Here is a 56,065-nt window from a genome sequence, read left to right on the forward strand (position 1 = left end):
AGAAGGGAAAGAGGCATGACGATTAAGGTGATTGGTATCGGAGAAGACGGAAAAGAAGGCCTTCTGCCGCTTTATCATGAGTGGATCTATAACAGTGAGCGTTTAGCAGGAGGACATCGCCAGCTTTCTTTTTTTCCAGAATATAAAGGTGAAAAAGTCATTCTGGAGGGAGGTTTAAAACAGAAAATTGACAGCTGGAAGAGCAATCCAAAAGATACCGTTGTTCTCGCTTCTGGCGATCCGCTTTTTTACGGAATAGGTGCTTACCTTTCCAAAAAACTTCCTGACGTCACAACTTATCCTGCTTTAAGCTCGCTTCAACTTGCTTTTGCAAGAATAAAAGAAAGCTGGCAGGATGCAGAATTTCTTAGTGTTCATGGCAGATCATTAAAAGGTCTGGCCCAAAAAATTTCGGGACAGAAGAAAGTATGTTTGTTAACAGATAAAAAAAACACTCCAGCTGTGCTGGCCCGATACTTGCTGCATTACGGGATGAAAGAATATGAAATGTGTATTGCCGAACATCTTGGCGGCGAAAACGAAAAAGTACAATGGTTGTCACTTGAAGAAGCAGCGGGCTACGAGGCAGAACCGTTAAATGTTGTTATTTTAAAAGCAGAAAATCCTAAACCGAAGCCTTCTATTGGTATTGCCGATGATTTGTTCAAACAGCGTAAGCCAGATAAAGGATTGATTACAAAAAAAGAAGTACGGGTGTTAAGTCTTTCTGCTTTAAACTTAAAAAAAGACAGTACGGTCTGGGATATTGGGGCATGCACAGGTTCAGTTGCTATTGAAGCCGCTCATATATGTACAGAGGGCAGTGTTTACGCAATAGAAAAAAATGAAGCGGACATCGAGTATGCCAAAGAAAACGCTGCTGTCCTGCGTGCTGATATACACTTACATCACGGAAAAGCTCCTGAAAATATGGAAGAATGGCCTGCTCCTGATGCTGTGTTTTTAGGTGGTACGGGCGGAAACATCAATAAATTACTGACATTATGTGTGGAAAAAATGCACCCGCATGGAAGAATCGTTCTAAACGCAGCTACGATTGAGACACTCCATGAAGCCCAGGACATTCTTAAGCAACTTGGCTGTGAAGTGGATATAACAATGGCTCATCTTGCACGCAGTAAACCTATTTTACATATGACACGATTTGAAGGATTGAACCCAGTTTATATTATTACAGCCAAACAAAAGGAGATGACAGAATGAGCCGTTACGGAAAAATTATTGGCACAGGAGTTGGACCAGGGGATCCAGAACTTTTGACGATCAAAGCGTACCGTGCTTTAAAAGAAGCAGATGTCGTAGCGTACCCGCGTAAACGAAAAGGCGCAAAAAGTTATGCTTATCAAATTATAGAACCATATGAACACATTATTAAAGAAAAAATTGGTCTCGTCTTTCCGATGACAAAAGATAAAGAAATACTAGAAAGAGAGTGGAACCAAATTGCTGTAACTCTCTTTGAACAAGTGAAAATGGGTAAAGATGTGGCATTTGTTACAGAAGGAGACCCAATGCTTTACAGTACGTTTATTCATTTATGGAAAACCGTAAAAAAGCATTACCCTGAGGTTGAAATCACTTCCATACCCGGAATTTCTTCTATTACAGCCATATCTTCCAATATTATGGTGCCGCTTGCAGATGGTGATGAGTGGACTGCAGTTGTGCCCGCGACAGAAGACCGTGAAAAAATGAAGCAAGCACTTTTGCAGCATGACGGGATTGTATTTATAAAAGTGGCTAAAGTACTTCCGATGATGATCAGTTTACTTGAAGAATTAGGATTGGCGGATTCAGCAGCTGTAGCCACAAAAGTGACATCCAAAGAAGAATGGGTTTGGAAAAACGTGGCCGAACTGAAAACAGCAGAACTTGAATATTTAACGTTAATGATGGTGCGAAAAGAGAAGAAAGAGGTGCTGACATGACTGAGCCAATGGTTTATATTATCGGGGCAGGACCAGGGGATCCTGAGCTTGTCACCGTCAAAGGAAAGCGTCTCATTGAAGAAGCAGACCTTATTCTTTATACGGATTCTCTTGTTAATCCTGACCTTTTCAAAAACATCAAATCAGAAGCTGTGGTACAAAAAAGTGCAGGAATGGATTTAGAAGAAATCGTACAAGTGATGGTAGAAGCTGCAAAGAAAGGCAAAAAAACAGCTCGGGTTCACACTGGGGATCCAACTGTTTATGGCGCTATATTAGAACAAATGAAAAAGCTCGCTGAAGAAGGTATAGAAGCAGAAATCGTTCCCGGGGTAAGCTCTGCTTTTGCCGCTGCAGCAAGTGCCGGTCTGGAACTGACCGTACCTGAATTAACACAAACGGTCATTTTAACAAGAGCGGAAGGGCGCACTCCAATGCCGGATAAAGAGAAACTGGTTGATCTTGCTAGCCACCAGTGCAGTATTGCTCTATTTTTAAGTGCGACATTGATTAAAAAAGTAGTTCGTGAGTTTCTTGAAGCAGGCTGGACACAAGAAGATGCTGCCGTAGTCGTATACAAAGCAAGCTGGCCTGATGAAAAAGTAGTCCGTACAACGCTTGGAAATCTTCATGAAGACATGCGTGCAAACGGAATTACGAAACAAGCAATGGTGATCATCAGTAAAGCGGCAGATCAAGAACTCATTCAAAGCGGGACCTATGAATCCAAATTGTATGATAAAACATTCACACATGGCTACCGAAAGGGTGTAAGCGCCCATGAATAAAATAGCGGTTGCTGCTATCACTAAACATGGTACCGAATTAGCTCGTCGCATTCATAAAGGGTCCCCTCAAGTAGATGTGTTTTATATGAGTAAGTTTGAAAAAGGAGACGAAAAAGAAAAAGGTTTCACTCTTTTTGAAGGATCTGTCCGAAAACAGCTGCCGGCATGGTTTGAAGAATATGACGGTATTGTTATGATTATTTCTCTCGGTGCCGTTGTAAGAATGATCAGCCCTCTCTTAAAAGATAAAAAAATTGATCCGGCTGTTGTTGTTATTGATGATAAAGGTGAGTTTGTCATTAGTGTCCTTTCCGGGCATTTGGGAGGAGCTAATAGTTTAACAAGACAATTAGCTTCTCAACTTCATGCTGAGCCTGTCATTACAACGGCATCTGACGTACAGGGAACGATTCCAGTCGATATTTTCGGGCAAGCCTTTGGCTGGACCATTGAGGACTTTACCCATGTCACTCCCGCCAGCGCAGCCGTTGTAAATGAAGAACCGCTTCTAATTATTCAGCAGGCAGGCGAAAAAAATTGGCAGCCTTCCTCGAAACCACTTCCGACCCATATGAAAGTAGTATCTTCCATAAATGAATCGGAAAATGAAAAGGCTAATGCTGCCCTTGTGATCACGCACAGGGAGCTTTCTGAAGAAGAACAAGCTAAACTGCCAGATATCCATGTTATTTACCGTCCTAAAGTGATTCATGTAGGGATCGGCTGTAACCGAGGAACAGAATCAGCTGAAATTGAAGAAGTGATTACCAGCACATTTCAAAAGTTGCAGCTAAGTAAATCTTCTATAAAAAAAGTGGTTACCATTGATCTAAAAAAAGATGAAGAAGGGCTTTTGCATGTGTGCGAAAAGAACAATTGGCCTTTTGATTATTACTCACCCGAAAAATTAAACAGTGCCCCCATCCAAAATCCTTCAGAGGTAGTGTATAAGTATACGGGAGCTTATGGTGTGAGTGAACCGGCAGCTGTGCTTTCTTCCGGTAATGAAACATTGCTGCTAGAAAAAGAAAAGTCCGGAAATGTAACGATTTCTGTGGCTGTTCAAGAGGAATTTGAATAAAAAGGAGGTAAGTAAACATGAATCCAAGAATTGTGATTGCCGGCACGGGAAGCGGCGCGGGTAAAACGACGATTTCCATCGGTTTAATGGCAGCGTTAAAAAAACAAGGATTACGCGTCCAGGGATTTAAATGCGGTCCCGATTATATTGATCCAAGCTATCACACGGCTGTTACAAAAAGACCTTCTAGAAACCTGGACAGCTGGATGTTAGAAGAAGAATTGATGAAAAGTGTGTTCCAACAGGGCAGCCAAGAAGCGGATATTTCTATCATTGAAGGGGTTATGGGAATGTATGACGGCAAAAGTCCCGAATCCGATATTGGAAGCACGGCTGAAATCAGTAAAATGCTAAAAGCACCCATTATTCTCGTTATAAACATAGGAGCAATGGCGCGCAGTGCTGCTGCAATTGTGAAGGGATTCCAACTGTTATCTCCGGAAGTTAATATTGGCGGTGTCATTGTCAATCAAGCAGGAAGTGAAGGACATGCTAAGCTGTGTCAAAAAGCCATTGAAAAAGAATGCGGTATCCCGGTAGTGGGCTATTTAAAAAAAGGAGATGTGCCGGCGATTCCTGAGCGTCACCTAGGACTTATTCCAGCAATTGAACGCGGAGAATTGGATGATTTTTTTGAACAACTGGGAGAAACAATGAAAGCCCAGGTTGATCTTAAAATAATACAGGAAATAGCAGGACAAGCCCCTGAATGGACGGTAAAGCCTATAAAACAAGAGCAAGCAGACAAAAAGGTAAACATTGCGGTTGCTTATGATGAAGCGTTTAATTTTTATTATCCGGAAAACCTTGAGTTATTAGAAGAAAATGGGGCAGAATTATTGTATTTCAGCCCGCTGGCCGGTGAACTTGTACCTGAAAACAGTCATGCTCTGTATATTGGCGGCGGCTTTCCTGAAGAATTCGCAAAACAACTGGCAGAACAAGAAGACGTGAAACATTCCATCCGAAAAGCTATAAAAAGTGGACTGCCTGTATACGCTGAATGCGGCGGCTACATGTATTTAACAGAAGAACTCATTACAACAGATGGAACCAGCTACCAAATGCTCGGACTTATCCCAGCCGTAGTTACAATGAAAAATAAGTTGGCCGCTTTAGGATATCGTGAAATTACTGCATTAGAAAATACAACTATTTTAAAAGCTGGTGATACAGCAAAAGGCCATGAATTTCATTATTCCGTTTCTGAGGAGAAAGACGATTGGAATGATGCTTATCAAGTAAAAGCTCTTAGAAAATCCGGTCAAGAAGGTTTTGTGAAAAACAACATTACAGCAGGTTACACCCACATTCACTTTGGATCTAATACTTCTATTGCTAACCGTTTTGTTGAGCAAGCTGCAGAATGGAAAGGTGTCCGGGAGAAAGTTAAATGAGAAAAGGATGCGTTTTTTTAACAGGAGCTGGGCCAGGTGATCCTAAGCTGCTCACGTTAAGAGCCGTTGAAACTCTTCGTATCTCTGATGTTGTGGTATATGACAGGTTAGTAAACCAAGAAATATTACTAGAAGTAAAATATGGTGCAGAAAAGATATATTGCGGGAAACTGCCGAAAAACCACACGCTTCGCCAAGACCAGATCAATCACATTTTAAGTGAAAAAGCGTTAGAAGGAAAAGTGGTTACCCGGTTAAAAGGCGGAGATCCTTTTGTTTTTGGCCGCGGCGGGGAAGAAGCCGTTCATTTAGCGTCGTTAGATATTCCTTTTGAAGTTATTCCTGGTATCACCTCTGGTATTGCGGCACCTGCCTATGCTGGTATTCCAGTTACACATCGTGCTTTTGGCGGGACATTAGCTATTGTAACTGGACATTTGCCAAATGAACAAGACAAAGAGCAATGGAGAGCTTTAGCAAAGGGGATAGATACAGTTGTATTTTATATGGGTATGAATCAGCTTGAGTCAATCACTTCTAGATTAATAGACAGCGGGCAATCTCCTGATACTCCAGCAGCTGCTATTGAGTGGGGAACGACAAGCAGGCAGCGTACTGTAACGGCTGCACTTACGTCACTTCCCTCTGAAGCAAGGAAAGCCGAGATCAGCAATCCGGCTATTATTATTGTAGGCGAAGTAGTACAGCTTCGTGATAACATGCGCTGGTTTATTGGAGAAGCGGATATGGCTTCAGAATTATCTGCATTTACACACAATGAAACATAAATACCTAGCACCTATCCCTTTTTTATTTGCCGGATTATCTGCATTGTTGTTTTTATCTGTTCTTGCTTCTTTGATGCTTGGTTCGGCCTCTGTTCCGGCCAATGATGTGCTTGGTGTGTTATGGAAGGCAGCAGCAGGTTATAGCCCAGCTGATATGACTACTTATGATCATATTGTATGGAGCTTACGTATCCCAAGAACGATATTAGCCCTTACGGTTGGAGCAGGTCTTGCTATTGTGGGAGTCGCCATTCAAGCACTCGTTAAAAATCCGCTTGCCGACCCTTACATACTAGGTGTATCTTCTGGTGCTTCTGTTGGGGCAACGCTCGTCATATTAGCGGGGGCCTTTTCTTTTTTTGGAACGTATGCTGTTTCCGGAGCTGCCTTTTTAGGAGCTTTATTAACAGTGGTAGCGGTTTATATACTTGCTCAAAGCCGTTTTAGAATTTCTGTATCGAGGCTGCTTTTATCTGGAGTGGCTGTTTCGATGATGCTGAGCGCCTTAACGAGTTTTCTCGTTATGATGAATCCGCGGGAAGAAGGTATACAAACGGCACTTTACTGGATGCTTGGCAGCTTAGCCGGAGCAGCTTTTGATCAGTTATGGCTCCCTGTAGCAGTAGTGGCTTTAGGTTACTGCTTTTTTCATCAATCGTTTCGCTCCTTAAATGTACTTATCACAGATGATGCAACGGCGCAGTCTTTAGGATTAAACATAGAATCATTTAAAGCAGTAATTATTATCATTACTGCGTTAATTACAGGCGTACTGGTAGCGTTCAGCGGTGCGATTGGTTTTGTTGGCTTAATGATCCCTCATATGGCACGAATCATTGTTGGTGCAGATCATCGTGTACTGCTCCCAGCCAGTACTATGCTTGGTGCCGTATTTATGATATTAGCAGATATAGCTGCTAGAATGTTAGTGGCACCAGAAGAGCTTCCGATAGGTATTGTTACAGCTATTTGCGGAGGGCCGTTCTTTATATGGCTTTTGCGCAGAAGTAATTACATAGTCTAGGAGGAAAAAGACTTGAAGAAAATGATCGTTATACTCTCCTTATTGTTTCTGGCCGCGTGTCAAGTCGAGAGTAAAGAGACGACAGCAAGTAATAGTGAACAAATAAAAGTAGAAAACCAAGACGAGGAAATCATACTAGAAAACGCTCCCGAACGTGCTATTTCTCTCAATCAGCACGTTACAGAAATAATGCTTGCCCTTGGATTAGAAGATCGTATGGTTGGAACTGCTTATTTAGATGACGCTATTCACCCCGATTTAAAAGACGCGTATGAAAAAGTACCTGTTCTTGCGGAGCAATATCCATCTCAAGAAAATATACTTGCAGCGAAACCGGATTTTATTTATGGCGGCTGGGAAAGCGCTTTTCAAAATGAAGCAGCAGGCAGCAGAGAGGAACTCGAGAAATTTGGGATTGCATCTTATCTTCATGAGTCTTCCAATATAAAAAATCCGCAGCTCGAAGACGTTTTTCAGGATATTAAAAATATAGGTAAAATTTTTCGAGAAGAAGAAGCAGCCGAAACCTTAACCAGTGAAATTCAATCTAAAGTTCAAGAAATACAGCAAAATATCCCAAAACAGGAAGTAACAAAAAAAGTATTTGTATATGACAGTGGAGATTCTGCTCCATTGACAGCCGGGCAGAATTTTTTAAACACCCTCATTGAAATCGGAGGAGCCGAAAATATCTTTGGTAATTTAAATAAAGGGTGGGCAACGGTCAGCTGGGAAGAGGTAGCTGAAGCTGCTCCTGATGAAATAATTATTATAGATTACGGGGACACAAGTGTTGAGGACAAAAAAACGTTTCTTAAAAATCATTCCGTCATGAAAGAGCTGAAAGCAGTGAAAGAGGAACAATTTACCATTATTCCGTTGTCTGAAGCTTCCGAAGGCATTCGAGCACCTGAAGCATTGGAAAAAATAGTTGATGGCATATATTAACTTTAGCTGTCGTTACGTTCCATTCCATAATACTGAAAGAGCAGGATGTTCTTTATTAACTTATCTTGTGTAACGTAATTAAAATAATTTAACCCCTTTTATAATATATATAAGGAGAGACTATTGTTGGAGTTCATTTCATTTGCAATGTTAGCGGGTTTTATTGGAATGAAACACGGTATAGATGGCGACCATGTGGCCGCTATTGCAGATATGGTCGGGGCAGAGAAAAAACGACAAAAACAAGTATCATTAGGGCTTATGTATGCGATAGGCCACGGTTTTATTGTAGTTATTTATTGGTTTAGCCACTATCTTTTTTGGTGCAAATCTTCTCCATGAAGCACAAACGTTTATCGAAATGCTGGTTAGTTTTACGCTTGTCCTATTAGGAGGACTGATTTTATATTCTGTTTTCCAGCAGAAAAAGCATAACGTTATCTCCGATAAACGCGGGGATTGCAGGGGCCTATATTATATGTGTGATTCATGGAATTGGAGTGGAAAGTCCAACACAATTAGCTATTATCACGAACGCAGCAGGGGTTCATAATATGACGGCTGCTCTGCTTCAACTCACCTTATTTGTCATCGGTCTTCTCATTTCTACGATTCTAATTACGATTCTTCTCTCCTGGGGTTTTTTGAAAGCCTCCATTAAGAAAAAAGTATATATTATTTTCGGTTCTGTGACAGGAATATATAGCATTAGCCTGGGGGCTTGGATGGCCGTCGAATTGTTTTAAAAGTATTTGAGGAGTGAAACAATGAAATTTTTTTCAGAGGAAGAAAAACAAGCTGTTTATAAAGCTGTTTTTAATAGAAGAGATGTACGCAGTTTTCGTAATGATCCTGTCCCCTCAGAAATAATTGATCGATTATTAAACGCTGCCCATCACGCGCCATCGGTCGGGTTTATGCAGCCTTGGAATTTTATTGTCATAACAGCGGCTGAAAAAAAGGATCTATTAGCATGGGCTGCTGAGAAAGAAAGAAAAGCTCTGGCCATCCATTATGAAGGGGAAAAAGAGACGAAATTTCTTCGTTTAAAAGTAGAAGGGATAAAAGAAGCTCCTTTAACAATCTGTGTTACGTGTGATCCAACACAAGGGGGAGCACATGTGTTAGGAAGGAATTCCATACCGGAAACGGATATGCTATCGACAGCTTGTGCTATTCAAAATATGTGGTTAGCTTCGTATGCCGAAGGATTGGCTATGGGATGGGTCAGTTTTTATAAGAAAAATGATGTACGTAATATTTTGAAAATACCTCCGCACATTGACCCCATTGCCCTCCTATCTATAGGGTATACGGATCACTATCCAGAAAAGCCTATTTTGGAATCCGCAAATTGGGAGAAAAGACAGTCATTACAGGATCGGATATTTTATAATGAATGGAAAAATTAATTTAACAATAGGGAGAACCATGTGCTAGAAAAATTCGCACATGGTTCTCTTTGGATAGTTAAGAAGAAAAGCTCTTATTGGTAATTAAGTTTAATTTTATTAAAAGATTAAAGTATAAGCAAAACGGCTTTTGCTACAAGGACTCAGCGGTAAGCCGAGTTTTTTTAATATGGTGTCAAATCGAGTTTTTCTAAAAAGGAATTATTATGTTTTTGTTGAAATTAGATTAAGGGTGTGATCAAGAGGCTTGATTAGCTGCATGGCTGAATAAATTAACCATAAATAGGACGGCACCGACAACAATCATAATCGAGCCGATAAACGTAAAAAGAATAAGGGAGCGGTATTTGTAAGTATCATAACAAAAAGGGTTCCTTGCATAATAGGAAGCCTTAGATTATGCAGCCAAAAATGGATGTTTGCTAATTTAGTTTGACTTGCGTTTGGATATATAGTAAATGATTCCAAAAAGCGACATAGAAACCCATCCTAATAAATTGATATGGGCGTGAACTGAGGTGAACTGAAATTGTTGAACGATTCCCATATACAGGCCCATACAAATACCAATGACAAAGTACACAACCGCAATGTTTAAAAACCGTGAAGTCATTTGAATAATCAGCTGCCTTTCTTTATTAGTATTTAATCCTATATTTGTTTCTGGTAATGACTAAATAATGAAAAATGATGAAAAGTTTTTAAGGAGGTAAATGATGAAAGCAGTCGTACATGAACATCAAACTGGAATGGACGGTCTTCATTATCGAAGCATGGAACAAATGGAACCTAAAGAAGGGGAGGTAAAAGTAAAACTGAAAACTGCCGGCTTAAATCACCGGGATTTATTTCTGCTTGAGCGGCATAAACCAACCGATCCTCCTATTATTCTGGGTTCTGATGGAGCAGGAATTGTCGAAATAGCAGGTCAAGGAGTAGAGAATGTAAAAATTGGCGATGAAGTAATCATTAATCCATCTATTGGATGGCAATATAATAGTGAGGCGCCGCCTGAGGGGTTTAACGTTCTTGGGTATCCGGAACACGGTACTTTTGCGGAATTTATTATTATTTCTGCTGATAACGTAGAGTCAAAACCTGAGTATTTATCGTGGGAAGAGGCAGGGGTATTGTCATTGGCTGCATTAACTGCTTATCGGGCATTATTTACAAGAGGCCATTTGCGTGCTGGTACCACTGTTCTCATCCCAGGTATTGGAAGCGGAGTGGCAACTTTTTTATTACAATTTGCAAAGGCTGCTGGAGCAACAGTTTACGTGACTTCTCGTTCAAAAGATAAATGCGAAAATGCCCTTGAACTTGGTGCAGATAAAGCTATTGACAGCAATGAAGATTGGAATAAGCAATTAAATAATGAAAAAATGGATCTCGTCATTGAATGTGTAGGTGCAGCAACATTTAACAAATCTCTTGATCAAGTTCGACGTGGCGGTACCGTTGTCACGTTTGGAGCGTCTGCCGGTGATAGAGTAGAAATCGATATCCGGAAATTTTTTTATGGCCAGTACAATTTACTGGGAACTACAATGGGAAGCACTGAAGAATATAGAGAAATGCTGAAGTTTATACAAAAACACCACATAAAACCAGTGCTTGATCAAATATATCCCATTGAACAGTTTAAGGAAGGTTTTTATCGAATGGAAAAAGGGGCTCAGCTCGGAAAGATAGGTTTTCATATAAATACTTAGCTAGTTGCGTAAGTTGGGTGTTTGCATACAGTATCGTTGAAAGTATTTTACAGGAGATTAGAACGTGCATGATTATTTGAAAACCTTTTTATAAATGATTCCGGTGAAGAGGAGCAGCAGACACCCAGCAAATGTATGATACGTGTCAACAATACCTATTGTATATGGTTCAACTTCAAACTATGGAAAATCAGTTTTTTGGTCATCTGTAACAGCATGGATCTGGATTTGGTTCTTGTTATGTTTTCCCGCGCAGGTGTCGAAGATTCAGACGGTTCAGGTTCCCGTTTTTGACACTAAGATATATTGGTTCTCCCTTCTTCTATTGACATGTAATTGAGAAGGGAAAAAAGGCTGGCATAAGGGTTGGCAACCCTTCTACTTTTTAAAACTTCGTCGAAAAAAAATTTCTGCAGAAACAATTTTCTACAATATTTTAATTCATTTTCATGTATGATAGGCTATGTGAATTCATAACAGCTAAGAATCTTTTCCAATAAAAACATACGTATTAAAAAACATAGAGGAGATGGAAACAATTTTTAGGGAAATGGTCTTGCTGAGTCAAATAACGTTGAAAAAAAAGGAAATGCATAGGAAAGCGGATCTTTACGGACTTACTGATCCTAGAACAGTAGATTCGAGCCAGGAGTTAGATATTTTACTTAATGAATACCAAAGGATACAGACAAAATCAAAAAAAGTTTGTTCAATATTATTAAAGAATTTTAAGGGATTTGGAACACTCGGCTTGCGGCCATTTAAAGGAAACCGCCTGTAAACCCGTGTCCTGCGGCAACGGAGGGATTAGTCCATCCCTTGTACTGTTGAGCAACTTATTCTATAGCCTTAACAGTGTCAAAAAGAACACTGCTTTCCTTTTGGGGAAGGCAGTGTTTTCTCATGAAATGAAAAGAACAAATCACGCATATTAATGTATCCTTTTTCATGAAATTAAATAATAAATATTTTAAGGGGGAAGGGATATTGTACTTTGTCCCAACTTATAATGAATATCTGTGGCACGATTGCAGCAAACGTATAATGACAGTCAATGGTGCAGGAAGCATTTTAACGGAACCAAACATAGCTAAAGTGCAGTTAGGAGTGGTGACTCAAGGCAGAGAACTTAGAGTCGCACAGCAGGAGAATGCCGTAATAATGAATCAGGTGGTCACTTCTTTGGTCGAAGCAGGAATCTATGAAGAAAACATTCAGACTGTTGATTTTTTCATTACACCTCAATATGATTATGTGGACGGAAAACAGGAATTTAGAGAATTTCAGGTAACTCACATGATTGCCGTCACGATAGATAACCTAAATCAAACTGGAAACATCATAGATACGGCTGTAGAAAACGGTGCTAACCGAGTATCAGATATTCATTTTTCGTTAGAAAATGCTCAACCTTACTACCTGCAATCTCTTCGATTTGCTTTAGACGATGCCTCCGCAAAAGCCCAAACGACAGCTGAAACGATGCAGCTTCGTCTTGATCCTGCTCCGGTTGATATTAAAGAGCAATTTACTTCTCCTAATGTAAGGGATTCACCTCAAACGCTTGCATTACCTGCAGTGTCAATTGAACCCGGACAGTTAACCATTACTGCACAAGTAGAAGTTCAATTTCAGTTTTATTCTTAACTATTATAGTACTTGATATATCTTCAATATCTTCACATAAAAAGACGTAATCATAAAGCATATGAGATAAGTGAGAAAAGTAAAGAAAATGTTCCATTCCCCGTAATAGTGAATCCTGTCCAATAAAACACCTAAATATTCAATGCACGTTGTAACGAATGCAAAAACCATTAGCAGTAAATTACTGTTCATTAGCTGTTTTACTTTAAAATAAGAAAAAAGATAGCAAATAAAGGGAAAATAACCAAAATTAAACGGAAGCACAGCTAAGGAAGGGTTGTCATGAAACGGTGCTACTAACCAATAGTATTGATATCCCCAGTCATTTGCTGCAAATGCAATGGAAATACCTAATGGATACAAGAAGATGATAACTTTGGGATACTTTTTATATAAGAAGAAAGATAAGATCAATGGAATAATAAATCCTGCTACTATATTTAAAAACATTCCTTAACCTCCAGCTTCTCCTTGATTAACTTTTCCAATTAATGATTTTTTGATTGATTCTTTGCGATCTTAAGCAAGTATTCTTATAAGAATGAATAGTAGATTTTTCGTCTGGCTATCATCTCATTAGAGGTGATTTTTATATGGCTGTAAATATTATATTTGGATTTATTATCCCCTGGATATGCGGCATTTTATTTTTCAAAGATGATAAAAATATATTAAAAAAAGTGGTCCCATTTGTGAGTTTTCTTTCTGTTTTGATAAATGTAGCAGGCAATAAATATTGGCTTGTCATGCCGCGAGTAAAAAAATGGCAGTTTATCACTACTTTTCCACAAAATTTCGGTTACTTTCCCATTTTAGGATGTATCTTTATTTACACGCTATATAAAAAATATACATTTACTGACATATGGGTTATCTTATTTGCTATTCTTTCTACAGCTGTGGAATATGTAATGGTTGTTATACGGAAAGTAGAATATAGGAAAGGTTGGACGATTATTCATACGTTTTTTATTTATGCTATGTCTTTATGGCTGTTAAAAAACTATTATAATTGGATGGAAAATGATAGTACTGTAAGTAATGGTTCCTAAAACGTAACCTGTCTAACCCCTTACAAACGAGGGCTCTTTAAGACAAGCAGCTCAGTTTTTCAAAAGTATTAGGATACCTTTCCGATAGGTAGGGAAAAATGGTGGTAAGGGGGGAAGAAGTGTTGTTATTTATTTTTGATTTAATGAAAAACGTAGTAAAAGCAAGAAAGCTTACGATTTTCTTTATTACCATTCTTTTTATAGCGCTAAGTTCTTTCTTTATTTCATATTTAGAGCCGGGTGTATTTACTTCACCTTTTCTTGGTTTCTGGTGGGTAATGACCACCATGACAACTACTGGTTATGGGGATTTGGTCCCTAAAACAATGGCTGGAAAGTTATTTGCGGTATTTTTATATATTTTTGGGGTAGGTTTAATAGGTGTAGTGATCGGAAAAATAGTGGAAAGTTTTGGGATATACAGAAAACTAAAGGAGGAGGGGAAATTGAGTTACAAAGGAAAAAACCATTATGTGATTGTTGGGTGGACGGAAAAAAGTCAAAATACAATTAAAGAGCTGCAGCTTGCTGACCCTGACGTTAATATCGTAGTCATTGATTCAGCGCCAAAAGCGCCATTTACGCCATCTGCACGTTTGTTTTATATAAATGGAGATATAACCGATATAAATACTTATGAAAAAGCAAACCTAACATATGCAAAAGCAGTGCTTGTATATTCTCCTCATGGAATGATCGATGAAACCACTGCTGATGGAATGACTTTACTCATTACAAGTTCTATAAAAAGTTTTATGAGACAAAACAATAAAAATGTTTATACGCTTGTAGAAATAAAAAAAGAAAACCATATAGCCAATTTTAAGCATTTAGAAGTAGATGAGTTTGTGCTGGCGGGTGAAGCGTTATCTGATTTAATGGCAAGGTCCGCTATGTTCAAAGGATCGAGTACTTTATTTATGAAGCTGTTAAGCAGGAAATATGATGTCAGCTTATGGAACGTACCTAAAAGAGAAAGCTGGGTAACATACCAGGATGCTTTTGAGGACTTAAAGAAAAAAGGAGCTCATTTAATAGCTGATAAAGATAACTTCAATATCATTAAACACTTAGATGAAACGTTGCCAATGGATTCGAAACTGTTTATTATTTGTGAAGAACAAGTCTACAAAAAGGTAATGGATTCCATGAACGAAGGTTAGTTCTTGAGCAGGAAATCTCAAGAACTTTCATTGTGAAAAATTTCATAGGTGAACAATCATCTTCTCTCTTCTAACATATTGTGACAACTTCACATAGAGTTGAGGGAGGAGTTCTAATGAATACAATGATGCCGTTTCTTGAAGAGATGTTATCCCTTTATGGTATGGTTGTTATTGGATATATAGCAGGAAAAAAGGCCGTCTTAAACGCACATGCGGACCACATCTTACCCAATTAGTATTATTTATCACACTGCCTGCGTTAATACTGTTTTCTATGGATATTTCCTTTTCAAAAGCCTTAGTCCTAGACATGAATATTCTAGTTTGTTTATCTGTTTATATTTTATTTCTTGCTGGTGTGATAGGCAGTTTATGAGAAAGCGTTATGCATTATCTGCAGACCGGGAAAATGTTTTGGAAGGACTTATTATATTTATGAACCAAGGTTTTCTTGGTTATGCTGCCGCTTATATATTGTTTAATGAAGTTGGTATTGTGTATGCAACCATGTTTTAATGTCATATATTTAATATTATCTGTTCGTCCGTTCTAAGAATACAATATCGATTGGAAAAAAGTGTTTATTAATCCAGGTATTATGGCTGTAATGGGCGGGATGGTGATATTTTTTGCTTCTTTAAGCTGGCCTCAGCCTGTTTCAAGTTTATTAGAAATAGGCAAAATGACTATTCCTTTATCGATGATTCTGCTTGGAAGTTTACTCAAAAATGTCACCAGTAACGAAATATTAATTTTTACATGAAAAACAAGCTAATGTGGCAAGTGGCAGCCATCAAGCTTATTATTATACCGTTGTTGTTTGTTCCGGTAATCTATTTTTCCCTATCTCTTATCCTCTAATGAGCATAGCTGTGCTGATTGTTGGTATGCCATCAGCTCCAACCATTTCGATATATGCGAAAAAATATGGAGGAGACACACAATTTGCTTCTACGGTAGTATTTTTTACTACAACTGCGGCCATCCCGCTTTTATTTTTTTGTATGAAATTAATCTATTGATTAGACACTTTGATCAACAATCCTGTAAAGTACGAGGAAGATAACTTAATAAGACTTGATGCAACGATAGGGTGAAAATAATGGCAAAAAAAATAACACTTAAAGTAAAAAACAAGTTTATAAACAAATATAAAAATGGTTACCCATTATTGTTGAGAGAAGCCATTTTAAACGCAGAACAGTTAAAAAAAGAAGGAATGCTTCTACGATTAGCGGACGAAAACAACCGCTTCCTCGGAAAAGGTTATTACGGCAGGCAAAATAAAGGATATGGCTGGATACTGACTCAAAATGAAAACGAATCAATAAATCAGAATTTTTTCGATAATAAAATAAGTAAAGCATTAAATAAACGTCGTTCTTTTTTTCAGGATAAAACAACGACTGCTTTTCGTGTGTTTAATGGAGAAGGTGACGGCATAGGCGGATTAACTATTGATTATTATGACGGCTATTACGTTATTACATGGTACAGTCAGGGTATCTATGCGTTTCAGGATTACGTCCTTCGCTCATTACAGGATGTGACGGCCTTTAAAGGAATTTATCAGAAAAAGAGGTTTAATACTGGTGGTAAATATGTTGAAGAAGATGACTTTGTTACAGGCGTAAGAGGAGAGTTTCCTATTATTGTAAAGGAAAATGGCGTTCATGTGGCAGTAAATGTAAATGAAGGTCCGATGACGGGGATATTTTTAGATCAAAGAAATGTAAGAAAAGCGATCCGAGATAAATTTGCAAAAGGGAAAAGAGTTCTTAATACTTTTTCCTATACTGGTGCTTTCTCTGTGTTTGCTGCACTTGGCGGAGCAGAAAAAACAACCAGTGTAGATTTGGCAAATCGAAGCCTGCCAAAAACGATAGAACAATTCAGTGTAAATGGATTAGATTATGAAGCACATGACATCAAAGTGATGGACGTTTTTAAATATTTTAACTATGCTTTTAAAAAAGGAATTACTTTTGACATGATTATTCTAGACCCGCCAAGCTTTGCCCGTTCAAAAAAGCACACATTCAGCGCAGCCAAGGATTATAAAGATCTGTTAAAACAAGCTATTAACATAACAGAAGATAATGGGGTTATTGCAGCGTCGACGAATTACAGCGGTTTTGGTATGGATAAATTTAAATCGTTCATTAAGCAGGCTTTTAAGGAGACAGGAAAGAAGTATAAAGTGCTAGAGGAACATGATTTACCAGAAGATTTTCAAACGATCACAGCATATCCAGAAGGGAACTACTTAAAAGTTGTATTTATAAAAAAATATAGTAAATGAAAGGAAGTTATTGAAGTGACTGCACTCACCGAATTGACAACAATGGAAGATTGGGAACATATTTTGGAAAAATCTAATGAGCAGGCAGTGATGATTATTAAACATAGTACTGCCTGCCCGATAAGTGCTGATGCATGGGAGGAAGTACAGGCTGGCGTTGAAGAAATGAGCGAATCAGAAGCAGAGTTTGTATTTGTTAAGGTTATTGAATCCAGGCCTGTCTCCCAGAAAATTGCAGATGATATAGAAATTAAACACGAATCTCCTCAAGCTATTCTTGTGAAAAACAAAAAGGCTGTGTGGGACACTTCACACAGCGATATTACAAAACAAGCGATTCAGAGTGCTGTTCGCAGTTAGTATCCAGAATCTTCGTCTGTAGCGTTTTCTAGCATGGTATGGTCTTCTCGCTGCAAAGGCTTTTCAGCTGGACCTTCTATGACTTCTCCTGTATAGGAAAATCTTGAACCATGGCAAGGGCAGTCCCATGTCCTGTCGCCATGGTTCCACTCAACTTCACAGCCAACGTGGGTGCAGGTGGTATCAACGATATGAACCTGCCCTTCTTTATCCTTATAAGCTCCTTTGCGTTTACCATCTATCGTTACAACAGCCCCTTGGTCAACAGCCAAATCATTCGTATTTTTATAAGGAATATCTAGTTTTCCTTTCACTAAATGTTTTGCAACATCTACGTTTTCCATAAAAAATTTCTTTAAACTTGGATCAGCGTAAAAACGGGAAGGTGAATAAAGGGTGGTATACGGGTTTTCTTTATTCAGCACGATATCGGTTAACAATTGTGCAGCCGCTGTCCCATTTGTCATTCCCCACTTACGATACCCTGTGGCGATTAAAACTCGGTGCTGTGTCGAGGTGATTGTTCCTATATATGGAATTTTATCCAGTGTTGTTAAATCCTGGGTAGACCAGCGATAGACAATGTTTTCTAGACTGAAAACTTCATTTCCAAACGATTCTAACGCTTCATAATGTTCTAGAGTATCTTTACCTTGACCGGTTTTATGGCTCTCCCCGCCAATCAAAACTATTTCTTCACCGTTAATGGATGCAGACCGCAAAGAGCGTGTTGGCTGGTCAACGCTTAAATACATACCTCCTGGGTACGCATCTTTCGTCTTAATACCTAAAATATACGAGCGGTCAGCATACATTCTCGTGGAGTAAAAACCCGTTCCTTCATAAAAAGGAAAGTGGGTACAAGCAAGTATATGACTGCCTGTAATTCGGCGGCCGTTTCTCGTCAAAACTGTCGCTTCTTGGCTGTCTGCTTCCACGTTTACTGCAGTGGTCTGTTCAAAAATGAGACTGCCAGCATCTGTAATAACTTTTAAAAGGTGAGCTAAATATTTTAGAGGGTGAAACTGCGCCTGGTTTGGCATAGATAAGGCATTATTTACACGAATATTAAATGGAATGCTTTCGTTCAGGCTGCCGTCTATAGTTAGTTTTTGATAAGCTTCCCATTCTTTTTCCAGTTTTTGCGCATATTGATTGGTAGTAGCATATAAATACGCATCTTGTTTTTTAAAATCACATTCGATTTTCTGTTCATTAACGGTTTGTTCAATAAATTGAAGGGCTTCTGTGTTTGCTTCATAATACATTCTAGCCTTACTTTGCCCCATATGCTGGATGATTTCATCGTAAATAAGTCCATGTTGAGCTGTAATTTTGGCTGTTGTGTGCCCAGTCGTCCCATTTAATACGTGATCAGCTTCGATTAACGCAACTTTTACTCCTTCTTTTACTAATCGATACGCAGCCGTAATGCCGGTAATCCCTCCGCCTACTATGACTACATCTGCTTTTACGTCGTCATGCAATGCATCAAATGTTGGCAAATCGGCTGTATCCCGCCAATAAGGTTCTGGGAATTGCGGTAATTTTTCAGTCATTGGAGTCACTCCATTTCTTAAACGTAAGAAGTATAACAAGTGTTTACATTTTATATAAATTCTATAACCCTCATTGATAGAAGGGATGGTAAAAAATGAATGTTTATAAAACCGTTGCTGCTCAAATTGTCGACATATTAAAAAGAGAAGCGGTTGATCGGGTTTTTTCCGTTCCAGGGGAAAGCTTTCTTGATGTAATGAATGAAATATATCTTGAGGAGGCTGTTGATTTTGTTTCCTGTCGTCATGAAGGCGGGGCTTCCTTTATGGCGGAAGCGTATGGAAAACTAACCGGCAGGCCAGGAGTGGTAATGGCTACAAGAGGAGTGGGGGGCTCTAATCTTTCTATCGGTGTGCATACTGCGCATCAGGATTCTACTCCGATGGTCGTGTTTTTAGGGCAGGTGGACCGGAAATTTCGCGGTCGTGAGGGTTTTCAGGAAATTGAGCTTGATCGGATGTTTTCTCATGTCGCAAAGTGGACATATGAACTAACTGATCCAAATCGGGCCAATGAAATGATCAGCAGAGCTTTTCGGATCGCTCAGTCTGGACGTCCTGGTCCGGTTGTTGTGTCGCTGCCTGCCGACGTTTTAGAAGAAGAAAGTATTTATTATCCACAGGCTCCTTATACACCTTCTCGACCTGCAGCTAACCAAGAAGAAATAAAAAAAGCTCTTCATCTGCTAAAACAATCAAAACGTCCTTTAATCATTGCTGGCGGAGGGGTACTTCGTTCAAAGGCTGAAAAAGAACTTTTAGCTTTTGTGCAATCATCAAACATTCCTATCATAGCTTCTTTTCGCAGGCATGATATATTCCCGAATAATCACCGGTTATATGCGGGACACACTGGCTTAGGAACCTTCCCGGAAATTTTAAATACAATGAGACAGGCAGACACCGTACTTGCCATAGGAACGCGCCTTTCTGAAATAACGACGCAAAGCTATTCCATATTTCAAGAGAATATAACTCTCATTCATATAGATATAGACCCGGATACATTGGGAAAAGTTTATCCTCCACAGGCAGGTATTGTGGCTGACGCCTCGCAAGCATTGACTGCTTTATTAGAAAATAAAATAAAACCAAACCAGGAATGGGAAAAGTGGGCTATAGAATGCAGGCAGGTTTATGATAAAGCAACTGCTATTACGGAACATCCAAATAGTGAAACAGTAGATATAGCCCAAATTATCCAAAGTCTGCAGGAAGTTCTTTCGGATGATGCTGTTATTACAAATGATGCAGGAAACTTTGCGGCTTGGCTTCATAATTATTACAGCTTTAATGAACCAAAAACATATGCAGGGCCGACATCAGGAGCAATGGGATACGGTCTTCCGGCAGGTATAGCTGCAAAAATGGTTTTTCCTGAAAAAACGGTCGTTTCTTTGTCTGGAGACGGCGGCTTTATGATGACCGTTCAGGAACTCGAAACCGCTGTTCGTCATAAAGTACCGATCATAGCAGTTGTTTTTAACAACAGTATGTATGGAACGATTCGTATGCATCAGGAGAAAGTATTTCCTCACCATGTCATAGGTACAAGTTTAAATGAAATTAATTTTAGTAAATTAGCAGAAGCAATGGGCGTGTATGGGCAGCGTATTAATCATCACAGATCATTTAAAGAAGCCCTGCAAAAAACAATCCAGCACGAAGCTCCTGCTCTTATTGAAGTAATGTGTCATCCGGATAATATCTCTGTTTTGTCCAATCTATCCGATATTCATAAATCTAATAAATGAATACCATCCCTATTTAAGGGGATGATGGTTCGTTGGTTTTTTAGACCTAGGAAGTTGGTCCATATAGACACGTTTAATCGTTAGATTTATTGATGCTTCTCCGGTATCAAATCATACTAGATTTAAATATTGACTTAAGCTTTTTTGTTTTCTGGAAGAATCAGAAACAGTAAAATTATTATAAACACTGCTAGTAACCCGGACGTTTTGCATTACGTGAGGTGTTTCAATGGAAACTATTTTTATTATTGTCGTTATTGGCTTCCTTATGTATATACCAGTTATAGGACCGTACTTTTCTCTTTTTAATACGCTTGTTCATGAAAGTGGACATGCAGTGACTGCGTTATTAACCGGAGGGGAAGTGAAATCAATCTCTCTTTTTAGCAGCACAGAAGGGGTTGCAGCAACTCATCATCACCGGCCTGGCCTCATTTTGACATCACTTTCTGGCTATCCATTTGCATCAATACTCTCTGTTCTTTTTATTTACATGGTTGAAAAAGAATGGTATCTAGGTGCTGGTATCAGTTTATTGGTTTTGCTCGGGTATAACTTGATCTTTTGGGTAAGAAATTTATTTGGCATCTTTTGGATTCTTTCGATATTAACCGGTACATATCTTTTATGGTACCAGAGTTATGTGGATGCCTTAGAGTACCTGATCATCGGTATTAGTTTAGTATTATGGATTCAAGCATTTTTTAGCTGCTGGCATATTTTTTTAATTAGTTTAAAAACTCCAAAACACGCCGGTGATGCATCGGTTTTGGCTCGCTTAACATTTATTCCTGCCCAGCTATGGGGGTTTTTATTTTTACTGCAAGGAACACTGTTGTTTATGATAGGGTGTGGAATATGGTTTGACGTTGATCTTTTATCGAATTGGAGAGAGGTGATTCAACTGTGGTAAATAAGCGCAAAGGGATTATAAGACATGAGGCATTATATCCATTATCGCATCATCATCACCGCGCTCTTTTTGTTGCGATGAATTTAAAACGGGCGGGCACAGAAAAATCTCGGTATTCTTTAGAAGAAACGATAGAAGATGCAGCATCTTTTTGGGATCCATGTGGAATTAAACATTTTCGTGATGAGGAAGAAGTACTGCTGCCAGCTTTTTCTCAATATGCTTCTATTAAGCGTAATGAAATCAAGGAAATGCTGATAGAACATGTAGAAATTCGTGCATTGTTTGATCTTTTATTAAAAAAAGAAGACGCTTCAGCTGCTTTATTAAATCAGTTAGGTGTAAAACTGGAAGCGCATGTAAGAAACGAAGAAAGAGTTATTTTTCCAATGATAGAACAAGCATTGCCAGAGGAAAAATTACAGCAGTTATCTTCTTACTTTCATGGCCGCCGTGAAAAGTAAACAGAGGATCCGATATACTGTTTTTAAACGGTCAAAACCGTACGAATAACAAGAAATATCTTAGTTCAATGAGGAAAACTAGAGCCTGAATCCTAATTCATGTTTGGATAATCACAGTATTCGATAATTGTTCCTTCTGTGTCGGCAGGATTCAAGTAAATTAACCGTCTGCCATGTTTATTAATACGCAATGTTTCTTCCATGACACGTATCTTTTTCATTTCCAGATCTTTAATAGCATTATCTAAATTATCTACACGATAGGCAATATGATGAACGCCTTTTCCTTTTTGCTTTATAAAGCGGGCAATAGGGGAAGTGGTGTTATTTGTTGGCAGGAGTAATTCTATTCGGTTGCCGCTTACTTCCATAATAGCCACTTCACTTTCTACCCCTTTATCCTCACTTCTATAACGATCCAGTAATACTCCGCTTAAGACATTTTTGTAGAAATTTATGCTTTCTTCTAAGTCTCTTACAGCAATTCCAATGTGATCGAGTTCTTTTTTCATATATTTTCTCCTTGTTCCATAGTGGTTTCATTTTAACATAGGCTATTTTCATACGCAGAAAAAGGTTTACCGCGAATTACTAGAGAATATTTTTAATGAAAAGAAACTTATATGTATAGGGGGACTCTTATGAAAAAATGGACAGAAGAAACAGAAATAGATGCTCCGATAGAAGAAGTTTGGAAATTATTAGATGGCTCGTTAGACAACATGCAAAAAATTATGCCAAACGTCATGGAGCATGAACCGGTTAAAATTACAGATGAAGGGGTGGGGAGTGTTTACCGCCAAAAATATAAAGAAGGAAAACGTATAGAAGAGTATGAGGTGGAAACGGTAGAATATATGAACACACCAGAACATAAGAAACTTAAAATTGCTTTTGTACTTGCAAACATGTTTGATATTACGGCGAAGTATGAATTAAGAAAACTTTCGGATAATAAAACCGATTTTATTTATACAGCTACTAACCGTCCTTTAAAATGGTTTGCCAGCATCATTTTATTGTTCGCTGGAAAAAAGGTAACGGCACAGTTTGTGGAACGTGTAAAACATACAGCAGAAGCAGAATACAGCAAAACAGCGTTTAATGTTTAATGGGTGGTACTGTAATTGTTTCATCTTTTAAAGATATGTGTATATCTAACTGTTTCGTAATCGAAACGAAAAAAATATTTGAAATGTCGTCTATATCCTCTTCAGCTAGTTTAGTACGAAGCCACACTTCATCTACATTTAAGTGAGAAAGTACACTGGAATAAATTTCCCCTTCTATTATTACCGGGAAAGCAACCAAGGAATGTTTATTTATACCGATGTCTTCAGCGGTTACAGCATTTTTTTCCGGTTTTTTTAATACGCTTAGTGCACCGTTTGCCTCTATGACCGCAGTTTCAACTTCCTTCACATCAAACACGTCTTTTTCACGAAGCATTTGTAAAATATTATCAATGGAATACCTGATTTTTTTAATATTTTTAACGAGGAAGGTTCCGTTTTGGACAACTACTGTTGGTTCAAATGTAATCAGCCGTCCTGCTTTCCGGTTTGATATTTTCCATCTGGCCACGAGCCGCTGCAAAAGACCAATCGCTAAAATAGCAGCAGCGCTAGGAATGTGGTTAATACTTGGGTCAGCAATATCTGCTCCTACTATGGCTCCAAGTGTAATGATGATTAAAAAATCGAATATAGGAAGTTCTCCAATCGCACGCTTTCCCATGAAAATGGTAATCACTAATAATAAAGGTAAAATTGTAATGATTCTCCCGAGTACAAGTGCGATATCTTTCACGTTTTCTACCAATGTTTCCACCTCTTTGATAGTGACATATTTTACAGTTTTTCCAAAACTTTTAAGACGGATACAAAGCTAGTTTTTTGGTTTATACAATGACACCTTTAGGGAAAATATAGACATGATCTTGATTATTTTCATGAGGAGGAACGAAGGTGCATGAAATCAAATAACTCTATCCCTCAAGATAAAACATTAGATAATACACTGGCTTTGTTGCAGGAAGGGTTTCAATTTATTCCTAACAGACGTAAACAATTGGACTCTGATATTTTTCAAACCCGCTTGTTTGGGCAAAAGGTTATTTGTATGAGCGGAAAAGAGGCCGCTGAACTGTTTTATGATAATGAACGTTTTCAGCGAAAGGGTGCAGCACCAAAACGCATTCAAAAAACGTTATTTGGTGAAAATGCCATTCAAGGAATGGACGGGGAGGAGCATAAACATCGAAAGCGGATGTTTTTATCCCTTATGACACCGGAACGTCTGGACCATATGGTGGATTTGACGCTGAAGCAGTGGAAAGATAAAGTTACAGAATGGGAAAAAGCAATTGACGTTGTGTTATTTGATGAAACCGAAGAAATGATGTGCAAGGCAGCATGTGAATGGGCAGGTGTTCCAATAAGAGAAAAAGAAGTGAATCAAAGGAGCAAAGATTTAGGAGCAATGATAGATGCATTTGGAGGTGTTGGTCAGAGGTATCGACAAGGTAAACATGCACGTAAAAGAACAGAAAAATGGATAAAAGATATAATAAAAGAAATTCGATCTGGTAAATTAAATCCTCCGGAAAATACCGCTTCGTATATAATAGCATGGCATAGAGAACGAAATGGAAAGAAATTAAGCTCTCAAATGGCAGCAATAGAGCTAATTAACGTAATAAGACCGATTGCAGCTATTGGCAGGTATATAACCTTTGGGGCTTTAGCGCTGCATGAATATCCAGAAACTTACAAAAAACTACAAGAGGATAATGAAGAGTACAGCAAAATGTTTGTGCAGGAAGTTCGGCGGTTTTACCCGTTTGGACCTTTTACAGGTGCAAGGGTACGCAAACATTTCACCTGGAAACAGTGCCATTTTAAAAAAGGGATGTTAGTATTGTTAGATATTTACGGAACAAATCATCATCCAGACTTATGGGAAGACCCAGATGATTTTAAACCGGAGCGTTTTAAGAATTGGGAAGGCAGTCCTTTTCGGTTTATTCCGCAAGGCGGGGGAGACCATTACATAGGACATCGTTGTGCAGGAGAATGGCTTACTGTTATGGTAATGAAAGCAAGTATGAAATTTATAACAACAGAGATGGAATATGAAGTACCGCCTCAAGATTTAAATTATAGTATGGTTAGAATGCCTTCTATACCAAAAAGCCGTTTTGTTATAAGGAAGGTTAGACCAAAATAACGTAACATCGTTTAAAGTCGTTTAAAGTTAAGAGCATTAGCTGTTTTTGCAGAATGTATGCACCTGCTTGTTAAATATTTAATTACTTCTAAAAAGGTATAAAATATACCAATAATTAAGAGCTCGCACTAAATTTAATCAAATGGCAGGGATAAAAATGATTTGTGAATTACAAACAGATGCTTTTGAAAGGTGCAGACCATTGCTTAAACCAGATAGTCATGTAGAAGCAAAAGCAGTAGTAGAAGGGATTAACAGCGGGCGGATATTTGTTAATAATTCTTTATTACCTAAAGCTGGAATGGTTTGGCTTGGTAATAATGATGGTTTCTATTTCATTGGAAATGATAGTCACGCTGATTTCAATAATGAGATTGTGAAGTATGTTGAAGAAGTTATAAAGCCCGAAATGGCAGACAAAGAGCTCTTTTATTTTGAAATGATGGGAAACCATTCTGGATGGAATCCAACCATACAAAAACTGTTTTCACATCAGTCATTAACGAGCTGGACTCAACATGTTTTTATATTGAAACAGGATGATTATATTCCCAAAAAAGCTTCATTACTTCCTCCGTATAGAATCAAAAAAATTACAAAAGAATTTTATGAGGAGGAGCGTAACATAATAAATATTTCTTATTTAGATCGAAAAATACAAGAATCCTGGTTCTCAAAAGAGGATTTTTTTAATAAGGGGCTAGGGTATTGTATCGTCTTTGATGACGAAATAGTAGGTATCTGCCATACAAATTTCGCTGCAGATAAGAGGCAGTGTATTGCTATTGAGATTTCGGAGGCCCATCAAAACAAAGGACTTGCAAAAACAATAGGGCACTATTATGTACAGGATTGTTTGAGACGTGGTTTTCTTCCATATTGGGATTGTAAGGATACTAATAAATCTTCTCAAGCAGTGGCAGATCATTTAGGTTTTACCCATCAGTTTTCCTATCGAAGCTATGCTTTTTCATATGAAACAGAAGACACTTTAAATTAGAAAAACTTGGCTTACCGCCAAGACTTTATGGCCGATGCCACCGTTTTTCTTATACTTTGATTCTTTATGAAGGTTAAACTTTCCTAAAGTATAAAAAAAGGAGGCCTGCGTTTTGACTCTTAAAATAAAAGTTTATTCGGATTTTGTATGACCGTTTTGTTTTTTAGCGGAGGTGCCGCTTCAGGAAGCAATTAAAGATAAAGACGTAGAAGTAGAATGGATGCCGTTTGAATTGCGGCCTTATCCAAATGAAACGCTGAGACCAGAAGACAATTACTTGCAATCAACTTGGAAACAATCTGTGTACCCGATGGCAGAGAGAATGGGAATCGATATTGTCCTTCCCGGTGTTTCTCCACAACCGCATACCCATTTAGCATTTGAGGGGTATCAGTATGCTAAAGAAATGGGAAAAGGGAATGTTTATAATGACAGGGTACTTCGTGCTTTTTTTCAAGAAGAACAAGACATTGGCAAGATCGAAGTGTTAACGCAGTTAGCAGAAGAGGTTGGTTTAAATAAAAACAAATATCAAGAGGTGTTAGAAGCACGAACGTATAAAGAAAAACACCAAAAAGCATTAAAACATGGCTACCAAGAAGCTAATATCACAGCTGTACCAACTTTTATAATTGGAAAGACGACCATTACGGGGATGCGTTCGAAGGAAGCACTCGAGCACATTATAGAGCAAGAAAGGTAAAGCAAAGAGAAATCAATTTTTCACAAGTATAGACTGCACTTATCTAACAAAATCTATCCTTATAGACTTAATAAGAATGAAGGAGATAAGGATATGGCAAAACAAAATCCGAAAGGTCCGAAACAACAGGAAAAAGTAAACTTGCCTCAAAGTCTGAAACAACCGTATGGAGAGCCAATGGATGGTTCTCATAAAGTGAAAAACAGAAATCATTCACGACAAAAAAAGAATACTTCTCATGATATGTAGTGTAATCAGCCCGCATTTTCTACCGTGCGGGCTGATTACGTACCCTGTAATTTTCTCCTTAAATAAAAGGATTATGGAGTGAATGTAAATAAAAGATATACCGGTCTAGTGAGATCGAATTTTCATTGTGCTGAATAATGACATACATCCATTTTCGTCTAACATAGTCCGGTCGCTGCATGGTTATATTAGCTAAATGGAAAAAGTCTGGTCTGGCAACTATACTTGATAGGTACGCGGATCTGGTAGCGTTTGGTTTTCTTAAATCATTTAAAATCTCAACCATTTCACTAGCGGTCGTAATGCCTATGCCGTGTCCAAAATACAGACCGTTATCCAGAACAACGGCATTTTCCCCGCGCCACTGCGACATGTGCGGATGATAGTCGGGATTTTCAAAATATACAACGTCTCCAGGAATAAAGTAATTGGTATTTCTCGTGGTTAAACCTAAATCAGGGTCAAAATTCCAACTGTACAATTGAATATTTTGAAAAAGGCGATTGAATGCATTCTCTCCAATAACGCGTAATACAGCATAGTAATAAATAATAATCATAGCAGTTGCACATTCAAATCCGTAAAAAGAGCTGTTAGTAAAGATATCGCGAATAGCATCTGATGGCCTTGTGCCAGGTAATAATTCGATAGAACCAATATTAGTTACAAACCAGTACTGCGGGTTTGCTCGAGTCATAGAAAAAATTTCAAATTCCACATTACTGTCATGTAAAGCTCTTGCACTTGCAATGATATTTTTTCGCAGTTTTACTTCAAATGACAATACATTCATGGAAGGAAAGGAATAGATGAATGAATCATCCATTAATGCTTGAACAATTCTATTTTCTATACTTCCTGAGGGCCAAAGGTTCGTCTGGTAAAAAGCCGTCCCCGCCACTTGAATCATAAAATACCTCTTTCTGAGATTAGATATTTATTGTAGCGTATTTTCAAACGGAGGCTTTTATGCGTCATTTTTAATACAGACAACAGAAAGGCGATCGGATTTTAAAAAATCCGCTGGTGCAATATCTCCTGGACTGCGGTGAGGAAATAAGTTAATTCCTGCCCTGTAATAAGAATGATCAATCACTTCACTACATATAAATCTTTCTTTTAAACTTAAAGTATGGGGAAGATCTACTTTAATAACATATTTCAATATCATGCCAAGTATCCTAAGGTAATCATAAGAACTGCCTTTCTTTTTAATGCTAAATAAATGATATTATTGAATTGTTCCTCTGTAGCATCTTTTACGCGTAATAGGGTAAATTCACGTTTATAATTGATGTGATGTATATTTACTACTTTAAAAAAATTGTGTCAATCATTTCTGTTTCATCCATTGCTGAGTATATGGAGATTTTGTAGCCCAAGAAACAAGTTTACTTGGCAGCGTGTTCTTTTTTTTATAGAGTAATATGTCTCCCTTTTGCACGCGCACCTGTTCCATATGTCACCCAAATTCCTTTCATGCTTGTCTGCTACTAGGATGTCCATTTCGATTAATATTAAAAAGATGGATGTTTTCGCGTTTTCTTATGTTCTTCAAAGTCCCAGTTTGATAAAAACTTTTTTGCTGAGACGTATCCGGATTGATAAAGGAATGTAATATCTTCATCTGTAAGGTCAAAATCTGTAGAAGTAATATTTCCTGTTGGGATTTGTATTGTGCGTTCTTTGGTTTCCTCATTGATATACCTTAAATCATGTGCTTGCATCATTGTCTTAAATATATTTTTAAAAAGATGGATAGGGGTAGGAATAACAGAACCGATATTTATTTCTTCTTTTACAAAACGAAAACCAAACGTAGGAAAACGAGGATTGGGAACATCAAAAATCCATATAGGAAAATTACTAAGCAGTCCGCCATCTAAAATATATGATTTATGATCATCTTTTGTTTTCCAAATAACCGGCCGGAAGAAAAAAGGCATAGAAGCACTCATCATAACGGCAGTTGATATTTTTAAATCATTTGGAGTCATATTATATCGTACTAAATCATCAGGCAATATGAGCATCTGCCCGTTTGAAATATCGGAGGCAATTATTTTTAATTTGTCTTCTGGAAGATCTGCAAAGGTGTGGACGCCTTTTTTTGCGAGCAGGGTATCCATCCAGTTTTCTAAATAGTCATTTTTATAAATTCCTAAGTGAAAGGTTAATTCTAAAAAGCTCCCTATAAGAGGAATGTGATGGAAGAAAGTTCTGCCCCGAAACTTCGAATAATCCATCTTTTTTAGCAATTCTTGCATTTCACAGCTTTTATAACCGCTAGCTAATAGGGCAGCAATGGCAGCTCCTGCTGATGTGCCAGCTAGCCGCTGCCAATCTATATTGCATTCTTCCATAGCGTGAATAGCCCCTGTAAAAGCAATTCCGCGAACCCCGCCGCCTTCGAATACTGCATCTGCTTTCAAAATAACCCACCTCACGATACCGGTTGAGTGTTTCCTTTCCTATATTCTGTTTTTGAAAGGAGATTCCTTTGTTCATTCTTTTTCTTAAAACTTTAGGAAATTTGTTAATCGATCAAAGTATAATAAAAACTACGGTGTTTCCGCCATTTCTACTGGGCGGTAAGCCAAGTTTTTCTAATCCAAACTGTTGATTGCTTTCATAAAATAGGAAGCCGGAAGCAATAAACCTATCGCAGCTTCAAGAAGAGAAAAGAACCTGGCGCTTCCAACAGGCACAAGGTCTCCATACCCAACCGATAAAATAGTAACACCACTGAAGTACAACAAATTAAGAAAAGAATCATCTGCAGGCTTTCCTGTAGGATCATTTACTTTTAAGACAACTGTTTCTAAAGATAATAAATAATAAAGGATCGCAAAACCAAAAGTGATACTAAAAAGCACAAAAAACAATTGACAAAAAAGAGCAGGCCTTACATAACTTTGTTTGTATGATTTGTTGGTGAAAAAATATATGAGATTTAAAAGAAGAAATAATATAGTTATTCCGATAAGTACAGCAGACAGAATAATAATCCTCCTTTCTATGGAATAATTTTCTGTTTACCCGATTTGCTGCAAAATAAAAAGTTTATTTTATCGTAAAATTCATTGACATGTAACCTGAAGGTTTCGTAAAATTAATGCGAAACCATATAGTTACATATAACCTGACAGGAGGAATTTGTTATGAGTAAACATACATCAGGGACTCCTGATATTTGTAAAACGACGGTATTTCATGCGGACATCGAAAAAGTATGGGAGGCAGCAGCAACACCAAAAGGTATAGAGGCTTGGTTTATGCCGAATAATTTCACCCCGCAAGCAGGGGAAGAATTTACGCTTCATACTCCTTTTGGACCTACGCCTTGTAAAGTTTTAGAGTTTGATGCCCCTTATAAGCTGGTTTTTGCGTGGGGAGAAGATGGTTGGATCGTTTCTTTTGAATTAAAAGATTTAGGAGATAAAACGGAATTTACTTTAGTTCATTCAGGATGGGGAGAGCCAGAAGATATAGTACCTGGTCCAGGACCGGATCAAACTAATGAAGAGATAAGAAATCGAATGAACAATGGCTGGGACTCTTTAGTACATGAAAAACTTCGAAAAGTAGTGGAAGAATAATGGGAGCTCAAGAGAAACCAGATATATTTCAAGCCATTGCGGATCCTTCGCGGCGAAAAATGCTTACGTTATTAGCAGAGCGTGAGATGCCGGTAACAAAGTTGAGTCAACATTTCCCAATGAGCCGTACTGCTGTTTCAAAACATTTGCGAATTCTATCCGATGCGAAGCTGGTCAGCATCGAGAAGTCCGGACGTGAAAAGCGTTACAAACTGCAGCCAAATTCTCTTATAGAACTGAAAGAATGGCTTTCCTTTTTTGAGCAGTTTTGGGATAACAAATTGGTTATGTTGAAGCATTACGTAGAAAACAATGATTCTAATAAAGACAAGGAATAGAGTAAATCTTCCATCTAAATGAATAAAGAAGGGATGCTCTTTTTCCTTTTATGAGTGGAAAAAATTGACAAAACACTCCGATTACCCTTATGGTAGTAGTTGATAGCTCATTGCTATCATCTGCTATCAAAATAATAGCAGATGATATTACAGGAGGCTGATTTGATGAATTCAGAAAGCGCAAAGGTCCAGCTCAATGTCCGTGTCCGTAAAGAAACGGCTCAGTTACTAGAGGAAGTTGTAGAATACTATCAGGAAAATACGAAATATGGAAAGGTACATAAGGGAGAAGTTTTAACAGATATCATCGAAAAATCTCATAAAATTATGGAAAAGCAAAAATTGATGACAAGACGGAAATACTAACAGCAGCGATATAGAAGCTGAATGAGGGAGGAATCAAGTTCCTATAGTTCCTCCCTTCCAGCGGGAAGATCATTTTAAAACCTTCTCTAAGGAAAGTTGTTCGTTTTATGCTAGAAGCAGGCGGAATCCGCCAAACACGGCTAATAATAAGATGATAATATTAAATTGTTTTTGAGGAATCAAAGGCAGGAATTTTATACCTAAATAGGTCCCCCCAAAGATAGCCGGGATAACCCAGGCGTTAAAAGATACTGTTTCCCATGTAATTAATCCTAAGCCAATATACATTGGCACTTTAATGAGATTAACAGAGAGGAAAAACCATGCCCCTGTCCCGATAAATTCTTTTTTAGGAAGGGCGATTGCTAGTAAAAATATGGCCATGATCGGTCCGGCAGCATTACCAACCATTGTAGTGAAACCAGCTAACGTACCCATTATTCCTACAAACCATTTTGATTGAGGAATGGCATCAAGCCACTTTGAACCCCAGCGCTCTCTTAATATTTGAAGGGCTAACATTATTAATATGATTACCCCTAAAATGATCTCAATCGGCCTGCTTGACACAATAAAATATAATAAAATGAACCCGCTGAACAATCCTCCTAATACCCAGGGAAGTAAAGAAAACAAGGTTTTCCAATTAACACTTCGTCTATAATATGTAACAGCAACGATATCTGCTGTAATTAACATCGGCAAAACGATGCCTATCGATTCTCGTGCGGGAAAAATAGAAGCCATAACAGCAACAACCAAGATGCCAAGCGTAGGCAAACCAGTTTTAGAAATACCAATTAAAATGGCACATAATACGACGAGGACTATATCTAACGTAGTCAAATCAAACATACTTTTTATTCACCTCCCTTAAATTAGTAACATTTCTCATTTTAATAGAATATAAAGAAAACTCAATTAAAATGTTTTTAAAACTGCATTTATTTGTTGAAACGTAGACTTTATCATGTGCTGCGTTATAATGATGAAAGAAATTATCGTCTTAAGAACGGGCTAGGGCAGGTGAAAACAATGGATATCAAACAACTTCAATATTTTATTGAAATAAATCGGTTCAACAGCTTTAGTAAAGCAGCTGAGCATTTATATGTGACACAACCAACTATTAGTAAAATGATTAAAAATTTAGAGAAAGAGTTCAATGTGAGTTTATTTGACCGCTCGAAAAAACGGGTAGTGCTAACCGATGCAGGTAAAATTATTTTGGAGCAAGCTCAAGTAATTCTTAACGCATTTAAGGATTTAGAAAATCAATTAGAAAACCTGTCGGGGCTAAAACAAGGGCATATTCGGATCGGCTTGCCTCCCATGGTCGGTTCTAGCTTTTTTCCAAATATCATAGGAGCATTTCGTGAATGTTATCCTGCCATCTCCATTGAATTAATGGAAAATGGATCAAATAAAATTGCAGAAGATGTAGAAGATGGAACCCTTGATCTTGGAGTCGTCGTCTTGCCCATTAATAATGATATATTCGATTCTTTTTCCTTTGTAACAGAAGATATTAAACTGGTCGTTCATCCATCACATGCTTTAGTTAAAAAAGAAAAGATAACATTAAAAGATTTAAAAAAAGAGCATTTTATGTTGTTGAATAGTGATTTTGCGTTAAGAAACCGAATTATGTCTGCATGCAAGAGAGAAGAATTTCAACCGTTTATCGTTTTTGAAAGTTCGCAATGGGACTTATTAGGAAAGATGGCCGCATCTAAATTAGGGGTGACCCTTTTACCGGAGAGCATATGTGATCAATTAAAAGGGGATATTGTTACATTGCCGATTGAACATTCTGATATGTATTGGAAACTTGCTGTCATTTGGAGAAAAGATAGTTATTTATCTCATGCTGCTAATGAGTGGCTTCGATTTGCCAAGGAAAAGCTCCATTCGTAATGTTTTTATGCCGGCCTTCATTTGTAACCGTTATCATAGACAGGAGTTATCTACTCTTATATAATAATTCCATTTTACGCATAATACGTTTCATACTAATATAAAGACTGTAAATGAATCGTTTTTTGGTAGAAAAGGTGAATGTAAAAATGGAAAGTAAGCACCCGAAAGATAGCAGAGTTGTTAACACTGATCAGGTTTTATGCAGTGATTTAAATAATTACAATACGTTATTTGGCGGCGTCTTAATGAAAAAACTCGATGGCTGTGCCGTATTGTCAGCAAGGCGTCACTCTAGAGCAAAAGAGTGCGTTACTGCCTCAACAGATTCCATTGATTTTTTAAGTCCTATTTATCAAACAGATTCAGTTTGTATTGAATCGTTTGTTTCTTATACAGGTGAAAGTTCGATGGAAATATTTTGTAAAGTGATTGCAGAAGATATGATATCGGGAGAACGCCGTATTGCTACAACCGCTTTTTTAACATTTGTGGCTTTAAATGAAAGGAAAAAACCTATTAAAGTACCGGGAATTTCCCCTGTCACAGAAGAAGAAAAAAAGCTGTTTGAAACTGGCCCGGAGAGGGAACAACTGCGAAAACTAAAAAGAGAAAAAAGTAAAGAATTAGCTGGGTCCATTAGTTTGGAAAAACCATGGGAGATCTAGAGGGGGAAGAAATAATGATTGCATTATCAAGTTTAGAAGAATTATACTCTGGTAGAAAAAAGCTTAATAATTTAATACAGCAACAACCGGATTTGTATGAAGAATTAGTACACGTGACAAGTTTAACACGACAATTGCACATTAAATACCGGTACTTGGGTTGTATATTAATAGAAGAAGATCCCGATATATATGCAAACCCTCACTTAAGAGCATCTGTTATCAAATTGTATAACGATGAAGTGCGGAAATTAAAAAATCATTCTCATTTTGAGGAAATTAGAAAATTGTTTTTTCTTTCTAAAGAAATGGGGCATGAAAACCTCTGCAAGTTAATCCTTGGTCAACGTCCAGAGACTTTAAAAGGGTACTCGGGATAAAAAACGCATATGAATAAAAAAAGCTTGTCTCCGATAAAAAGACAAGCTTTTTTAAATGGTTATAAAAGCATAAAAATTTACTATTCAACAGATATGGATAAAATAATATGCTATCCTTTAAGGATAGTGTACTTTATACAAAGGAATGGAAACGATGACCTGGGATATATTAAATGTCATAGGAACAATTGCATTTGCACTTAGCGGTGTGATTGTGGCTATGGAAGAAGAATATGATTTAATGGGTGTTTATATATTAGGGTTTGTAACGGCGTTTGGCGGAGGGGCTATTCGTAATCTTCTTATAGGTGTGCCTGTATCTGCATTGTGGGAACAAGGGGACTTATTTGTTATTGCTTTTATAGCAATGACTATCGCATTTATTCTCCCGAAACTGTGGATTCATCATTGGGTGAAGTGGGGGGTATTGTTTGATGCGATCGGTTTAGCCTCTTTTGCTATTCAAGGAGCGATTTATGCTGCAAATATTGGGCACCCAGTTAGTGCTGCAATTGCAGCCGCCGCTTTAACAGGAACAGGCGGCGGAATGATAAGAGATGTGTTAGCAGATCGAAAACCAATGTTTTTGCGACAAGAAATTTATATCGCCTGGGCGATGCTGGCAGGTTTAATTGTTGGGATGGGGCTGGTTGATTCTACACCTGGCTACATTCTTTTGCTTATCCTAATTGTAACACTTAGAATGCTTTCCGTTTCTTTTCATTGGCGCCTGCCGTACCGCCGAATAAATGATTGACGAGTGAGTGTCTCAGTTATGTTGTCAATTTTCTAAGTTAGCGCTGATTAATCCAAGCAAGACTCCCAACAAAGCGCCTCCGGCTACTTCAGCCGGCTGATGGCCAAGTAGTTCGTTTAACTGGTCTTCTTGTTTTTCGTGCCTTAAACTAGGAAAATCATCTGAAATCACTTCAATATCTTCGTCAATGTCATTTACCAGTGTCGCAATTTCGCCTGTATGACGTCTAATTCCTTGGGCGTCATACATTACGATAGCACCAAAAATGACAGCAATAGCCGTTTCAATAGACGTGGTTCCTTTATTTGCTGCAATGTAAGAAGCAAGTGAAGCTACCCCTGCTGAGTGGGAGCTGGGCATGCCGCCGGTCTGAAATACAGTCTTCCATTTCCATTTGTCTGTTTTTCTTTTATGTGTAAAAACTTTAAGACCTTGTGCGATACCAATTGCAGATAATGCCGTCACTATTCCTCGATTCATTTGAATTCACCTCTTATATGGTTTCTTAATTCTAAAGGTGTTATGTGAATACCAAAGTATAAGACTTGCATTTCATTAGGTGCTCGAATTTTTTGCAATGTTACTTGATTTGCACAATTATTTTATCCTTTCAAGCTTTGATTTATCCGGCATTTTTACAGATAATAAATGACTAACATTAATCCAATGATTATGTATACCTAATTTGTTCCACTTCTAAGGTATATTATGAAATGGTCAGCAAAAGAAGTATGCACACAGCACAGGAAAGCAGAAATGCCGCTTTTGCCACAGAACGCGGCGTTTTTAGGAAGCTTCCTTTACAAGGCAGCTAGCAAGTTGAGCCTTTCAAAAATGTATCATATTGGCAAAATCCAGTTTAGCTTTGAAACCTCAAGCCCACAAAAAGGATGTGAAGAAAGCCTGTCTAGGGAATATCAGGGGCTTGCACTTTACTAAAAACCTGTTTTTTCTTTTCATTAGTATCAAAAACCAACTTGACACATAGGAATAATAAAGATACGATTAAACATAATAATTCTGACGCTAGATTGCAAGTTTAGTCATCCCTGTATTTTCTCATAGATGCTGTCGAGTTTAAACCAAGGATGTGCCTGACTCAACGTGTCACCGGCATTTGATTTTTATACATAATGGTGATGATACATCTAGCATTATGTCTGTCTGAAAAACTATGGAGATGGATAAAAAATATGCTTTGTGAGGTGGATACTGTTGCAGCTTCTCATAAATAACAGTCCTTTTAGTCAAGAACAAACGGATTTACTTAATCGAGTGTTGCCAACATTAACAGAAGAACAAAAAATATGGTTGAGCGGCTATCTAGCTGCCAACCAAACAGCAGCTGCGCCTGCAGCACAAAATGCAGCTGCATTGCAAGAAGCACCCCAAGTGCTTTCGCAAGGTGCTGTTCAAAGTGTTTCTAAAGAAATAACTATTCTCTATGGATCACAAACCGGGAATGGGCAGAGTATAGCGGAGGATGCAAGCCAAAAGTTAAAAGAGCAGGGTTTTGACGTGACTCTTTCGTCAATGGATAGCTTTAAGCCAAAAACACTTAAGAAAATAGAAAACCTGCTAGTCATCGTGAGCACTCATGGAGAGGGCGATCCGCCGGACAATGCTCTTTCTTTCTATGAATTTCTGCATGGCAGACGTGCACCTAAATTAGAGGAGCTTCGTTACTCTGTTCTTGCCTTAGGTGATACTTCTTATGAGTTCTTCTGTCAAACAGGAAAAGATTTTGATAAGCGATTAGAAGAGCTGGGAGGCGAACGTCTTCACGAGCGTGTTGATTGTGATGTGGACTTTGAAGAATCCGCTGAAGAATGGCTAGATGGAGTATTAGGTTCACTGCAAGAAGCAACGAAAGCAAACGCACCTGCTAATGCCCCAGCACCTCTGCAAGAAGAGGCAGTTACAGCAGGAGCTCCATCACCTTATTCTAGAAAAAATCCTTTTCGAGCAGAACTTTTAGATAATATTAATCTAAATGGACGCGGCTCTAATAAAGAAACGCGTCATCTTGAATTATCTCTTGAAGGATCAGGTCTTGAATACGAACCAGGAGATAGTTTAGGAATTTATCCTGAAAATGACCCTGAACTCGTTGATAAATTGTTAGATGAAATGAGCTGGGATCCTGACGAATTAATTACAATAAATAAAAAAGGAGAGCAGCGGTCTTTACGCGAAGCATTGATTTCTATTTATGAAATTACTGTTTTGACTAAACCGCTTCTTGAAAAAGCAGCACCGCTTTCTGATAATAGCAGCCTGCAGGAACTGGTGGAAAAAGGCAATGAGGATAGCTTAAGAGAATATATAACAGGAAGAGACCTTTTGGATTTAGGCAGAGATTTTGCGCCTTGGAATGTTCCGGCAAGTGAGTTTGTTAAGATTCTTAGAAAAATTCCTCCGCGTTTATATTCTATTGCCAGCTCTCCAACAGCAAATCCAGATGAAGTACACTTAACGATTGGTACAGTTCGATATGAAACGCACGGACGGGCACGTACGGGAGTATGCTCTGGTCAATGTGCAGAACGTACGGAACCAGGTGACTTGCTCCCTGTATATATTCAAAAAAATCCAAACTTCAAACTTCCTGAGGATACGGATACGCCGATCATAATGATAGGGCCAGGTACTGGTGCTGCACCGTTTAGAGCTTTCTTAGAAGAAAGAGAAGAAACGGAAGCAGAAGGGAAAACATGGATGTTCTTTGGAGATCAGCATTTTAGATCCGATTTTATTTACCAGGTAGAATGGCAGAGATGGCTAAAAGAAGGTGTTCTAACAAAAATGGATGTGGCCTTCTCGCGTGATACAGCGGAAAAAGTGTATGTACAGCACCGTATGCTCGAAAAGAGTGAGGAGTTTTATAACTGGCTTATGGAAGGCGCTGTCGTTTATGTTTGCGGGGACGAACAATACATGGCCAGCGATGTCCATGAAGCAATAAGAACAATCCTGCAGCAAGAAGGCGGCATGAGTGAGCAAGATGCCGATGCTTATATTGAAGATATGCAGCAGCAAAAACGTTATCAACGTGATGTGTATTAATGGAGAGGAAAGGGGATAAACCATGGAAAAAAATAAAGTAGTGGTTCCAGCCCAATCTGGACCTCCCAGTGATAATGAAAGAATAAAAAGAGAAAGTAATTATCTACGGGGAACGTTGGAAGAATCTCTTGCAGATCCGCTTACTGCAGCGGTTTCTGCCGATGATGCCCAATTGACAAAGTTTCACGGAAGTTATTTACAAGACGACAGAGATGTACGTAATGAAAGACGCCAGCAAAAGTTAGAACCAGCGTATTCCTTCATGGTGCGTGTACGTCTTCCTGGCGGAGTGGCTACACCGAAACAATGGTTAACAATGGACGATGTGGCTCATAAATATGGAAACGGTACGCTTCGTTTGACAACGCGTCAAACGTTTCAATTGCACGGTATCCTGAAGTGGGACATGAAGAAAAACATGCAGGCGATGGACGAAGCAATGATGGATACGATTGCTGCTTGCGGCGATGTGAATAGAAATGTAATGTGTAATTCAAATCCATACCAAACAGAGGTACACGCGGATGTCTATGACTGGGCAACGAAGATCAGTGAACATCTTCTTCCGAAAACGAGAGCCTACCATGAAATTTGGCTTAACGATGAAAAAGTAGTGGACAGCTCTCAGACTGAAGATGAAGTCGAGCCTATGTATGGAGCATTGTATTTGCCAAGAAAATTTAAAATTGGTATTGCTGTTCCTCCATCAAATGACATAGATGTATTTTCCCAAGATATCGGCTTCATTGCGATTGTGGAAGACGGACAGCTGCAAGGATTTAACATTTCCGTTGGCGGGGGCCTGGGAATGACCCACGGGGAAACGGATACTTATCCTCAGCTAGGACGAGTCATCGGTTTCTGTAAACCAGAAGATGTCCTTGAGGTAGCAGAAAAAATTCTGACTATCCAGCGAGATTATGGCAACCGGTCCAACCGAAAAAACGCTCGCTTTAAATATACCATTGATGCCAGAGGTTTAGACTGGTTAAAAGATGAACTTCATGAGAGATTGGGTTGGAATTTAGAAGAACAACGAGACTATCATTTCGAAAATAACGGAGACAGCTATGGCTGGGTGAAAGGAATAAACAACCGCTGGCACCTTACATTGTTTATTCAAAATGGCCGAATTAAAGATACGGATGATTATCAGTTAATGACTGGTCTTCGAGAAATTGCAAACATTCATACCGGTGACTTCCGACTCACTCCAAATCAGAACTTGATTATCAGTAATGTGACACCTCAAAAGAAACGTAAAATTAATGAACTTGTTGAAAAGTACGGTCTGTCAGATGGCAAACGCGATTCAGCATTACGTAGAAATTCAATGGCTTGTGTTGCTTTTCCAACGTGCGGACTTGCTATGGCAGAATCAGAACGTTACTTGCCGTCTTTAATTGATAAACTGGAGATTATTATGGAAGAAGCAGGATTGCAAGACGATGAAATAACTATCCGAATGACTGGCTGTCCAAACGGATGTGCTCGTCCAACTTTAGCTGAAATTGGCTTTATTGGTAAAGCACCAGGAAAGTACAACATGTATATGGGTGCTGGATTTGCAGGGGAAAGACTTAATAAGCTATATCGTGAAAACATTGGAGAAGAAGAAATACTAGAAACATTACGTCCGATTTTGTTGGAATATGCAAAAGAAAGGCAGGAAGGCGAGCACTTTGGTGACTATGTCATCCGTGCCGGGTATGTAAAAGAAGTGGAATCGGGATTAGATTTTCATAACTAATTAGAAATAGGTGAAGGCAGGGCCAATAGAGGTCCTGCTTTTTTTAATTGAGGAAAGTTTAACTTTGTTAAACGATCAAAGTATAAGAAAACTAAGGTTTTCGCCATAAAGACTCGGCGGCAAGCCTAGTTTTTCTAATATCGCTTTAAGAAAGTTTCTAATGGCTAATTAGAATTCAGGCCGCATTTTAATGAAAACCTTCTAATTTTCTTATTTAAAATTTTTTGGTAAGCCGAGTTTTTTTCGTTTAAGCATCTAAGCAAAGTTTTTCACTCCGAATACAATATAGAATACAAATTCTGTAAACGGAAAGGTGGTGAGTCGTATAGTTATATGGGATCAGTATAAGGTAGAAGCTTCTCCAAAAGGCAGAGGAACATATGGAAAAGTGTACTTTGGGTTTGATCTTAAAAATAGGCAAAAGGTTTGTATCAAAAAAGTTCCTAATGTCACTATTGCTAAGAAAGAAGTATCTATCATGAAAACATATGGACATGGAAAAAAGGGGAAACACTTGGGCTGAGTAATTTTTTTACTATGCAGGAAAAAAAAGTCCCAGAAGCAAGCTGTACGGATCTTATGGCTGCCCTACGTCCTTTTTCATAGCGGGACGTTAAGTAACCAGTGAGTTTCGGATAGTATATTGTATGATTAGCATTTGTGAAAACAGCGGAATATTAAATATAACCCTGCAAAGACAGGAACTTTCAAGGGAATTACCTTTTCTTTTCTTAGCCATTTTCGGTATGCTAATAGTGAAATGATTTACTTCCTAAAGGAGAATAGATCGATGAGTGAAGTAGACAACCATAATAGTAAAGAGTTAGATGAAGAGACCTTGCTACTGGTTACACAAACGTTTAAAGCTTTGTCCGATCCGACTCGAGTGAGGATATTATATTTATTATCGCAAAAAGAGTGTGCTGTTTCTCAAATTGCAAAGGAATTATCTTTGCTTCAATCTACGGTATCCCACCAGTTAAGTTTTTTAAAAAAGCTTCGTTTAGTGAAATTCAGAAGAGAAGGGACGTCCATATACTATTCTCTAGAAGACCAGCACGTGGTGTCTCTTTTAAACCAATCGATAAATCACTGCCTTCATGACTAAAAACAAACCATGCTCATAAATGAGTACATGGTTTGTTTTGTTAATTACACGTATCATCGTGGCGGTGAATCATCGGAGGCCCTTCTAATTGGATGGTGCTGTGATGGATACCAAATTCGTCTTTGAGCCGATCTGTAACGTTTTGCAGCAACTTATCTCTGTCAACATCGTCGTTAACGACAAGGTGGCAAGTTAATGTAGGAAAATCAGAAGTAATGGTCCAGATGTGTAGATCATGAATACTGACGACTCCGTTAAAATTTTTAAGACACTCTCTGACTTCTGAAACTTTTACATGTGCAGGATGTCCTTCCATCAAAACATGAACAGAGTCTCTAGTGACGCGCCATCCGCTGATTAATACAAGAACAGCAACAATAACACTGGCTATCGGATCGGCAAAGCTCCAATCAAAAATCAAAATGAGAAGTGCCGCAAGAATCGCACCCACAGAGCCTAATAAATCTCCAAGAACATGCAAAAAAGCACTTCTAAGATTCAGATTATCTGAGGTATCCCCACGCATTAAAATGAAAGCCACGATAATATTAACGAATAATCCGATAGAAGCGATAGATAACATGCCGATACTGGCTACCTTAGGTGGATCAACAAAACGATGAAACGCTTCGTAAAAGATATAGGCGGAAATGGCCATTAGAGTGATGCCGTTTAAAAATGCCGCTAGTATTTCAAATCGTTTGTACCCAAACGTCTTGGCTGTATCTGCTTTTTTTTCTCCAAGTTTAAACGCAAGCAAGCTTAACCCAAGAGCAGCAGCATCACTTAGCATGTGTCCTGCATCAGATAAAAGCGCTAAGCTGTTGGTTAGTACGCCTCCTATTACTTCTATTATCATAAATAAAGAGATAAGAATAAAACTAATGAGTAAAGCCTTTTTGTTTGCGTGATGGGAATGTCCGTGATTATGGCCCATGAACAACACCTCTTTACACACCGTATTAGCTCACATATATCATTATATGATCATGTATTCATATGGACAATGCTTTTTATATCATTTTATTTGTATCTAAGCACCATATTTTTTCCATACTATAAATGAGGTGAATCAAATGACAATAGTGCGTCTTGGTTATGTGGCGATGAGCATGGAATTACAAAATGCTTCCCCATCAAAAACGATGACATTTGCTCAATTCCAAAAAATCGGAAATAGGGAAGCTGCCATTCGAAAATTAGAAAGAATAGCACTTTCCAATATACAAAATACGCACCGTCTCCTTAAGCATAATGCTGCATCGGATATCCATTTTTATCGTTTATCTTCTCGGCTTATTCCACTGGCAAACCATGAAGAATTAGCTGATTGGGATTACATAGCACCTATACAAAAAAAGCTCAGAGAACTAGGTTCTTTTGCTGCGAAACATAAAATGAGAATAGACTTTCATCCAGATCATTTTGTACTTATTAATTCAAAGAAAAAGGAAGTATTAAAAACAACGATTGAAACATTAAGCCTTCATTATCAATTGTTAAAAGAAATGAGTGTAGACACGACTCACCGCTGCGTCATTCATGTGGGAGGGAATTATAAGGAAACAGAGAAGTCCCTTGAGCGATTTGTAACCAATTGGATGGTAGTCCCAAAACATCTTCAAACCATGATTATGCTTGAAAATGATGATACATCTTTCACGGTGGAAGATACACTATATTTATGTGAAAAATTAGGAATACCACTCGTTTTTGACTATCATCATCATCTTGCTAATCATAAACAATTACATTGGGAAAAGGAGTGGGACCGTATTATCCAAACATGGCAGTATTCCCCGCTGCCTGTAAAAATGCACATTTCCAGTCCGAAAAGCGAGAAAGAGTTTCGCCATCATGCGGACTTGGTGGATATTGATATGTTTTTAACATTCCTAAAAGAAATCAAAGGAAGTGTCCCGCAAATTGACTGCATGATTGAAGCAAAGCGAAAAGATGAAGCACTTTTTCAATTAATGAATAATATTAAAACTAGCGAAGATATCGACATCGTTGACGGTTCAACTTTTTATTTAAAATGAATCCAATTTAAATCTACAGAATAACTTTGTTACCCAGAAACTTACAAAAACAACCGCTATATCAATGAAAAACAAATTCGTAAAATTCATGCCTTTATGCATTTTTAACAACTCAACAGCATAAGAAAAACCCCCGAAACCGTATGCGAATAGCAGAGAAGCCACGGCAGCATAAATATAAAAATTTTTATTTCTATTTGTACAATATTGTTACAATAGCATGAATGTGACGGGGAATAAAACTGCTGTTACCGTCACCCCTAAAGGAAGCAAATGGGTAAGTGTATGGGGGTGGATAAGAATGTTATTCTAAGACAATACGTTACCCACATTTGTATAACATATGTGCGGTGTATCCCAAAAAACAGATTTCAAAATAGTCTTTTCCTGTCAATATCAATAACAGTTGCCACATTAAACCAAAAATACCATGTATAAAAACTAGAATAAGAAGTCCAGTATTCATGGATGAGCTGATTGAGTTGTTCTTTTTGTTCCACTGTTAGTAAAGTATAAAATTTTTATTGGTAAACAGTATAAGTAAAACTTCGGCTTTCGCCATAAGGACTCGGCGAGAAGCCGAGTTTTTCTAATAATATTTTATTATAAAGTCGTTCTTCACCCATAATCACGTTCACCTAAAAACATAGTGTTTATTGGTTCTTTTTTTTTTAGTTATCCAAATGACAAATGCTTCAGCAAAAAACATTACAACAAAAAACGATAAAACAAACAATTCTACTGGTTCCATGACACGAAATGGATTAAATGCGTTTTTTAAAGCAGCTTTTATATCTATCCCCATAATGAGATCCAATCCAATGACTAAACTCATTAACAGTCCCAGCATAAAAAGAGAAATTCCCACTATTTTCACTTCTATCATCTCCATTTATTATGTTTATCCAAATTTGATTTGTTATACGGCTAAAAAGTATGAGAATAAATTATGGCTTCCTTGCAAAAAACTAACAAAAACATACAAAAGGAAACTGTGCATTATGAAATTTAAGCTGAAAAAGCTTTCTAGATCTAGATCAAAGTCAATACCTGCAAAGCCTAGCAAAAAGGAAGAGCCTTTAGATCATTCGTTAACGAATAATTTAGAGGAAATAACGAAAAAAACGGGAAATAGCTCAGACATTGTTATACGAAAGCTGACGCTTAATAACGATGAAAAATCAACGGCAGCTATCATTTATGTCGAAGGAATCGTGGATAATCGGTCGATTGATGATTTTCTCATTCACTCGCTTATTAATGACGATGATTTACATCATGTCGAAGCCGAGGAAGAAATATTGGAAAAGATTGCTGCCAAAGTCGTTTCTCTTGGAGAAGTGAAACGAATCAATGGGTGGGATAAGCTTTTTCAATCTTTGTTCGCTGGAGATACAATCATTCTTGTAGATGGCATTGCACAAGGGTTAAGTACGTATACCAAGGGCGGCGAGTCACGTTCTATTGAAGAACCGCCAACCGAAATTTCTTTACGAGGACCACGTGAAGGGTTTACAGAATCGCTTCGTACAAATACTGCGTTGGTTAGGCGCCGTATTAAAAATCAGGACTTGTGGGTGAAGTCCATTACGCTTGGTAAAATGACCAATACTGATGTAGAAATTATGTATATTGATGGATTGGCAAGAGATAAAGTCGTACAGGAAGTGTGTGAACGATTAAAAAGGATAAATATAGACAGCATTTTGGAATCTGGTTATATTGAAGAGCTGATTGAGGATCAGTCTGCAACCACTTTTCCAACCGTTCAACATACAGAACGGCCGGACTCAGTTGCAGGCAATCTTTTAGAAGGCAGGGTTGCAATTTTTATAGACGGTACACCGTTTGTGTTAATTGTGCCGGCCGTCTTTATTCAATTTTTTCAATCGGTAGATGATTATTACAGCCGCGCTGATATTGCGACCAGTATTCGTATGTTAAGAATTCTTATCTTTTTAATATCTCTTTTTGCACCTGCTGTGTATGTCGCGGCTACTACATTTCATCAAGAAATGATTCCGACCCAGCTGTTGATTGTTCTTGCTGCTCAACGTGAAGCGGTCCCTTTTCCAGCCGTTATTGAAGCTATTCTTATGGAATTAACATTTGAAATATTGAGGGAAGCAGGCGTAAGAATGCCAAAAGCAGTTGGACAAACAATATCTATTGTTGGTGCTCTCGTTATTGGTCAAGCGGCTGTGCAAGCTGGGATTGTTTCTCCGGCGATGGTCATTATTGTAGCTATTACTGCCATAGCCAGCTTTGCTACCCCTTCCTATTCGATTGCGATATCAGCACGACTTATTCGATTCGGGATGATGATTGCCGCTGCTGCCTTCGGCTTTTACGGGATTATTCTTTCGTTTATTATTTTGTTGGTCCATTTGTGCAGCCTTCGTTCTTTTGGGGTTCCTTATATGGCGCCAATGGCTCCATTTATACCTTCAGGAGCAGATGATACGATAGTTCGGTTGCCATGGTGGGGAGGAAAAGAACGACCAAGATTGACGGTAGATAAAAATTCAATCCGGCAAGGAGAAAATCAAAAACCAAAACCTCCATCCAGTCGAACGATGAAATGATCTTTTTATATTAAGATCGAATAGGTAAGGTGACAACATGAAGATGGGATCGTTTATTTTACTATTACTCATAAATATGATAATTCTTTCGGGATGCTGGAGTAATAGAGAACTTCCGGACTTGGCTTTAGTTTCTGCATTAGGAATTGATAAGGCCGAAAATGGTCAATATGTCGGTACGATACAAGTGATAAATCCGGGAAATGTTGCGGGGGGAGAGGGTACACAGGGAACTGGTTCAGAGAGCGCTCCGATCACGACATATACAGCTTTAGGTGGAAACTTGACAGAAATCAATAGAAGGGTATCGAGCCAAGTATCACGCAGGCCATATTATGCTCATACGAATTTACTTGTTATTGGTGAAAAACTTGCCCGCGAAGAAGGTATTGCAAAAATTTTTGATTCGTTAGAGCGGGACCCTGAATTCCGAACGACTACGAAAGCGGTAATTGCCACGAATAATACGAAAGTAGAAGATATTATTAGTACCTTGACTACGATTGATAAAATCCCTTCCAATAAAGTTATTAAAACATTAGAGTCGACCGAACAAATTTGGGGTCAACATTTGAATGTGGATACAAGAGATGTATTATCAAAAATGGCAACACCTGGTCAAGCCCCAATCATTACTTGCTTTAGTATGGAAGGAGATGAAAAGCAAGGGAAGAGTTTAGAAAATATCCAAGCAACTGAACCGGAAGCACGCCTTCAAGCAGCTGGAATGGCAGTTTTCAAAGATGGAAAGATGGTTGATAAGATTTCAGGAGATGTGTCAAAAGGGACAATGTGGTTATTAGATAAAATTAAAGCTACTGCTGTATCCATTGATTGGAAAGGGGAAACGGATGCCATCGTTTACCATGCAGTCCGCCAAAAAACAGACGTTAAGGCGGAAGTTACAGATAAAAATAAGCCTAAAATTTCGGTAAAAGTTTCAGCTGAAGGGGGAATAGGGGAAGTGGCCGTGCCAGTTGATCTTAGTAATCCCCAAGTATTGAGTCAATTTCAAGAGGTATTAGGTGAAAAAATAAAACAAAATATAATGTCATCAATTCAAAAAGCCCAAGAACTGAAAACAGATTTTCTGGGCTTCGGTGAAGCTGTTCATCGCGCAGATCCAAAAGCATGGAAAAGCATAAAAGGGGAGTGGGAAGATTCCTATTTTCCTGAAGTGGAGGTAGATATTACGGTCGATGCATTTGTGAGAAGAACGGGATTAAGAAATGAACCGCTTCTTTCAAATATGGAAAATTGATAAGGGGGGGAAAGTGTGGAGAATGCTAAAATAAATGCAATGCAGCTGTTTGTTCTCATTTTTCTGTTTGAACTAGGCAGCGCGCTTTTAATTCCTCTTGGAACAGATGCTAAACAGGATGCCTGGCTTGCCATTCTAACAGGAATGGCGGGAGGGGTGTTCTTGTTTTATATTTATCTGCGGTTGTATAAATATTATCCTGATATTCTGCCAACCGAGTATATGCAAATTTTGCTTGGAAAAATTTTCGGGAAAATACTTGCTTGTATTTATATAATTTATTTTTTGTATATTTCCGCAAGAGTACTTCGCGATTTTGGAGAAATGCTCTTAACGTTTGCATACGAAGAAACGCCATTATTTATAGTAAATGCTCTGTTGCTGCTTACGATAGTTTACACAGTACATAAAGGTATTGAGGTTATAGCCCGTACAGGTGAACTGCTTTTTGTTGTGCAGTATTTTTTAGCAGTCGCTGGATTTATTTTGGTCATCGTATCAGGGTTAATAGATATTAAAAATTTAAAGCCAGTGCTTGAAAGTGGAGTAATGCCGGTGGTAAAGACATTTCTTAAGGAGACATGGTATATTCCTTTCGGCGAAGTAGTTGCTTTTATTATGATATTTCCTTATATAAACAGACCAAAAAAACTGAAAAAAGCGGGGATTGCTGCTATTGTTTTAAGCGGGGTAAATCTGGTAATTACGATGGCTATTAATATTGCTGTACTCGGTGTTGATCTTACCTCACGCTCTCAGTTTCCGCTGCTTAATACGATACAAGCAATCCAAGTAGCAGAATTTTTGGAACGCTTAGACGTTTTTTTTATGATTGCTTTAATTGTTGGTGGATTTATTAAAATAACCATCTATTTTTATGCTGCCGTGACAGGAGTGTCCAATTTATTTCATGTAAAAAAAGCATCAAAGCTAGCCTATCCATTAGGGATTGTTGTACTGATTTTATCGTTATCCATTGCAAGCAGCTACACTGAACATATTCAAGAAGGACTCACGTTGGTCTCGTTGTACATGCATTTGCCGCTGCAAGTTATTATACCTATCCTATTGTTAATCATTGCATTTTTTAAAAATAAAAATAAAGAGCGCTCTATGTAAAGAAAACGCTCCATGTTTTAATACTTGGGGTTATTCTTTTTTTCTAGCCAGTTTTTCTCTGTCTTTTGTCCCCGGGGGTTGTTCGAACCAGTTGTGTTTAATCATAATATCGGCTCCGCTTTTTGCGTATTTCGCAATTTCAAGAGATAAACGTTCATAGTTTAGTGCTAAATCATTTCGCTGACTGGCTGCTGCTGCTGTACCGTAATTCCCTGTCCCAGCTGAGGTTAAAAGCGCCATATGAAACATGATTAATTTGTCAGAAAATGTTTTCGTCGTTGAATCGCTTACGCTCAAGTCGGGCATCCGCGGGGTCGCAATGTCGTTTTCAAGCAAAATATCAGAAAAAATTTGAATATGTTTATTGGATATCTCTTTTCCGCGCAGCATATAATCTTGAATTTCTTTGGAGTGTGAAGTTTGTGCAAAACTAAGACTTAGTTTTACACCTATCGAATTTGTTAATATGTTCATGTATAAATGAGAAATTTCAATAGCATTTAATGGCCGTTTTCTTGTAAAAGGATTTAAACCGCTGTAATATTTTTTGCTCTCCACATAATCCGTTTCTTTCGGTAATTCAATATAAGGGTGGGTAGCATGCAGCTCTTTTGATTCTGCAATTTCTGTCGTTTGATTATAAAGAGTGGAAGTGTCGATAAGCGACTTCGTGAAAAAGTTTCTTATATCTTTTCTTTTGCTCATGCTTACAAAACCACTGTACGTCATCATTCCAACTTTAGACATGTGGTTCAAATATGTTAAACAGAACGCATCGGAATACAGCCAGGGAGCATTCATGTAAACATCTTCCTCGGTAAATCCGTGAGGGGCAGCATAATCTTCTTTGTCAAATAGGTTTAATAAATAGTCTAAATGTCCGGTTGATATATCATAGCCAAATTGAACAGCAGGTATTATATCTTTATCTTCTAAATGTTTAAGCATAAACCCAAGAATACATTTTGCCATACTATCATACATGTACGTTGTCCAAAGACAACCAATTTCTGCCGACGTTAAGCGGTTCTTTTCATCAATCATTAAGTATTACCTCCTAAAATTGACGGGGGAAAATTAGTTTTTCTCAACATAAGGATAATAAACATGTTTGTAATCGAAATGTTTAAGTAAGTCTCTTAACCAGTATCCATCTGATCACACTCCCCACTACTAATCCAATGGGCAAAGAGAGAATAGGCAGCCAAATTGGGCCTATCAGCATTCCAAAAATTGTAAATGAAGGGGAAAAAATTAAGCCAATTGTTACAAAATAGGCCGAAAAAGCGAGTGGCAAGTAGGAAAATGGTTTTTCGCCTCCTCCTGCATCTTTATATGCATCCCATATGGCAAAGAAATAGAGACAAGGATAAAACATAAGCCACTGATAGTTTGTCTGATCAATTGCTTCTTGAATATTTCCATGAAAACTCAATACAATCACATGATTAAAATTCCCCATAACATTAACAAGAAACTCTAAAAAAATTAAAACGATGCCTTTTGTATATTTTCCGTTTAGTAAATGTCCAAAACCAGGCAGGGCAATACTCCATAGCAGCATTTCTAATTTTTTACTACTTGTATGATTTAACTTCTTTATCATGTCTATATATTACCTAACATTCAAATTTACGTTTGCTGCTATAAAGGACTGCATATATCCGCGTGTTGTTTTTATATCCACGCGATCCCAGGTGCAGGGAAGTTGTTTCTCTAGCAGCCTGATAAGTTGTAAGTAAGCCCATTTGGAAAGGTCTCTGAATCCTGATTTTATTAAATTTTTAGCTTGTTCCATACACTGTCTTCCTCCTCAATAAATAGCGCACATCGAGTATAGTTTGTCGAAAACAAAATGGGTTTATACAGTGTATTAATAAGAATATATAAACGTAGTACTTAATTGAAATGTACGAATACAATAGTGATAATCAAAACGCATATAACACAAGCTTCTGGTTGATGAACGTTTATCTTTTGATATAATGAAATCTGGATTTTCGAATGATTCGATAATACCAGTACTAAAACCTAATTTTAAATAAATTCACATGTTAGAGGGGTTATATTCTATGCCTCATCCGTGAGTAATAAAAAAAGAGATCGTGTACGATTTCAAAGATGAAAGATGGATAAAAAATATCGAACAATTAAGACAAAAGGATAATAAAGTAATCCTCACATTTGATGACGGACCGAGCCGTAAACTGGAAGCGATTTTAGATGTTTTAAAAGAAAAACAGGTTCAAGCAGTTTTTTTTTGGAATTCAAGATTACTTTATCCACAAAGACCGTGGCAAAGAGTAGTACAAGAAGGCCATAAAATCGGTTCCCATGCTCATAATCATAAAAACCTGACGACTTTAACGAAAAGCGAGCAATATAAGCAAATAAAAACAAGTGTGGAAAAAATACAAGAAATGACAGGGTTAGATGTTCAATGGTTCAGACCGCCATTTGGGCAATATAACGAGGAAACAATGGAAATTCTTAGAGAGTTATGTTTAACACCTGTAATGTGGGAAATTTCTTCTTATGATTGGGAAAACAAGTCTTCTCCTGAAGTGATTGTTACGAATGTTGTAGAACACATTCAGGAAGGATCGATCATTCTTCTTCATGAATTGAAACAAACCTTAAAGGTACTTCCAGATCTCATCGATCAAATAAGGGAAAAAGGGTTTGAGTTTGCTTTATTGTAGTAAGTTTCATTTGCCCAGCCCCTAGTGGGAAGAGGGCTGGTATTCTTTAGGAAAGTTTAAACTATGTTAATGGATCAAAGTACAAGCAAAACTACGACTTCCACCATAGGACTCGGCGGCAAGCCGAGTTTTTCTAATCTTTCAAGATCTCTACATAACCTTGATCTCCATCGAGTCTAATCAATTGTCCCGTTTGGATTTTTAGGGTTGCTTCATCAATTCCAACCACTGCAGGTATGCCGTACTCACGGGCTACGACGGATCCGTGGGTCATCAAACCGCCTACTTCTGTTATCAATCCTTTGGCCGACTGGAATAATGGTGTCCAGCCGGGATCGGTATGCGGAGCCACCAGAATTTCTCCTTCATGAAGTTCAGCTTCTTCTGGTTTTAGTACGATTCTAGCTTTGCCCTCGATAATACCGGAAGACACGGGGCTGCCTATAAGGGATCCGGCTGGGAAATGTCCTGTTTTAGGAACTATTACGCTTTCTCCTTCATTTGTCAAAACCCTCGGAGGCTTCAATGTTTTATGCCATTCATATGTTGCTTTACGTTCGACGATCAATTGGGACACATCTTCACTCAGCTGACCCTTTGTGAGTTGAATGAATTCGTCAAGAGTAAGGAAATACACATCTTCCGGTTGAGAAAGAGTACCATTTTGCACGTATTCTTTCGCTTCAGCTATAATAGCCTTTTTGCATTCATCGAGTATTAAGGTTAATAAATATTTATGATGTTCTCGCAGACCTCCGTAATTCCGATATACCTTAATGAAACGTTTAACAAGCTTGGCTTTTATTCGATTACCTTTTAGGTAATATAAGATTCGTTGTTCAGCTTCTTTCGCTTCTTTATCACCATGAATAAATTTCCGGCGATGGACGCCTGGTTTGACACTTCGCATATGACCGAGAATTGCCGGAACCAGCTGGGTAGGAGCTTCACGCCAGCGTGGTCTAGTTATGTCTATTTCGCCCGCACATCTTGAACCGTAGGTAGTGATAAATTTCTCAAAGGTCTTTTGAAACCATTTTCCGCCGTGTACATTTTTCAGCTCTTCATAAAACGTTTCATCATCGACTTTCTTTAAATATTCTTTTACTTCAGGAAAGCCGCGAACTGTATCAGCTAAATCACCAATTTTAAGTCCCATTTCACTAGTGACATTGCCAGGCAGGGATTTATTTATAAAACGAAGTTCCTTGTCATTCCCAAGCCAGCGAATAAACATTTTCTCTAACAATATGGATGAGATGACAAATGATGCTGCGTAATGAAAGATATTCGGAAACACAGCTTTGAAAAAACCGTTTAATTGAGTTTGTACCGTCTCTAAGCGACGAGCACCGCTAACATTCTGCAGCGACTTCCGCGTATCTGTCGTCATTCTCTTTATAAACGCTTCAACATTATATATTGCTAATGCAGGGTCACGCTTAAAAAGATTTTGCCCTATCTTGTATAAAAGAGGACAAAAAGTTTTACATAATGATTTTAAAGAAACTCGCTTGGAAGTTACTTTTAAAAATTCAGGTCGCTCCATCACTTCTTGAATAGCTCTGCTTGCTGCTTCATCCATATTTTTAAAAAAAGCGGGAAAGACACGCCGTCCTATTCGATGACGAAGGATTTCTGAAACATCCACATATAATCGCCCGCCTGCTTCCCAGGTATATTGCGCTGGTATCGGCATGATGGTTTTTAACACAGATAGTCCCAGCGGTTTCACCGCATCGGTCATCATTTGGAAGTGACCGAAAGAATAGAGGATACGCATTGATTCTTGTGGAATATCCGGCAGAGGATAAAGCGTTGTGATCGGCCTGCTTTGCACCACATAAAATTTCCCCATTTCTACACAGAATTCAATATCTTGAGGAGCACCAAAGTGTTTTTCAATTTGTTTTCCGATCTTGGCTGCCATTTGAATGTACTCATCTGACAACGTTTGTTGTTTCTGCTGGTCTTGGGGCAAATCTTTGCTGATTGTTCCGCCTTCAGGCAAAGCAAAGACAGCTTTTTTCTTAACGGATATATTTTTATGGATGATTTTATCTTCTTTTACTTTATACAAATCCGCTGATACTAGGCCGGAAACAATTGCTTCTCCTAGTCCAAAGCTGGCATCAATGGAGACTACCCTGCGATTTCCACTCGATGGATCGGCAGTGAACATAATACCTGAAATTTCTGGACTCACCATTTTTTGTACAACCACGGACAAATAGACGTGATAATGATCAAATCCATTTTTCGTCCGATAAGCGATGGCACGGTCTGTAAACAAGGAAGCCCAGCATTTACGGATATGCTTGAGCAGTTCATCCTCCCCGCGAATGTTGAGGTAAGTGTCTTGCTGTCCGGCGAAAGACGCATTCGGCAAATCTTCAGCTGTAGCGCTAGAACGAATTGCATAAGAGTTATCCATTCCTGCAGATTTCCATGCAGCAACTATTTCATCTTTCAAATGGCCGGGGATGTTTAGTTGATGCAAATGGCTGCGGATACGTTTACCTGTCTCTCTTAATTGTTCTGAATCGTGTCGGTCCAGTTTGTTCAAGGACTCTAGATACTCATTGATCTTATTACTTGTGGCAATAAAATCTTTATAAGCTGCAGTAGATATGCAAAAGCCGTCGGGTACAGGAAAACCAGCGTGGCTCAGCTCTCCTAAATTTGCACCCTTTCCACCAACATATGGAAGGCTGGAACGATTCACTTGATTAAAAAATAAAACACGAGATGTCATAGGGTATCTCTCCTTCTTTCAACCTCGTTTTCCTATTAGACGTTCTGATCGTTTTGAATACCCTCGGAATCGGAAACGGTGATAAAACCGCAAAAACAGCATGCTCCATAGAACAGTAAAGATAAATCCCATTTCTTCTCCGTTCCCAAAAAACATAATATTTGTTAGCCCCAAGACAGAAAATCATTATTAAAACCCCTTCATCATTTAATGGACATATTGTTGATTAATGATCTTATTGATTATTATAATGATGGAGAAGAACATTACAATATTCAATAATAAGCTCACCGTTTATTACTCAACGTTTTATGTAAAAATGTTGTGTTTTTATAAAAAATCACATGAATGAAGAACGAAATAGAGGAGTTTTTATGGCTGAGAAAATGGATCGCAGAAAAGCGAGGACGAAAAAAATGCTGCGGGCAGCCTTATTGGAGTTAATGGAAGAAAAAGGAGTAAAAGGGGTGACAGTCAGTGAATTGACCAGCCGAGCAGATCTTAATAGAGGAACTTTCTATTTACATTTTCAGGATATAGATGACTATATGGAGCAATCTCAGGATGAGTTTTTCCAGACATTGCAGGATAAGATGAAGGAAGTCAATATTTTAGAATTCAATAATGCTCAAGATCAACCTTATTCGGAATTAATTTCCATACTTGAATTCATAAAAAACCAAGCTGATTTTCTTCACGTACTTTTTGGCCCAAAAGGGGACCCCTCCTTTGTTGTTAAATGGAACAGTTTATGCAAGAACAAGTGTCCAATAAGCTTTCTGCCTTACAGATTGACGAAGAACAAATGCTAGTACCTCGTGATTATTTGATTACGTTTGTTATTTCTGCTCAGCTAGGTATTATTCAACATTGGATAGAGACCGACTTGCAGCGTTCTCCAGAGGAGGTTGCTGCAATTATCACTCGTATTGCCAGTCGGGGACCGCTCGGTGCGATAAGCATAGAAGAACAAGAGCTACAGGGTAAAAAAAGTAGAAAGAATACTGAAGAGGACAAATCAGCGAAAAATGCTCGTTTCGGCTAATGAAACAAAAGAAAGAGAAAGGATGTTGGTATCGGAAAAAGTTTAATCTTATTCAAAAATGAAAAAGAGGGGTTTGAATATGTTTAAAGACATTTAAAATGACTGGAAAAAGACGAAAAGTTTCCAAACGATAAATAAAAACAGCATATAGCCGAAAAAAGAATAAGCATGATTCCAATCAGCGTCATGTATAAACCACCCTAATTGTTCGGACAATTGTTCAATAATACATATAACCATACTGATATGAACGATAATCACCCAGCGAACAGGGGAAGAAACTCGGCTTGCTGCAAATAAAAAGAAAACAGTGAATAAAGGCAGGAGTAATAAAGTAAATCCAATATTAATCGTAAATATTTCAGGAAAGAGTCTGACTGGAAAATGATAGAATTTTATTCCTACAAAAAGTAAATCTAAATAAGTCCCAACCAGGGAAGCAAACAGGGCTGTTGTGATATAGCTATAAATATCATTCCTCCCGTTTAAGAAAGATTGCTTTTTTTGCAATAATAGTTGTTTCGATTTTTTCGATGGTTTTACAATAATTATCATTAATATCCCCGCCAGCGAATTTTTCGTCTTCCACTAAATAATTAATTATTCTCCAATCATCAAACCAATCGCCCTTTTCCGCTTCAGGATGATCAATATTTTTCCAGGCAAATTGCAATGGAGGGCTGTAAATACGAGGTGCCCCTTTTAATAGCTGGCATTCTTTAGTTCTTCGCCGGTAATGATGACCTGGAAGCATTTCGTTTACGTGATGAAAGAGATGATCCCAATAATCTTTTCGTGAACCGGTATGAGGATGACGATTAGCCCAAAGTAAAACACTTTTTAGGATAGTAGGTGTTTGCTGAAAAAGCAGAGAATACAACCGTTTGCCTAACAATATCCGCTCATGAAGAGAAGAAAACTGGTATAGTGTATCTCCTATTAATTCTGGTTTATCTGTCGTTGTATTTTTATAAAAGGGAAAAATGATATGATTAAAACGCAAAAAATCATACAGCTTAAATCCTATGGTGTTTAATACAGTTTTCTTGAAATGAGGGTGCTTTATCACTCTTTTTTCTAAATAACTTTGTTCGTTAATCACCGTAGCAAT

At 38.1% G+C, this 56,065-nt stretch carries 65 protein-coding genes (2 of these 65 cut by a window edge); 47 read left to right on the plus strand and 18 right to left on the minus strand.

What is annotated here, in order from left to right; translation table 11 throughout:
* From CEF16_RS04145 to CEF16_RS04220, 15 genes are all read left to right on the plus strand, one after another.
* On the plus strand, positions 1-19 hold the 3' portion of the coding sequence (locus CEF16_RS04145; protein ID WP_091580036.1) for a cobalt-precorrin-5B (C(1))-methyltransferase. It extends 1,112 nt beyond the left edge of the window; 19 of the gene's 1,131 nt are visible here — the last part of the coding sequence; the start codon falls outside the window, past its left edge; the stop codon is at positions 17-19.
* Complete coding sequence (gene cbiE, locus CEF16_RS04150; protein WP_091580039.1) at positions 16-1,224, plus strand: precorrin-6y C5,15-methyltransferase (decarboxylating) subunit CbiE; 1,209 nt, start codon at positions 16-18, stop codon at positions 1,222-1,224. Before CEF16_RS04145 ends, cbiE begins: the two co-directional genes overlap by 4 nt.
* Positions 1,221-1,949 carry a precorrin-2 C(20)-methyltransferase gene (cobI, locus tag CEF16_RS04155; protein ID WP_091580042.1) on the plus strand — a complete coding sequence of 243 codons (729 nt, stop codon included), beginning with the start codon at positions 1,221-1,223 and terminating at the stop codon, positions 1,947-1,949. Before cbiE ends, cobI begins: the two co-directional genes overlap by 4 nt.
* Positions 1,946-2,737: a precorrin-4 C(11)-methyltransferase gene (gene cobM / locus CEF16_RS04160; protein ID WP_091580045.1), complete on the plus strand. Its 792-nt coding sequence runs from the start codon at positions 1,946-1,948 to the stop codon at positions 2,735-2,737. Before cobI ends, cobM begins: the two co-directional genes overlap by 4 nt.
* Positions 2,730-3,818 carry a cobalt-precorrin 5A hydrolase gene (locus tag CEF16_RS04165; protein ID WP_091580048.1) on the plus strand — a complete coding sequence of 363 codons (1,089 nt, stop codon included), beginning with the start codon at positions 2,730-2,732 and terminating at the stop codon, positions 3,816-3,818. The genes cobM and CEF16_RS04165 overlap by 8 nt, the downstream gene beginning before the upstream one ends.
* A gap of 17 nt (positions 3,819-3,835) precedes the next feature.
* The gene (locus CEF16_RS04170) at positions 3,836-5,215 is read left to right on the plus strand and encodes a cobyrinic acid a,c-diamide synthase CobB (RefSeq protein WP_091580051.1); all 1,380 of its coding nucleotides are present in this window, start codon (positions 3,836-3,838) and stop codon (positions 5,213-5,215) included.
* Positions 5,212-6,003, plus strand: a complete 792-nt coding sequence (gene cobA / locus CEF16_RS04175; RefSeq protein WP_091580055.1) for a uroporphyrinogen-III C-methyltransferase — start codon at positions 5,212-5,214, stop codon at positions 6,001-6,003. The genes CEF16_RS04170 and cobA overlap by 4 nt, the downstream gene beginning before the upstream one ends.
* Positions 5,993-7,027: a FecCD family ABC transporter permease gene (locus CEF16_RS04180; protein WP_091580057.1), complete on the plus strand. Its 1,035-nt coding sequence runs from the start codon at positions 5,993-5,995 to the stop codon at positions 7,025-7,027. The genes cobA and CEF16_RS04180 overlap by 11 nt, the downstream gene beginning before the upstream one ends.
* 159 nt (positions 7,028-7,186) lie before the next feature.
* On the plus strand, positions 7,187-7,975 hold the full coding sequence (locus CEF16_RS04185) for an ABC transporter substrate-binding protein (RefSeq protein WP_425428014.1): 789 nt from the start codon (positions 7,187-7,189) through the stop codon (positions 7,973-7,975).
* A gap of 126 nt (positions 7,976-8,101) precedes the next feature.
* Positions 8,102-8,317 (plus strand): hypothetical protein, encoded by a 216-nt coding sequence (locus CEF16_RS24250; protein ID WP_102776555.1) that lies wholly within the window; start codon positions 8,102-8,104, stop codon positions 8,315-8,317.
* Positions 8,318-8,457: 140 nt separating this feature from the next.
* The gene (locus CEF16_RS24255) at positions 8,458-8,721 is read left to right on the plus strand and encodes a hypothetical protein (protein ID WP_102776556.1); all 264 of its coding nucleotides are present in this window, start codon (positions 8,458-8,460) and stop codon (positions 8,719-8,721) included.
* Positions 8,722-8,742: 21 nt separating this feature from the next.
* Positions 8,743-9,387, plus strand: coding sequence for a 5,6-dimethylbenzimidazole synthase (bluB, locus tag CEF16_RS04200; RefSeq protein ID WP_091580060.1), 645 nt, complete (start codon positions 8,743-8,745; stop codon positions 9,385-9,387).
* Positions 9,388-10,103: 716 nt separating this feature from the next.
* Positions 10,104-11,099: a zinc-binding dehydrogenase gene (locus tag CEF16_RS04210; RefSeq protein WP_091580063.1), complete on the plus strand. Its 996-nt coding sequence runs from the start codon at positions 10,104-10,106 to the stop codon at positions 11,097-11,099.
* Positions 11,100-11,649: 550 nt separating this feature from the next.
* Positions 11,650-11,880 (plus strand): Spo0E family sporulation regulatory protein-aspartic acid phosphatase, encoded by a 231-nt coding sequence (locus CEF16_RS04215; RefSeq protein ID WP_281259207.1) that lies wholly within the window; start codon positions 11,650-11,652, stop codon positions 11,878-11,880.
* Positions 11,881-12,086: 206 nt separating this feature from the next.
* On the plus strand, positions 12,087-12,746 hold the full coding sequence (locus CEF16_RS04220) for an SIMPL domain-containing protein (protein WP_170031568.1): 660 nt from the start codon (positions 12,087-12,089) through the stop codon (positions 12,744-12,746).
* 3 nt (positions 12,747-12,749) lie between these two features.
* Here CEF16_RS04220 and CEF16_RS04225 read toward each other — a convergent pair whose 3' ends face one another.
* On the minus strand, positions 12,750-13,196 hold the full coding sequence (locus CEF16_RS04225) for a hypothetical protein (protein WP_091580071.1): 447 nt from the start codon (positions 13,194-13,196) through the stop codon (positions 12,750-12,752).
* Positions 13,197-13,339: 143 nt separating this feature from the next.
* On the opposite strand from CEF16_RS04225, the gene CEF16_RS04230 reads away from it, so the two are divergent.
* The 6 genes from CEF16_RS04230 (at position 13,340) to ytxJ (ending at position 17,626) form a co-directional block, all read left to right on the plus strand.
* Positions 13,340-13,798, plus strand: a complete 459-nt coding sequence (locus CEF16_RS04230) for a hypothetical protein (protein ID WP_091580073.1) — start codon at positions 13,340-13,342, stop codon at positions 13,796-13,798.
* A gap of 119 nt (positions 13,799-13,917) precedes the next feature.
* Positions 13,918-14,961 carry an ion channel gene (locus CEF16_RS04235; RefSeq protein ID WP_170031571.1) on the plus strand — a complete coding sequence of 348 codons (1,044 nt, stop codon included), beginning with the start codon at positions 13,918-13,920 and terminating at the stop codon, positions 14,959-14,961.
* A gap of 116 nt (positions 14,962-15,077) precedes the next feature.
* Complete coding sequence (locus CEF16_RS24740) at positions 15,078-15,200, plus strand: hypothetical protein (RefSeq protein WP_281259144.1); 123 nt, start codon at positions 15,078-15,080, stop codon at positions 15,198-15,200.
* Between the two features lie 136 nt (positions 15,201-15,336).
* The gene (locus CEF16_RS23570; protein ID WP_170031574.1) at positions 15,337-15,480 is read left to right on the plus strand and encodes a hypothetical protein; all 144 of its coding nucleotides are present in this window, start codon (positions 15,337-15,339) and stop codon (positions 15,478-15,480) included.
* Positions 15,481-16,066: 586 nt separating this feature from the next.
* Complete coding sequence (locus CEF16_RS04245) at positions 16,067-17,266, plus strand: class I SAM-dependent rRNA methyltransferase (RefSeq protein ID WP_091580081.1); 1,200 nt, start codon at positions 16,067-16,069, stop codon at positions 17,264-17,266.
* 15 nt (positions 17,267-17,281) lie between these two features.
* Entirely contained in the window at positions 17,282-17,626 is a 345-nt protein-coding gene (gene ytxJ / locus CEF16_RS04250; protein WP_245917759.1) for a bacillithiol system redox-active protein YtxJ, read from the plus strand.
* Here ytxJ and CEF16_RS04255 read toward each other — a convergent pair.
* On the minus strand, positions 17,623-19,185 hold the full coding sequence (locus CEF16_RS04255) for an FAD-dependent oxidoreductase (protein WP_091580084.1): 1,563 nt from the start codon (positions 19,183-19,185) through the stop codon (positions 17,623-17,625). The two genes, ytxJ and CEF16_RS04255, sit on opposite strands and share 4 nt — an antisense overlap.
* A 95-nt stretch (positions 19,186-19,280) precedes the next feature.
* On the opposite strand from CEF16_RS04255, the gene CEF16_RS04260 reads away from it, so the two are divergent.
* From CEF16_RS04260 to CEF16_RS04270, 3 genes are all read left to right on the plus strand, one after another.
* Positions 19,281-20,939 (plus strand): thiamine pyrophosphate-dependent enzyme, encoded by a 1,659-nt coding sequence (locus CEF16_RS04260; RefSeq protein ID WP_091580086.1) that lies wholly within the window; start codon positions 19,281-19,283, stop codon positions 20,937-20,939.
* A gap of 229 nt (positions 20,940-21,168) precedes the next feature.
* Positions 21,169-21,852 carry a M50 family metallopeptidase gene (locus CEF16_RS04265; protein WP_091580089.1) on the plus strand — a complete coding sequence of 228 codons (684 nt, stop codon included), beginning with the start codon at positions 21,169-21,171 and terminating at the stop codon, positions 21,850-21,852.
* Complete coding sequence (locus CEF16_RS04270) at positions 21,846-22,316, plus strand: hemerythrin domain-containing protein (RefSeq protein WP_245917760.1); 471 nt, start codon at positions 21,846-21,848, stop codon at positions 22,314-22,316. Before CEF16_RS04265 ends, CEF16_RS04270 begins: the two co-directional genes overlap by 7 nt.
* 92 nt (positions 22,317-22,408) lie before the next feature.
* Here the strand turns inward: CEF16_RS04270 and CEF16_RS04275 are convergent, their stop codons facing one another.
* Positions 22,409-22,828: a VOC family protein gene (locus tag CEF16_RS04275; RefSeq protein ID WP_091580092.1), complete on the minus strand. Its 420-nt coding sequence runs from the start codon at positions 22,826-22,828 to the stop codon at positions 22,409-22,411.
* A gap of 129 nt (positions 22,829-22,957) precedes the next feature.
* Between CEF16_RS04275 and CEF16_RS04280 the strand changes: the two genes are divergently transcribed.
* Positions 22,958-23,428 carry an SRPBCC family protein gene (locus CEF16_RS04280; protein ID WP_091580094.1) on the plus strand — a complete coding sequence of 157 codons (471 nt, stop codon included), beginning with the start codon at positions 22,958-22,960 and terminating at the stop codon, positions 23,426-23,428.
* On the opposite strand, the gene CEF16_RS04285 is transcribed toward CEF16_RS04280, so the two are convergent.
* Positions 23,418-24,137 carry a DUF421 domain-containing protein gene (locus CEF16_RS04285; protein WP_091580097.1) on the minus strand — a complete coding sequence of 240 codons (720 nt, stop codon included), beginning with the start codon at positions 24,135-24,137 and terminating at the stop codon, positions 23,418-23,420. The two genes, CEF16_RS04280 and CEF16_RS04285, sit on opposite strands and share 11 nt — an antisense overlap.
* Before the next feature lie 150 nt (positions 24,138-24,287).
* On the opposite strand from CEF16_RS04285, the gene cypC reads away from it, so the two are divergent.
* The 4 genes from cypC to CEF16_RS04305 all read left to right on the plus strand — a co-directional run bounded on the left by cypC (position 24,288) and on the right by CEF16_RS04305 (position 27,496).
* Complete coding sequence (gene cypC / locus CEF16_RS04290; RefSeq protein ID WP_091580100.1) at positions 24,288-25,544, plus strand: CYP152 family fatty-acid peroxygenase CypC; 1,257 nt, start codon at positions 24,288-24,290, stop codon at positions 25,542-25,544.
* Between the two features lie 157 nt (positions 25,545-25,701).
* Positions 25,702-26,544 (plus strand): GNAT family N-acetyltransferase, encoded by an 843-nt coding sequence (locus CEF16_RS04295; RefSeq protein ID WP_170031577.1) that lies wholly within the window; start codon positions 25,702-25,704, stop codon positions 26,542-26,544.
* A gap of 112 nt (positions 26,545-26,656) precedes the next feature.
* On the plus strand, positions 26,657-27,247 hold the full coding sequence (locus tag CEF16_RS04300; protein WP_091580105.1) for a DsbA family oxidoreductase: 591 nt from the start codon (positions 26,657-26,659) through the stop codon (positions 27,245-27,247).
* A gap of 93 nt (positions 27,248-27,340) precedes the next feature.
* Complete coding sequence (locus tag CEF16_RS04305) at positions 27,341-27,496, plus strand: small acid-soluble spore protein P (RefSeq protein WP_091580108.1); 156 nt, start codon at positions 27,341-27,343, stop codon at positions 27,494-27,496.
* A gap of 58 nt (positions 27,497-27,554) precedes the next feature.
* Here the strand turns inward: CEF16_RS04305 and CEF16_RS04310 are convergent, their stop codons facing one another.
* The 4 genes from CEF16_RS04310 to CEF16_RS04325 form a co-directional block, all read right to left on the minus strand.
* A complete protein-coding gene (locus CEF16_RS04310) occupies positions 27,555-28,406 on the minus strand; it encodes a protein-glutamine gamma-glutamyltransferase (RefSeq protein ID WP_091580110.1) in 852 nt (283 codons plus the stop codon).
* A 57-nt stretch (positions 28,407-28,463) separates the two neighbouring features.
* Positions 28,464-28,667, minus strand: coding sequence for a hypothetical protein (locus CEF16_RS04315; protein WP_091580112.1), 204 nt, complete (start codon positions 28,665-28,667; stop codon positions 28,464-28,466).
* Between the two features lie 346 nt (positions 28,668-29,013).
* Positions 29,014-29,928: a patatin-like phospholipase family protein gene (locus CEF16_RS04320; protein ID WP_091580113.1), complete on the minus strand. Its 915-nt coding sequence runs from the start codon at positions 29,926-29,928 to the stop codon at positions 29,014-29,016.
* 174 nt (positions 29,929-30,102) lie between these two features.
* A complete protein-coding gene (locus CEF16_RS04325) occupies positions 30,103-30,372 on the minus strand; it encodes an ion channel (RefSeq protein ID WP_342750463.1) in 270 nt (89 codons plus the stop codon).
* A gap of 285 nt (positions 30,373-30,657) precedes the next feature.
* On the opposite strand from CEF16_RS04325, the gene CEF16_RS04330 reads away from it, so the two are divergent.
* The 3 genes from CEF16_RS04330 (at position 30,658) to CEF16_RS04340 (ending at position 31,799) form a co-directional block, all read left to right on the plus strand.
* The gene (locus CEF16_RS04330) at positions 30,658-31,095 is read left to right on the plus strand and encodes an SRPBCC family protein (RefSeq protein WP_091580119.1); all 438 of its coding nucleotides are present in this window, start codon (positions 30,658-30,660) and stop codon (positions 31,093-31,095) included.
* The gene (locus CEF16_RS04335) at positions 31,095-31,433 is read left to right on the plus strand and encodes an ArsR/SmtB family transcription factor (RefSeq protein WP_091580122.1); all 339 of its coding nucleotides are present in this window, start codon (positions 31,095-31,097) and stop codon (positions 31,431-31,433) included. Before CEF16_RS04330 ends, CEF16_RS04335 begins: the two co-directional genes overlap by 1 nt.
* 165 nt (positions 31,434-31,598) lie before the next feature.
* A complete protein-coding gene (locus CEF16_RS04340) occupies positions 31,599-31,799 on the plus strand; it encodes a hypothetical protein (RefSeq protein ID WP_091580124.1) in 201 nt (66 codons plus the stop codon).
* A gap of 105 nt (positions 31,800-31,904) precedes the next feature.
* On the opposite strand, the gene CEF16_RS04345 is transcribed toward CEF16_RS04340, so the two are convergent.
* Entirely contained in the window at positions 31,905-32,654 is a 750-nt protein-coding gene (locus tag CEF16_RS04345; protein WP_091580127.1) for a sulfite exporter TauE/SafE family protein, read from the minus strand.
* A gap of 180 nt (positions 32,655-32,834) precedes the next feature.
* Here CEF16_RS04345 and CEF16_RS04350 point away from each other — a divergent pair, with 180 nt between their 5' ends.
* The 4 genes from CEF16_RS04350 to CEF16_RS04365 all read left to right on the plus strand — a co-directional run bounded on the left by CEF16_RS04350 (position 32,835) and on the right by CEF16_RS04365 (position 35,521).
* Positions 32,835-33,716 (plus strand): LysR family transcriptional regulator, encoded by an 882-nt coding sequence (locus CEF16_RS04350; protein ID WP_091580130.1) that lies wholly within the window; start codon positions 32,835-32,837, stop codon positions 33,714-33,716.
* 149 nt (positions 33,717-33,865) lie between these two features.
* Positions 33,866-34,384, plus strand: coding sequence for an acyl-CoA thioesterase (locus CEF16_RS04355; RefSeq protein ID WP_091580132.1), 519 nt, complete (start codon positions 33,866-33,868; stop codon positions 34,382-34,384).
* 14 nt (positions 34,385-34,398) lie between these two features.
* A complete protein-coding gene (locus tag CEF16_RS04360) occupies positions 34,399-34,764 on the plus strand; it encodes a hypothetical protein (protein ID WP_091580135.1) in 366 nt (121 codons plus the stop codon).
* 154 nt (positions 34,765-34,918) lie between these two features.
* Entirely contained in the window at positions 34,919-35,521 is a 603-nt protein-coding gene (locus tag CEF16_RS04365; RefSeq protein WP_091580137.1) for a trimeric intracellular cation channel family protein, read from the plus strand.
* A 24-nt stretch (positions 35,522-35,545) separates the two neighbouring features.
* Here the strand turns inward: CEF16_RS04365 and CEF16_RS04370 are convergent, their stop codons facing one another.
* Positions 35,546-36,001, minus strand: coding sequence for a divergent PAP2 family protein (locus CEF16_RS04370; RefSeq protein WP_091580140.1), 456 nt, complete (start codon positions 35,999-36,001; stop codon positions 35,546-35,548).
* Between the two features lie 228 nt (positions 36,002-36,229).
* On the opposite strand from CEF16_RS04370, the gene CEF16_RS04375 reads away from it, so the two are divergent.
* The 4 genes from CEF16_RS04375 to CEF16_RS04395 all read left to right on the plus strand — a co-directional run bounded on the left by CEF16_RS04375 (position 36,230) and on the right by CEF16_RS04395 (position 41,445).
* Positions 36,230-36,460 (plus strand): hypothetical protein, encoded by a 231-nt coding sequence (locus tag CEF16_RS04375; protein WP_139185883.1) that lies wholly within the window; start codon positions 36,230-36,232, stop codon positions 36,458-36,460.
* A gap of 276 nt (positions 36,461-36,736) precedes the next feature.
* Positions 36,737-38,587, plus strand: coding sequence for an assimilatory sulfite reductase (NADPH) flavoprotein subunit (locus CEF16_RS04380; RefSeq protein ID WP_091580145.1), 1,851 nt, complete (start codon positions 36,737-36,739; stop codon positions 38,585-38,587).
* A 22-nt stretch (positions 38,588-38,609) separates the two neighbouring features.
* The gene (gene cysI, locus CEF16_RS04385) at positions 38,610-40,337 is read left to right on the plus strand and encodes an assimilatory sulfite reductase (NADPH) hemoprotein subunit (RefSeq protein ID WP_091580148.1); all 1,728 of its coding nucleotides are present in this window, start codon (positions 38,610-38,612) and stop codon (positions 40,335-40,337) included.
* Positions 40,338-41,127: 790 nt separating this feature from the next.
* Positions 41,128-41,445 (plus strand): ArsR/SmtB family transcription factor, encoded by a 318-nt coding sequence (locus CEF16_RS04395; RefSeq protein WP_091580153.1) that lies wholly within the window; start codon positions 41,128-41,130, stop codon positions 41,443-41,445.
* Between the two features lie 40 nt (positions 41,446-41,485).
* Here CEF16_RS04395 and CEF16_RS04400 read toward each other — a convergent pair whose 3' ends face one another.
* On the minus strand, positions 41,486-42,382 hold the full coding sequence (locus CEF16_RS04400; protein ID WP_091580156.1) for a cation diffusion facilitator family transporter: 897 nt from the start codon (positions 42,380-42,382) through the stop codon (positions 41,486-41,488).
* Positions 42,383-42,521: 139 nt separating this feature from the next.
* Here CEF16_RS04400 and uvsE point away from each other — a divergent pair, with 139 nt between their 5' ends.
* A complete protein-coding gene (gene uvsE, locus CEF16_RS04405) occupies positions 42,522-43,487 on the plus strand; it encodes a UV DNA damage repair endonuclease UvsE (RefSeq protein ID WP_091580159.1) in 966 nt (321 codons plus the stop codon).
* 634 nt (positions 43,488-44,121) lie between these two features.
* On the opposite strand, the gene CEF16_RS04410 is transcribed toward uvsE, so the two are convergent.
* Positions 44,122-44,364 (minus strand): YczF family membrane protein, encoded by a 243-nt coding sequence (locus CEF16_RS04410; protein ID WP_091580161.1) that lies wholly within the window; start codon positions 44,362-44,364, stop codon positions 44,122-44,124.
* 124 nt (positions 44,365-44,488) lie between these two features.
* Between CEF16_RS04410 and CEF16_RS04415 the strand changes: the two genes are divergently transcribed.
* Genes CEF16_RS04415 through CEF16_RS04425 form a run of 3 tightly spaced genes read left to right on the plus strand, consistent with a single transcriptional unit; the run spans position 44,489 to position 48,452 of the window.
* Positions 44,489-46,072: a spore germination protein gene (locus CEF16_RS04415; RefSeq protein WP_091580164.1), complete on the plus strand. Its 1,584-nt coding sequence runs from the start codon at positions 44,489-44,491 to the stop codon at positions 46,070-46,072.
* 43 nt (positions 46,073-46,115) lie between these two features.
* A complete protein-coding gene (locus CEF16_RS04420; RefSeq protein WP_245917761.1) occupies positions 46,116-47,333 on the plus strand; it encodes a Ger(x)C family spore germination protein in 1,218 nt (405 codons plus the stop codon).
* A 15-nt stretch (positions 47,334-47,348) separates the two neighbouring features.
* Positions 47,349-48,452: a GerAB/ArcD/ProY family transporter gene (locus tag CEF16_RS04425; protein ID WP_091580169.1), complete on the plus strand. Its 1,104-nt coding sequence runs from the start codon at positions 47,349-47,351 to the stop codon at positions 48,450-48,452.
* Positions 48,453-48,482: 30 nt separating this feature from the next.
* On the opposite strand, the gene CEF16_RS04430 is transcribed toward CEF16_RS04425, so the two are convergent.
* The 3 genes from CEF16_RS04430 to CEF16_RS04440 all read right to left on the minus strand — a co-directional run bounded on the left by CEF16_RS04430 (position 48,483) and on the right by CEF16_RS04440 (position 50,250).
* Complete coding sequence (locus tag CEF16_RS04430; protein ID WP_091580172.1) at positions 48,483-49,496, minus strand: DUF3231 family protein; 1,014 nt, start codon at positions 49,494-49,496, stop codon at positions 48,483-48,485.
* An 82-nt stretch (positions 49,497-49,578) separates the two neighbouring features.
* Positions 49,579-50,058, minus strand: coding sequence for a hypothetical protein (locus CEF16_RS04435; protein ID WP_091580174.1), 480 nt, complete (start codon positions 50,056-50,058; stop codon positions 49,579-49,581).
* A gap of 9 nt (positions 50,059-50,067) precedes the next feature.
* The gene (locus CEF16_RS04440) at positions 50,068-50,250 is read right to left on the minus strand and encodes a hypothetical protein (RefSeq protein ID WP_091580177.1); all 183 of its coding nucleotides are present in this window, start codon (positions 50,248-50,250) and stop codon (positions 50,068-50,070) included.
* Between the two features lie 307 nt (positions 50,251-50,557).
* Between CEF16_RS04440 and CEF16_RS04445 the strand changes: the two genes are divergently transcribed.
* Positions 50,558-51,154 carry a polysaccharide deacetylase family protein gene (locus CEF16_RS04445; protein ID WP_170031580.1) on the plus strand — a complete coding sequence of 199 codons (597 nt, stop codon included), beginning with the start codon at positions 50,558-50,560 and terminating at the stop codon, positions 51,152-51,154.
* A 133-nt stretch (positions 51,155-51,287) separates the two neighbouring features.
* On the opposite strand, the gene CEF16_RS04450 is transcribed toward CEF16_RS04445, so the two are convergent.
* Positions 51,288-53,909 carry a phosphoenolpyruvate synthase gene (locus CEF16_RS04450; protein ID WP_091580182.1) on the minus strand — a complete coding sequence of 874 codons (2,622 nt, stop codon included), beginning with the start codon at positions 53,907-53,909 and terminating at the stop codon, positions 51,288-51,290.
* Positions 53,910-54,283: 374 nt separating this feature from the next.
* Between CEF16_RS04450 and CEF16_RS04455 the strand changes: the two genes are divergently transcribed.
* Entirely contained in the window at positions 54,284-54,721 is a 438-nt protein-coding gene (locus tag CEF16_RS04455) for a TetR/AcrR family transcriptional regulator (RefSeq protein ID WP_170031583.1), read from the plus strand.
* Positions 54,715-54,954: a TetR-like C-terminal domain-containing protein gene (locus tag CEF16_RS04460; RefSeq protein ID WP_483860542.1), complete on the plus strand. Its 240-nt coding sequence runs from the start codon at positions 54,715-54,717 to the stop codon at positions 54,952-54,954. The genes CEF16_RS04455 and CEF16_RS04460 overlap by 7 nt, the downstream gene beginning before the upstream one ends.
* A 93-nt stretch (positions 54,955-55,047) precedes the next feature.
* Here the strand turns inward: CEF16_RS04460 and CEF16_RS04465 are convergent, their stop codons facing one another.
* Together CEF16_RS04465 and CEF16_RS04470 are read right to left on the minus strand one after the other, a co-directional pair.
* Positions 55,048-55,509, minus strand: coding sequence for a CBO0543 family protein (locus tag CEF16_RS04465; protein WP_091580190.1), 462 nt, complete (start codon positions 55,507-55,509; stop codon positions 55,048-55,050).
* Positions 55,427-56,065: the 3' portion of a DUF2515 family protein gene (locus CEF16_RS04470; RefSeq protein ID WP_091580193.1), read on the minus strand. It continues 531 nt past the right edge of the window; only the last 639 of its 1,170 coding nucleotides appear in the window; its start codon lies off the right edge, out of view — the gene reads right to left on this strand; the stop codon is at positions 55,427-55,429. The genes CEF16_RS04465 and CEF16_RS04470 overlap by 83 nt, the downstream gene beginning before the upstream one ends.

This window comes from Alteribacillus bidgolensis, from assembly GCF_002886255.1.
GTDB classification, from domain to species: Bacteria; Bacillota; Bacilli; order Bacillales; family Marinococcaceae; genus Alteribacillus; species Alteribacillus bidgolensis.

What these genes read in the sequence shown, in the direction of transcription:
- cbiE (WP_091580039.1), top strand. Translation starts at nt 16, where the DNA reads ATGACGATTAAGGTGATTGGTATCGGAGAAGACGGAAAAGAAGGCCTT.
- cobI (WP_091580042.1), top strand. Translation starts at nt 1,221, where the DNA reads ATGAGCCGTTACGGAAAAATTATTGGCACAGGAGTTGGACCAGGGGAT.
- cobM (WP_091580045.1), top strand. Translation starts at nt 1,946, where the DNA reads ATGACTGAGCCAATGGTTTATATTATCGGGGCAGGACCAGGGGATCCT.
- CEF16_RS04165 (WP_091580048.1), top strand. Translation starts at nt 2,730, where the DNA reads ATGAATAAAATAGCGGTTGCTGCTATCACTAAACATGGTACCGAATTA.
- CEF16_RS04170 (WP_091580051.1), top strand. Translation starts at nt 3,836, where the DNA reads ATGAATCCAAGAATTGTGATTGCCGGCACGGGAAGCGGCGCGGGTAAA.
- cobA (WP_091580055.1), top strand. Translation starts at nt 5,212, where the DNA reads ATGAGAAAAGGATGCGTTTTTTTAACAGGAGCTGGGCCAGGTGATCCT.
- CEF16_RS04180 (WP_091580057.1), top strand. Translation starts at nt 5,993, where the DNA reads ATGAAACATAAATACCTAGCACCTATCCCTTTTTTATTTGCCGGATTA.
- bluB (WP_091580060.1), top strand. Translation starts at nt 8,743, where the DNA reads ATGAAATTTTTTTCAGAGGAAGAAAAACAAGCTGTTTATAAAGCTGTT.
- CEF16_RS04210 (WP_091580063.1), top strand. Translation starts at nt 10,104, where the DNA reads ATGAAAGCAGTCGTACATGAACATCAAACTGGAATGGACGGTCTTCAT.
- CEF16_RS04215 (WP_281259207.1), top strand. Translation starts at nt 11,650, where the DNA reads ATGGTCTTGCTGAGTCAAATAACGTTGAAAAAAAAGGAAATGCATAGG.
- CEF16_RS04225 (WP_091580071.1), bottom strand. Translation starts at nt 13,196, where the DNA reads ATGTTTTTAAATATAGTAGCAGGATTTATTATTCCATTGATCTTATCT.
- CEF16_RS04230 (WP_091580073.1), top strand. Translation starts at nt 13,340, where the DNA reads ATGGCTGTAAATATTATATTTGGATTTATTATCCCCTGGATATGCGGC.
- CEF16_RS24740 (WP_281259144.1), top strand. Translation starts at nt 15,078, where the DNA reads ATGAATACAATGATGCCGTTTCTTGAAGAGATGTTATCCCTTTATGGT.
- CEF16_RS23570 (WP_170031574.1), top strand. Translation starts at nt 15,337, where the DNA reads ATGAGAAAGCGTTATGCATTATCTGCAGACCGGGAAAATGTTTTGGAA.
- CEF16_RS04245 (WP_091580081.1), top strand. Translation starts at nt 16,067, where the DNA reads ATGGCAAAAAAAATAACACTTAAAGTAAAAAACAAGTTTATAAACAAA.
- CEF16_RS04255 (WP_091580084.1), bottom strand. Translation starts at nt 19,185, where the DNA reads ATGACTGAAAAATTACCGCAATTCCCAGAACCTTATTGGCGGGATACA.
- CEF16_RS04260 (WP_091580086.1), top strand. Translation starts at nt 19,281, where the DNA reads ATGAATGTTTATAAAACCGTTGCTGCTCAAATTGTCGACATATTAAAA.
- CEF16_RS04265 (WP_091580089.1), top strand. Translation starts at nt 21,169, where the DNA reads ATGGAAACTATTTTTATTATTGTCGTTATTGGCTTCCTTATGTATATA.
- CEF16_RS04275 (WP_091580092.1), bottom strand. Translation starts at nt 22,828, where the DNA reads ATGAAAAAAGAACTCGATCACATTGGAATTGCTGTAAGAGACTTAGAA.
- CEF16_RS04280 (WP_091580094.1), top strand. Translation starts at nt 22,958, where the DNA reads ATGAAAAAATGGACAGAAGAAACAGAAATAGATGCTCCGATAGAAGAA.
- cypC (WP_091580100.1), top strand. Translation starts at nt 24,288, where the DNA reads ATGAAATCAAATAACTCTATCCCTCAAGATAAAACATTAGATAATACA.
- CEF16_RS04295 (WP_170031577.1), top strand. Translation starts at nt 25,702, where the DNA reads ATGATTTGTGAATTACAAACAGATGCTTTTGAAAGGTGCAGACCATTG.
- CEF16_RS04305 (WP_091580108.1), top strand. Translation starts at nt 27,341, where the DNA reads ATGGCAAAACAAAATCCGAAAGGTCCGAAACAACAGGAAAAAGTAAAC.
- CEF16_RS04310 (WP_091580110.1), bottom strand. Translation starts at nt 28,406, where the DNA reads ATGATTCAAGTGGCGGGGACGGCTTTTTACCAGACGAACCTTTGGCCC.
- CEF16_RS04315 (WP_091580112.1), bottom strand. Translation starts at nt 28,667, where the DNA reads ATGATATTGAAATATGTTATTAAAGTAGATCTTCCCCATACTTTAAGT.
- CEF16_RS04330 (WP_091580119.1), top strand. Translation starts at nt 30,658, where the DNA reads ATGAGTAAACATACATCAGGGACTCCTGATATTTGTAAAACGACGGTA.
- CEF16_RS04335 (WP_091580122.1), top strand. Translation starts at nt 31,095, where the DNA reads ATGGGAGCTCAAGAGAAACCAGATATATTTCAAGCCATTGCGGATCCT.
- CEF16_RS04340 (WP_091580124.1), top strand. Translation starts at nt 31,599, where the DNA reads ATGAATTCAGAAAGCGCAAAGGTCCAGCTCAATGTCCGTGTCCGTAAA.
- CEF16_RS04345 (WP_091580127.1), bottom strand. Translation starts at nt 32,654, where the DNA reads ATGTTTGATTTGACTACGTTAGATATAGTCCTCGTCGTATTATGTGCC.
- CEF16_RS04350 (WP_091580130.1), top strand. Translation starts at nt 32,835, where the DNA reads ATGGATATCAAACAACTTCAATATTTTATTGAAATAAATCGGTTCAAC.
- CEF16_RS04355 (WP_091580132.1), top strand. Translation starts at nt 33,866, where the DNA reads ATGGAAAGTAAGCACCCGAAAGATAGCAGAGTTGTTAACACTGATCAG.
- CEF16_RS04360 (WP_091580135.1), top strand. Translation starts at nt 34,399, where the DNA reads ATGATTGCATTATCAAGTTTAGAAGAATTATACTCTGGTAGAAAAAAG.
- CEF16_RS04365 (WP_091580137.1), top strand. Translation starts at nt 34,919, where the DNA reads ATGACCTGGGATATATTAAATGTCATAGGAACAATTGCATTTGCACTT.
- CEF16_RS04370 (WP_091580140.1), bottom strand. Translation starts at nt 36,001, where the DNA reads ATGAATCGAGGAATAGTGACGGCATTATCTGCAATTGGTATCGCACAA.
- CEF16_RS04375 (WP_139185883.1), top strand. Translation starts at nt 36,230, where the DNA reads ATGAAATGGTCAGCAAAAGAAGTATGCACACAGCACAGGAAAGCAGAA.
- cysI (WP_091580148.1), top strand. Translation starts at nt 38,610, where the DNA reads ATGGAAAAAAATAAAGTAGTGGTTCCAGCCCAATCTGGACCTCCCAGT.
- CEF16_RS04395 (WP_091580153.1), top strand. Translation starts at nt 41,128, where the DNA reads ATGAGTGAAGTAGACAACCATAATAGTAAAGAGTTAGATGAAGAGACC.
- CEF16_RS04400 (WP_091580156.1), bottom strand. Translation starts at nt 42,382, where the DNA reads ATGGGCCATAATCACGGACATTCCCATCACGCAAACAAAAAGGCTTTA.
- uvsE (WP_091580159.1), top strand. Translation starts at nt 42,522, where the DNA reads ATGACAATAGTGCGTCTTGGTTATGTGGCGATGAGCATGGAATTACAA.
- CEF16_RS04415 (WP_091580164.1), top strand. Translation starts at nt 44,489, where the DNA reads ATGAAATTTAAGCTGAAAAAGCTTTCTAGATCTAGATCAAAGTCAATA.
- CEF16_RS04420 (WP_245917761.1), top strand. Translation starts at nt 46,116, where the DNA reads ATGGGATCGTTTATTTTACTATTACTCATAAATATGATAATTCTTTCG.
- CEF16_RS04430 (WP_091580172.1), bottom strand. Translation starts at nt 49,496, where the DNA reads ATGATTGATGAAAAGAACCGCTTAACGTCGGCAGAAATTGGTTGTCTT.
- CEF16_RS04435 (WP_091580174.1), bottom strand. Translation starts at nt 50,058, where the DNA reads ATGATAAAGAAGTTAAATCATACAAGTAGTAAAAAATTAGAAATGCTG.
- CEF16_RS04440 (WP_091580177.1), bottom strand. Translation starts at nt 50,250, where the DNA reads ATGGAACAAGCTAAAAATTTAATAAAATCAGGATTCAGAGACCTTTCC.
- CEF16_RS04450 (WP_091580182.1), bottom strand. Translation starts at nt 53,909, where the DNA reads ATGACATCTCGTGTTTTATTTTTTAATCAAGTGAATCGTTCCAGCCTT.
- CEF16_RS04455 (WP_170031583.1), top strand. Translation starts at nt 54,284, where the DNA reads ATGGCTGAGAAAATGGATCGCAGAAAAGCGAGGACGAAAAAAATGCTG.
- CEF16_RS04460 (WP_483860542.1), top strand. Translation starts at nt 54,715, where the DNA reads ATGCTAGTACCTCGTGATTATTTGATTACGTTTGTTATTTCTGCTCAG.
- CEF16_RS04465 (WP_091580190.1), bottom strand. Translation starts at nt 55,509, where the DNA reads ATGATAATTATTGTAAAACCATCGAAAAAATCGAAACAACTATTATTG.